This is a genomic window from Burkholderia cepacia, from assembly GCF_029962485.1.
In the GTDB taxonomy this organism is placed as follows: Bacteria; Pseudomonadota; Gammaproteobacteria; order Burkholderiales; family Burkholderiaceae; genus Burkholderia.
In genome coordinates, this window is sequence record NZ_CP073638.1 from 1,312,494 (window position 1) to 1,369,486 (window position 56,993).

At 66.1% G+C, this 56,993-nt stretch carries 53 protein-coding genes (2 of these 53 cut by a window edge); 14 read left to right on the forward strand and 39 right to left on the reverse strand.

The window, feature by feature from the left end:
* Together galU and KEC55_RS22205 are read right to left on the reverse strand one after the other, a co-directional pair.
* Positions 1-516, reverse strand: the 5' portion of a protein-coding gene (gene galU / locus KEC55_RS22200) for a UTP--glucose-1-phosphate uridylyltransferase GalU (protein ID WP_034185830.1). It extends 372 nt beyond the left edge of the window; only the first 516 of its 888 coding nucleotides appear in the window; the start codon lies at positions 514-516; its stop codon lies beyond the left edge, outside the window.
* Positions 517-745: 229 nt separating this feature from the next.
* Complete coding sequence (locus KEC55_RS22205) at positions 746-997, reverse strand: hypothetical protein (protein WP_282511509.1); 252 nt, start codon at positions 995-997, stop codon at positions 746-748.
* Between the two features lie 108 nt (positions 998-1,105).
* On the opposite strand from KEC55_RS22205, the gene KEC55_RS22210 reads away from it, so the two are divergent.
* A complete protein-coding gene (locus KEC55_RS22210) occupies positions 1,106-2,284 on the forward strand; it encodes an acyltransferase family protein (RefSeq protein WP_282510805.1) in 1,179 nt (392 codons plus the stop codon).
* Between the two features lie 381 nt (positions 2,285-2,665).
* Here KEC55_RS22210 and KEC55_RS22215 read toward each other — a convergent pair whose 3' ends face one another.
* From KEC55_RS22215 to KEC55_RS22225, 3 genes are read right to left on the reverse strand one after another with little or no spacing between them, the layout of a single operon-like run.
* Positions 2,666-5,137, reverse strand: a complete 2,472-nt coding sequence (locus KEC55_RS22215) for a glycosyltransferase family 4 protein (RefSeq protein ID WP_282510806.1) — start codon at positions 5,135-5,137, stop codon at positions 2,666-2,668.
* On the reverse strand, positions 5,134-6,600 hold the full coding sequence (locus KEC55_RS22220) for a flippase (RefSeq protein WP_282510808.1): 1,467 nt from the start codon (positions 6,598-6,600) through the stop codon (positions 5,134-5,136). The genes KEC55_RS22215 and KEC55_RS22220 overlap by 4 nt, the downstream gene beginning before the upstream one ends.
* Positions 6,601-6,626: 26 nt before the next feature.
* A complete protein-coding gene (locus tag KEC55_RS22225; RefSeq protein ID WP_282511384.1) occupies positions 6,627-8,819 on the reverse strand; it encodes a hypothetical protein in 2,193 nt (730 codons plus the stop codon).
* A gap of 492 nt (positions 8,820-9,311) precedes the next feature.
* Between KEC55_RS22225 and KEC55_RS22230 the strand changes: the two genes are divergently transcribed.
* From KEC55_RS22230 to KEC55_RS22240, 3 genes are read left to right on the forward strand one after another with little or no spacing between them, the layout of a single operon-like run.
* Positions 9,312-10,376 carry an acyltransferase family protein gene (locus KEC55_RS22230; RefSeq protein ID WP_282510809.1) on the forward strand — a complete coding sequence of 355 codons (1,065 nt, stop codon included), beginning with the start codon at positions 9,312-9,314 and terminating at the stop codon, positions 10,374-10,376.
* Between the two features lie 35 nt (positions 10,377-10,411).
* The gene (gene gmd, locus KEC55_RS22235) at positions 10,412-11,458 is read left to right on the forward strand and encodes a GDP-mannose 4,6-dehydratase (RefSeq protein ID WP_282510812.1); all 1,047 of its coding nucleotides are present in this window, start codon (positions 10,412-10,414) and stop codon (positions 11,456-11,458) included.
* Positions 11,445-12,401: an NAD-dependent epimerase/dehydratase family protein gene (locus KEC55_RS22240; RefSeq protein WP_282510814.1), complete on the forward strand. Its 957-nt coding sequence runs from the start codon at positions 11,445-11,447 to the stop codon at positions 12,399-12,401. The genes gmd and KEC55_RS22240 overlap by 14 nt, the downstream gene beginning before the upstream one ends.
* 122 nt (positions 12,402-12,523) lie before the next feature.
* On the opposite strand, the gene KEC55_RS22245 is transcribed toward KEC55_RS22240, so the two are convergent.
* From KEC55_RS22245 to KEC55_RS22300, 12 genes are all read right to left on the reverse strand, one after another.
* Positions 12,524-13,714: an O-succinylhomoserine sulfhydrylase gene (locus KEC55_RS22245; protein WP_282510815.1), complete on the reverse strand. Its 1,191-nt coding sequence runs from the start codon at positions 13,712-13,714 to the stop codon at positions 12,524-12,526.
* 248 nt (positions 13,715-13,962) lie between these two features.
* Positions 13,963-15,495: an amidophosphoribosyltransferase gene (gene purF, locus KEC55_RS22250; RefSeq protein WP_282510816.1), complete on the reverse strand. Its 1,533-nt coding sequence runs from the start codon at positions 15,493-15,495 to the stop codon at positions 13,963-13,965.
* Between the two features lie 51 nt (positions 15,496-15,546).
* The gene (locus tag KEC55_RS22255; protein ID WP_027782633.1) at positions 15,547-16,041 is read right to left on the reverse strand and encodes a CvpA family protein; all 495 of its coding nucleotides are present in this window, start codon (positions 16,039-16,041) and stop codon (positions 15,547-15,549) included.
* A gap of 6 nt (positions 16,042-16,047) precedes the next feature.
* Positions 16,048-16,875: an SPOR domain-containing protein gene (locus tag KEC55_RS22260; RefSeq protein WP_282510818.1), complete on the reverse strand. Its 828-nt coding sequence runs from the start codon at positions 16,873-16,875 to the stop codon at positions 16,048-16,050.
* Between the two features lie 29 nt (positions 16,876-16,904).
* Positions 16,905-18,215: a bifunctional tetrahydrofolate synthase/dihydrofolate synthase gene (folC, locus tag KEC55_RS22265; protein WP_282510819.1), complete on the reverse strand. Its 1,311-nt coding sequence runs from the start codon at positions 18,213-18,215 to the stop codon at positions 16,905-16,907.
* 99 nt (positions 18,216-18,314) lie between these two features.
* Positions 18,315-19,187 (reverse strand): acetyl-CoA carboxylase, carboxyltransferase subunit beta, encoded by an 873-nt coding sequence (accD, locus tag KEC55_RS22270; RefSeq protein WP_176045916.1) that lies wholly within the window; start codon positions 19,185-19,187, stop codon positions 18,315-18,317.
* 64 nt (positions 19,188-19,251) lie between these two features.
* Positions 19,252-20,067 (reverse strand): tryptophan synthase subunit alpha, encoded by an 816-nt coding sequence (gene trpA / locus KEC55_RS22275; protein ID WP_282510823.1) that lies wholly within the window; start codon positions 20,065-20,067, stop codon positions 19,252-19,254.
* Positions 20,068-20,107: 40 nt separating this feature from the next.
* A complete protein-coding gene (locus KEC55_RS22280; protein ID WP_282510826.1) occupies positions 20,108-20,959 on the reverse strand; it encodes a DNA-methyltransferase in 852 nt (283 codons plus the stop codon).
* A gap of 9 nt (positions 20,960-20,968) precedes the next feature.
* Positions 20,969-22,162 (reverse strand): tryptophan synthase subunit beta, encoded by a 1,194-nt coding sequence (trpB, locus tag KEC55_RS22285; protein WP_282510829.1) that lies wholly within the window; start codon positions 22,160-22,162, stop codon positions 20,969-20,971.
* A gap of 54 nt (positions 22,163-22,216) precedes the next feature.
* Positions 22,217-22,918 (reverse strand): phosphoribosylanthranilate isomerase, encoded by a 702-nt coding sequence (locus KEC55_RS22290; RefSeq protein WP_282510832.1) that lies wholly within the window; start codon positions 22,916-22,918, stop codon positions 22,217-22,219.
* Positions 22,915-23,727, reverse strand: coding sequence for a tRNA pseudouridine(38-40) synthase TruA (truA, locus tag KEC55_RS22295; protein ID WP_282510835.1), 813 nt, complete (start codon positions 23,725-23,727; stop codon positions 22,915-22,917). The genes KEC55_RS22290 and truA overlap by 4 nt, the downstream gene beginning before the upstream one ends.
* Positions 23,727-25,808, reverse strand: coding sequence for a FimV/HubP family polar landmark protein (locus KEC55_RS22300; protein WP_282510838.1), 2,082 nt, complete (start codon positions 25,806-25,808; stop codon positions 23,727-23,729). Before KEC55_RS22300 ends, truA begins: the two co-directional genes overlap by 1 nt.
* Before the next feature lie 839 nt (positions 25,809-26,647).
* On the opposite strand from KEC55_RS22300, the gene flgE reads away from it, so the two are divergent.
* The gene (gene flgE / locus KEC55_RS22305; RefSeq protein WP_282510841.1) at positions 26,648-27,892 is read left to right on the forward strand and encodes a flagellar hook protein FlgE; all 1,245 of its coding nucleotides are present in this window, start codon (positions 26,648-26,650) and stop codon (positions 27,890-27,892) included.
* A gap of 99 nt (positions 27,893-27,991) precedes the next feature.
* On the opposite strand, the gene asd is transcribed toward flgE, so the two are convergent.
* From asd to KEC55_RS22345, 8 genes are all read right to left on the reverse strand, one after another.
* A complete protein-coding gene (asd, locus tag KEC55_RS22310; protein WP_282510844.1) occupies positions 27,992-29,113 on the reverse strand; it encodes an aspartate-semialdehyde dehydrogenase in 1,122 nt (373 codons plus the stop codon).
* A gap of 85 nt (positions 29,114-29,198) precedes the next feature.
* A complete protein-coding gene (locus KEC55_RS22315; RefSeq protein ID WP_006756675.1) occupies positions 29,199-29,318 on the reverse strand; it encodes a hypothetical protein in 120 nt (39 codons plus the stop codon).
* A 110-nt stretch (positions 29,319-29,428) separates the two neighbouring features.
* Positions 29,429-30,496 (reverse strand): 3-isopropylmalate dehydrogenase, encoded by a 1,068-nt coding sequence (gene leuB, locus KEC55_RS22320; protein ID WP_282510873.1) that lies wholly within the window; start codon positions 30,494-30,496, stop codon positions 29,429-29,431.
* A 77-nt stretch (positions 30,497-30,573) separates the two neighbouring features.
* Entirely contained in the window at positions 30,574-31,224 is a 651-nt protein-coding gene (gene leuD / locus KEC55_RS22325; RefSeq protein WP_176045926.1) for a 3-isopropylmalate dehydratase small subunit, read from the reverse strand.
* 68 nt (positions 31,225-31,292) lie between these two features.
* On the reverse strand, positions 31,293-31,439 hold the full coding sequence (locus KEC55_RS22330) for an entericidin A/B family lipoprotein (RefSeq protein WP_282510878.1): 147 nt from the start codon (positions 31,437-31,439) through the stop codon (positions 31,293-31,295).
* A gap of 3 nt (positions 31,440-31,442) precedes the next feature.
* A complete protein-coding gene (leuC, locus tag KEC55_RS22335; RefSeq protein WP_282510881.1) occupies positions 31,443-32,852 on the reverse strand; it encodes a 3-isopropylmalate dehydratase large subunit in 1,410 nt (469 codons plus the stop codon).
* Between the two features lie 235 nt (positions 32,853-33,087).
* Positions 33,088-33,846 carry a Tat pathway signal protein gene (locus KEC55_RS22340; protein ID WP_282510884.1) on the reverse strand — a complete coding sequence of 253 codons (759 nt, stop codon included), beginning with the start codon at positions 33,844-33,846 and terminating at the stop codon, positions 33,088-33,090.
* A gap of 32 nt (positions 33,847-33,878) precedes the next feature.
* Positions 33,879-34,700, reverse strand: coding sequence for a hypothetical protein (locus KEC55_RS22345; protein WP_282510886.1), 822 nt, complete (start codon positions 34,698-34,700; stop codon positions 33,879-33,881).
* 365 nt (positions 34,701-35,065) lie between these two features.
* Between KEC55_RS22345 and KEC55_RS22350 the strand changes: the two genes are divergently transcribed.
* A complete protein-coding gene (locus KEC55_RS22350) occupies positions 35,066-35,386 on the forward strand; it encodes a cupin domain-containing protein (protein WP_282510888.1) in 321 nt (106 codons plus the stop codon).
* 121 nt (positions 35,387-35,507) lie between these two features.
* The gene (locus KEC55_RS22355) at positions 35,508-36,233 is read left to right on the forward strand and encodes a glutathione S-transferase (RefSeq protein WP_282510890.1); all 726 of its coding nucleotides are present in this window, start codon (positions 35,508-35,510) and stop codon (positions 36,231-36,233) included.
* Between the two features lie 15 nt (positions 36,234-36,248).
* Here KEC55_RS22355 and KEC55_RS22360 read toward each other — a convergent pair whose 3' ends face one another.
* Positions 36,249-36,653, reverse strand: a complete 405-nt coding sequence (locus tag KEC55_RS22360) for a DUF4440 domain-containing protein (protein WP_282510892.1) — start codon at positions 36,651-36,653, stop codon at positions 36,249-36,251.
* 15 nt (positions 36,654-36,668) lie between these two features.
* A complete protein-coding gene (locus KEC55_RS22365) occupies positions 36,669-38,054 on the reverse strand; it encodes an MFS transporter (RefSeq protein WP_282510894.1) in 1,386 nt (461 codons plus the stop codon).
* Positions 38,055-38,240: 186 nt separating this feature from the next.
* Between KEC55_RS22365 and KEC55_RS22370 the strand changes: the two genes are divergently transcribed.
* The gene (locus KEC55_RS22370) at positions 38,241-39,155 is read left to right on the forward strand and encodes a LysR family transcriptional regulator (RefSeq protein ID WP_282510895.1); all 915 of its coding nucleotides are present in this window, start codon (positions 38,241-38,243) and stop codon (positions 39,153-39,155) included.
* Positions 39,156-39,237: 82 nt separating this feature from the next.
* Here the strand turns inward: KEC55_RS22370 and KEC55_RS22375 are convergent, their stop codons facing one another.
* The 5 genes from KEC55_RS22375 to KEC55_RS22395 all read right to left on the reverse strand — a co-directional run bounded on the left by KEC55_RS22375 (position 39,238) and on the right by KEC55_RS22395 (position 44,154).
* Positions 39,238-40,770: an amino acid permease gene (locus tag KEC55_RS22375; RefSeq protein WP_282510897.1), complete on the reverse strand. Its 1,533-nt coding sequence runs from the start codon at positions 40,768-40,770 to the stop codon at positions 39,238-39,240.
* 102 nt (positions 40,771-40,872) lie between these two features.
* Positions 40,873-41,337 (reverse strand): Lrp/AsnC family transcriptional regulator, encoded by a 465-nt coding sequence (locus tag KEC55_RS22380; protein ID WP_021158710.1) that lies wholly within the window; start codon positions 41,335-41,337, stop codon positions 40,873-40,875.
* Between the two features lie 98 nt (positions 41,338-41,435).
* Positions 41,436-42,194, reverse strand: coding sequence for a dimethylarginine dimethylaminohydrolase family protein (locus KEC55_RS22385; protein ID WP_282510899.1), 759 nt, complete (start codon positions 42,192-42,194; stop codon positions 41,436-41,438).
* Between the two features lie 209 nt (positions 42,195-42,403).
* The gene (locus KEC55_RS22390) at positions 42,404-43,654 is read right to left on the reverse strand and encodes a DUF1479 domain-containing protein (protein WP_282510902.1); all 1,251 of its coding nucleotides are present in this window, start codon (positions 43,652-43,654) and stop codon (positions 42,404-42,406) included.
* A 110-nt stretch (positions 43,655-43,764) separates the two neighbouring features.
* Positions 43,765-44,154, reverse strand: coding sequence for a VOC family protein (locus tag KEC55_RS22395; RefSeq protein ID WP_282510903.1), 390 nt, complete (start codon positions 44,152-44,154; stop codon positions 43,765-43,767).
* Positions 44,155-44,226: 72 nt separating this feature from the next.
* Between KEC55_RS22395 and KEC55_RS22400 the strand changes: the two genes are divergently transcribed.
* On the forward strand, positions 44,227-45,192 hold the full coding sequence (locus KEC55_RS22400; RefSeq protein ID WP_282510904.1) for an AraC family transcriptional regulator: 966 nt from the start codon (positions 44,227-44,229) through the stop codon (positions 45,190-45,192).
* A gap of 91 nt (positions 45,193-45,283) precedes the next feature.
* Here KEC55_RS22400 and gltA read toward each other — a convergent pair whose 3' ends face one another.
* From gltA to KEC55_RS22435, 7 genes are all read right to left on the reverse strand, one after another.
* Entirely contained in the window at positions 45,284-46,585 is a 1,302-nt protein-coding gene (gene gltA, locus KEC55_RS22405) for a citrate synthase (protein WP_176045940.1), read from the reverse strand.
* Positions 46,586-46,651: 66 nt separating this feature from the next.
* A complete protein-coding gene (locus tag KEC55_RS22410) occupies positions 46,652-46,924 on the reverse strand; it encodes a succinate dehydrogenase assembly factor 2 (protein WP_282510908.1) in 273 nt (90 codons plus the stop codon).
* Positions 46,925-46,936: 12 nt separating this feature from the next.
* Complete coding sequence (locus KEC55_RS22415; RefSeq protein ID WP_006479352.1) at positions 46,937-47,638, reverse strand: succinate dehydrogenase iron-sulfur subunit; 702 nt, start codon at positions 47,636-47,638, stop codon at positions 46,937-46,939.
* A gap of 21 nt (positions 47,639-47,659) precedes the next feature.
* Entirely contained in the window at positions 47,660-49,435 is a 1,776-nt protein-coding gene (sdhA, locus tag KEC55_RS22420) for a succinate dehydrogenase flavoprotein subunit (RefSeq protein WP_176045941.1), read from the reverse strand.
* Positions 49,436-49,438: 3 nt separating this feature from the next.
* Complete coding sequence (gene sdhD / locus KEC55_RS22425) at positions 49,439-49,807, reverse strand: succinate dehydrogenase, hydrophobic membrane anchor protein (protein ID WP_174911332.1); 369 nt, start codon at positions 49,805-49,807, stop codon at positions 49,439-49,441.
* A 4-nt stretch (positions 49,808-49,811) separates the two neighbouring features.
* Complete coding sequence (sdhC, locus tag KEC55_RS22430; protein ID WP_034185792.1) at positions 49,812-50,228, reverse strand: succinate dehydrogenase, cytochrome b556 subunit; 417 nt, start codon at positions 50,226-50,228, stop codon at positions 49,812-49,814.
* Positions 50,229-50,396: 168 nt separating this feature from the next.
* Positions 50,397-51,221 (reverse strand): GntR family transcriptional regulator, encoded by an 825-nt coding sequence (locus KEC55_RS22435; protein WP_081051930.1) that lies wholly within the window; start codon positions 51,219-51,221, stop codon positions 50,397-50,399.
* 288 nt (positions 51,222-51,509) lie between these two features.
* Between KEC55_RS22435 and KEC55_RS22440 the strand changes: the two genes are divergently transcribed.
* The 5 genes from KEC55_RS22440 to acnA all read left to right on the forward strand — a co-directional run.
* The gene (locus tag KEC55_RS22440; protein WP_175841728.1) at positions 51,510-52,496 is read left to right on the forward strand and encodes a malate dehydrogenase; all 987 of its coding nucleotides are present in this window, start codon (positions 51,510-51,512) and stop codon (positions 52,494-52,496) included.
* A 187-nt stretch (positions 52,497-52,683) separates the two neighbouring features.
* The gene (locus KEC55_RS22445) at positions 52,684-53,691 is read left to right on the forward strand and encodes an HpcH/HpaI aldolase/citrate lyase family protein (RefSeq protein ID WP_282510937.1); all 1,008 of its coding nucleotides are present in this window, start codon (positions 52,684-52,686) and stop codon (positions 53,689-53,691) included.
* 239 nt (positions 53,692-53,930) lie between these two features.
* Complete coding sequence (locus tag KEC55_RS22450) at positions 53,931-54,446, forward strand: hypothetical protein (RefSeq protein ID WP_050011294.1); 516 nt, start codon at positions 53,931-53,933, stop codon at positions 54,444-54,446.
* Positions 54,447-54,469: 23 nt separating this feature from the next.
* Complete coding sequence (locus tag KEC55_RS22455) at positions 54,470-55,921, forward strand: bifunctional 2-methylcitrate dehydratase/aconitate hydratase (RefSeq protein WP_282510942.1); 1,452 nt, start codon at positions 54,470-54,472, stop codon at positions 55,919-55,921.
* Between the two features lie 52 nt (positions 55,922-55,973).
* Positions 55,974-56,993: the start of an aconitate hydratase AcnA gene (gene acnA / locus KEC55_RS22460; RefSeq protein WP_282510944.1), read on the forward strand. It continues 1,698 nt past the right edge of the window; the window shows 1,020 of its 2,718 coding nt (coding positions 1-1,020); it begins with the start codon at positions 55,974-55,976; the stop codon falls past the right edge of the window.

Sequence of the window (56,993 nt, forward strand, 5' to 3'; positions counted from 1 at the left end):
GCCGTACGAGCGGCTGTCCTCGCGCGCGATCGTCTCGACCCCGATCACCGAGCTGTGATAGTGGTCGAACACGTCGACGAGCTGCTTGAGCACCGGCTGCTCGCCGTGCAGCAAGTCGTCGGCGAGGATCACCGCGAACGGCTCGCCGTGCACGAGCTTCTCCGCGCACAGCACCGCATGGCCGAGGCCGAGTGCTTCCGGCTGACGCACGTAGAAACAATTGACGTTGCTCGGCTTGATGCCGCGCACGAGTTCCAGCAGCTTTTCCTTGCCGCGCGCCTCGAGTTCGGCCTCGATCTCGTACGACTTGTCGAAGTGATCCTCGATCGCGCGCTTGCTGCGCCCGGTGACGAAGATCATCTCGGTGATACCGGCGTTGATCGCTTCCTCGACCGCGTACTGAATCAGCGGCTTGTCGACGACGGGCAACATTTCCTTCGGGCTCGCCTTCGTTGCCGGGAGGAACCGCGTGCCGAGACCGGCAACGGGGAACACGGCCTTGGTGACTTTCAACATGTTCGCATCCTGATTGCGTTGACTGCGCCGCGTCGACCAGCGACCCGGCGCGATTGTGTTCCGAACGGCATATCGAGAATCGACGGTACTGCCAATTCCACTCCGCTCATTATCGATATGGACGATTGCCCAATGATTCCGAAAAAAATATAATCCCTTCCATTCGGTCGATATTGCCGGACCGAGTGCCGAGGCAGAAACAAATTACCGATTTTCCGGATACAAATCCTTACGATTCAAATTCCTCGATATAGGGCACGCCGCCCCGTTCGAGACCCGGGCGAATCGGTTCGTTCTTCAGCGCCTCGCGGTACGCCGACAGCACGGCCATGACCAGCAATACTGCAGCGCTCGCGATCCAATGCATGTCCATCTTGCCGCTCCTTGCATCAATCAACTGGAGCTTCAAACTATCAGAAAAAAATCGGTAAATAATTGACGCGCCTGCGGAACCGCTTTCAGACCGGGATAAACCCATCATGTGGAATACCGTTATTTCCGGGCGAGATTTTTTTATTCATTGATCGAATTCTTGCGCATTACGATTGGATGAAACATCCCCTCCATCCGTCGCAAGGAATCGAATCGCATGCAAGCTTTCAGCGGATCGTCTCTGACCGCGCCGCCTGTCGCCGATCACAAGGAACACGTGATCGACGCGATGCGCGGCTTCGCGGCGCTGCTCGTCGCCTATTTCCACTGCCGGCAAGTCGTCTGGGTCGGCATGCAGAGCTTCCATCAGGCTTACGGTCATGCACTGAACCCGAGCGTGATCGCCGGCTACCTGACCTTCCCGTTCGCGTGGGGCTCCGCCGGCGTGCCGATCTTCTTCGTGATCAGCGGCTACTGCATCCACCGCAACGCGGCGCTCAAGCTCGCGGCCAATCCCGCGTACCGGCTCGATGCGCCGAACTTCTGGGTACGCCGGTTCGCGCGCATCTACCCGGTGCTGCTCGCCGCGCTGCTGTTCACGCTCGCGCTCGACTCGGTCAGCCTGCAAATCGAGCCCGTCAGCCACAAGATCCGCGACGTCGGCATCGTCGCGTTCCTCGTGAACCTGTTCTCGCTGCAAGGCATGGCCGGCTACACGTACGGATCGAACGGCGCGCTGTGGACGCTGTCGCTCGAGGTGCAGTTCTACGCGATCTACCCGCTGCTGTTCGCGCTGCGCCGGCGCATCGGCATGCCGGCCGTCGTGGCCGCGATCGCGCTCGTCAACGTCGCGTCGGCGTGGCTGCTCGAGCGGCACGACCTGCAGTTCTTCACGTCGTACTGGCTGTCCTGGACGATCGGCGCGTGGATCGCCGACGTGCGTGCGCAGCAGGCGCGCGGCGCGGCCGCCACCGTGCCGTCGCGTGCGTGGTACGTCGCGGCCGCCGTGCTGCTGGCCGCCGGCTGTGGCGCGTTCCATTTCGGCCAGTACGGTGCATTCCAGCTGTGGTCGGCAGGCTTCGCGTGCTTCCTGTACCGTGCGCTCGCCCGCCCGCCGCGCCCGACGCCGCCGCTGCGCGTGCTGAGCTGGTTCGGCGACTTCAGCTACTCGCTGTACCTCGTCCACCTGCCGCTGTTCGTCTGCCTCGGCTCGGTGCTGTTCCACTCCGAACTGCAACTGTCGATCTGGCCGTCGTTCGCGTTCATGGCCGCCGCGATCCCGGTCGCGTACCTGTTCTACCGGATGTTCGAACGGCCGGCGATGATGTGGTCGGCCAGCTTCAAGCCGACGCGCCCGGCCCGCGTCGTCGCGCCGGCGCCCGAACGGGCCGTCTGACGCGATCGGCAGGCTGTCGAAGCCCCCGTGCGGTGTTGGGCCGCGCGGGGGCTTTTTCATGGCCGGCACGCGGTTGCATGCCGGGTTGCGCGGGGATGGGCAGCCCGCTGCCGTCCGACGGCGCTACGGCCCGCGTGGGCCGCCTCCGGCCTGTTTCCGCCACGTGACTGCCCCGGCGCGGGTTGTCGCTTCAGGATCGCCATCGAAACGCGATCGGTCGATCCCGCACCGCACACCTCGCACCCCACACACCTCCCGCACCGCGCAAACCGCCTGCCCGCCATTCGCCCGACAAGCCAGGCACCCTGAAAAGCAAAGCCCCCACACGGCGCTTCGCCGCATGAGGGCTCGTTTCCCGCCGGCGCGCGCCGGCGACGGCTACTACTTCTTCGACTTCGCAGCCTTCGCGGCCTTCGCCGTATCCGAGAGGATCTTCTCGACGCGCTCCACATAGGTCTCGGTGCCGAACCGTCGCACCGCCGTCGCGCGCCCGCTCGCGACGAGCCGCTCGCGCAGCGCACCGTCGCGCTTCAGCGTATCCAGCGCGTTGGCCAGCGCGGTCGCATCGCCCGGCTCGCAGAGCAGCCCGTTGTCGCCGTCCTCGATGATCTCGACGACGCCGCCCGCGCGAGCCGCGACGACCGGCCGGCGCGCGAGCATCCCTTCGACGATCACGCGCCCGAACGGCTCCGGCGTGATCGACGTATGCGCGACGACGTCGACCGCCGTCATGCAGGCGGCCACGTCGCGCTGGAACCCGAGGAAATGCACGCGGTCGTCCATCGCATGGCGCGCGACGTACTCGTGCAGCTGCGCCGCGTATTCGTCCTCACCGAACAGCGGCGCGCCGACCAGCACCACATGCATGTCGGGATGCCGCGCAGCCGCCTCCAGCAGCACGTGCTGCCCCTTCCAGCGTGCGAGACGGCTGAACGAACCGACGAGCCACGCGTGCTCGGGCAACCCGAGACGCGCGCGCAGCGCGGCCTGGCTGACCCCTTCCAGCGCATCGAACGGCTCGGCCGAAATGCCGTTGAACACGACGTCGACGTGCTGCGGCGTGAAGCCCGTCAGCGTACGGAACGCCTGCGCGGATGCGTCGGAGTTCGCGATCACGCGCGTGATGCCAAACCGCGCGCAGTACTTGATCGCGAGCAACTGCTTGCTGCCGAAATGGTCGGTGCTGACGATGTCGCGCAGGTGCCAGACCACCGGCTTGCGTGCGATCCGCCCAGCCAGCGCCGCAACCACCATCGCGCGCTGCGTGTTCGCGTAGATCACTTCGGCACGGCGTGCGCGGCGCGCGACATCGCGCACCAGCCGCACGAGCTGCTTCACCGCGCCGAGCGACACGCCGCCCTGCTTGCGCACCCCCGCAAGCGCCCCCTGGTCGACCACGTCGACGCGCGCGCCGATCTCGTCGAGCGCCGCGCGGAACGGGCCGTCGTCGAACAGCAGCACGTCGGCGTTCGCGCGCATGTGCTTCATGATCTCGAGCAGCGACAGCTCGGCGCCGCCGAGCACGCCGCTCTGGTCGAGCACGAGCGTCGCGGGACCGCGCGCGGCGGGCATCGGCGCGATCGCCGTGCCGCGCTGCGCGGTCGAGCCGGGCAGCGCCGCCTCGACATAATCGAGGAAGCGCCGCCGGAACGTATCGGCGGAAAACCGCTCCGCATTCGTGCGGCAGGCAGTCGGCGTGAAGCGCTGCGGCGCGCGTTCAAAATCGTCGACGGCCGCCACGATCGCGTGCGGCGTCTGTTCGTCGAAGAACAGCCCGGTCGGGTTCAGGTCCGATTGCGGGTCGAGCACGGTTTCGAGCGCACCGCCCTTGCCGTAGGCGATCACCGGCGTGCCGCAGGCCTGTGCCTCGACGACCGAGATCCCGAAATCCTCCTCTGCCGCGAACACGAACGCCTTCGCACGCCGCATCCGGTCGTGCAGCACCGCGAACGGCTGGTATCCCATGATCTCGACGTTCGGGCCGGCCTTCGCGCGGATCTTCTGCATCTCGGGGCCGTCGCCGATCACGACGAGCTTGCGCTCCGGTGTGCGCGAGAAGGCCTCGACGATCAGGTCGATCTTCTTGTACGGCACCATCCGCGACGCGGTCAGGTAGAAATCGTCCTTCTCGGCGTTCAGCGAAAACGCGTCGACGTCGACCGGCGGGAAGATCACGGCCGCGTCGCGGTGGTAGACCTTCTTGATGCGCCGCGCGATGAACGCGGAGTTCGCGACGAAACCGTCCACCGCGTTCGCGGTGCGCGTGTCCCAGTTACGGATGTAGTGCAGGATCATCCGCGCAAGCAGCGATTTCGGCCCGCGCGTGAGGTTCGACTGTTCCAGATACTGGTGCTGCAGATCCCACGCATAGCGGATCGGCGAATGCACGTAGCTGATGTGCACCTGGTCCGGCCCCGTCAGCACGCCCTTCGCGACCGCATGGCTGCTCGAGATCACGAGATCGTACTCGGACACGTCGAGCTGCTCGATCGCGAGCGGCATCAGCGGCAGGTAGCTGCGGTACTTGGTGCGCGCGAACGGCAGCTTCTGGATGAACGACGTCGTCACCGGCTTGCCGCGCACGAACGCGCGGTTGTCGAGGAAATCGACGAGGCTGAACAGGTCGGCGTCGGGAAAGCACGCGACGAGCTGCTCGAGCACGCGCTCGGCGCCGGCATAGGTGACGAGCCAGTCGTGGACGATCGCCACGCGCAGCGCACGCGACGGCTGCCGCGCGCTGGCACGCCCGGCCGGCATGGGCCGGCGCAGGGCGGCGACATCGCCGGCTTCGGCCACGGCGGCATCGGCCGTGGCGAGATTCAAGACGGCGTGTTCCGCCAGATCGCGATTCATACGGTTTTCCTCGCATTGAGACGGACAAACAGGTCGCGCACGAGCGCGCGCAGCCCCGGCGTCATCGTGAGCGACCACGCGACGTTCAGTACGAGCACGATCGCGCACATGCCGATCGACTCGCCGAGCCCCGGCCATGCCTGCGCCAGGAACAGGCTCGCCAGCAGGAACGCGAGGTGAGCGAGCATGTCGAGCACGATCGCGCGCATCCGGATCGCCGACAGGTACAGCAGCACGCCGTAGTCGACGAACGCGCGCGCCGCGACGACCACCGCCGCGCCGACCAGTCCGAAGTGATGGATGCCGAACCACAGGCCACCGACGAAGAACGGCATCTGGACGAGCCCGGCAAACGCCGCGCGGGCCGGATTGACCTGCGACTGGATCAGGATCCGCGTGACACTCGCCTGGCCGACGAGCCACACGCTGATCACCAGCACTCGGCCGACCGGCGCCGAATGCGCGGCGAGATCCGAGCCGACCCACAGCGTGAGGAACGGCGCGAGCGCGAAGATCGCGACGATGCCGACCGGCGTGAACACGCCGTTCAGGAATTCAAGCGACTGGCGCGCGAGCGTGTCCGCGTGGTCGCGGCCCACCGCCGACAGGCGCGGGAACAGCGTGCGCACGAGCGCGTTCGGCAGCATGTTCAGGCGCGTGACGAGGTTCTGCGGCACCGTGTAGTAGGTGACGAACTTCGCCCCCATGCCGGCGCCGAGCATCACGCGGTCGAGCGTGTCGGCGATCATGCTCGTGGTGCTCGCGATCAGCATCCAGCCGCCGAAGTTGAACAGCCCTTTAGCGGTGCCCCACTGCGGCGGATCGATGCGCCGGATCCCGAGCACCTTGATGCTGGCCTGGCCGAGCATCACCGCCGCGATCAGGCGCGCGACGACGGCCGCTGCAAGCACCGTCTGCAGGTTCGGCGCGATCCACCATGCGGCGGCGAGCGGCAGCAACTGGAACAGGAACGTGCCGATCGTCTGGTTCGTGTTGAACACGCCGAACCGCTCGGCGCCGTTGATCGCGCCGGCGAACACCCACGACACGTTCGCGAGCGGAATCGCGAGCGCAAGCCACGGCAGCGCGAGATACACCTCGTGCTGCATCGCGGCCGAGACCTTCGTGAAGTACGCGGTATAGATGAACGCGCCGAAATAGATCAGCAGCCCGCCCACGATGCCGGTGCCGAGATTCAGCCAGAACGCGCTCCAGAACACGCGTGCGCTTTCGTCGGCGTTGCCGCTCGCGAGCGCCTTCGAGATGTGGTTCTGCGCGGCCATGCTCATCCCGAGATCGAGGATCCCGAAATAGCCGATCAGCGTCCACACGAGGCTGACGACGCCATAGCGCTCGACGCCGAGCGCGTGGATATAAGCCGGCACCGTCACCAGCGACACGAAGGTCGGCAGGATCAGCCCGACGAAGTTGATCGAAACGTTCTTGAGTATGCCTTTGTCCATGCTTATGCCTTGTGTGACGTCGTTCGTCACGGTTTCCAGCGATACATCAGCACTTTGCCGCGCGCGTCTTCCTCGACGAACACGAGGTATTCGCCGTTCTCGCGCCGGAACGCGCTGATGCCGAACGGCACGTCGACCCAGCCGGATGCCTTGCCGACCTCGGCGCCCGGGCTCATCACGCCCACTTCCTTGCCGGTGTCCTTGTCGTACACGTGGATCTTGCCGACCGGTTCCACGGTGAAGATGTAGCGGCCCTCGACCGTGATCCCGATCAGGTCGAAGATCGGCTTCGCATCGAGCTTCCACGGCAGCGCCACCTGGTAGCGCACGACCGGCGAGCCTGTCGACCACTTGTCGAAGCGGATCAGCACGCGTCCCACTTCCTTGTTGATGCCCGGCTGCGGCGGTGCGTCGGCCGTGTAGCCGGTCACGTACAGCGTGTCGGTCTGCGGCTCGTAGATCGCGCGGCGCAGCTGCGTGAACGGCTGCGGCATCGGGTAGGTCGTGACCTTGTCGTACGAGTAGATCGGGTTGCCGGCCTTGTCGACGCCGCCGTACTGGAAGCGGTGGATGCCGCGCACGTCGCTCGTGCGCCAGATGTCGCCCTTCGTGTCGACCCACCAGCCCCAGCCGCCCGCCTTCGCCTTGCCGGTCGTGTTGATCTCGGCCTCGTCGGCATCGATCCGGCCGTTGCCGTTCGCGTCGCGCCACAGCCAGTCGCCGCCCGGCGGCTTGTTCGGCACCTTGTCGACCGGCCGCGCGCGGCCCGCGATCAGGCCCGACGGAATCGCGACCTCGCCGTCGCGCTTCGCGTCGAAGCGGTAGATCTTCAGGTGATCGGCGTACATGTCGGTCAGGTACAGGAACGTGCGGCCGTCCAGGCGACGCGCGATCGGCATGCCCGGCCACTGGTCGGTATGGAACACCGGGTCGTCCGGATACTTGAAGCGGTTCGACAGGAAGCCGACGTATTTCCAGTCCTGGCCCGGCGGCTTCGACAGGTCGAGCTCGAAGCGCTTGTTGCCCGTGTACACGCTGTTCGGCCGCGCGGGGTCGAGCCACGCGCCGTCGACGAACAGCAGCCCCTGCACCTGCCAGCGCGGCTTGCCGTCCGGCGTGTAGCTTTCGAGCACCGCGCCGAGCCCGGCGCCGATCGTGTCGTGGCGCGGCCCGATGCCGTTCATCGACACATAGATGTTGCCCGCGCGGTCGACGCCGACGCCCGTCAGCCCGTTGAAGCGCTGCGGCCCCGGCCGCCCCGGCACGGGGCCCGCGAAGATGCCGCCGCGCTCGCCGAAGGTGCCCGACTGCGCATAGCCCTTGCCGCCTTTCGAGAAAATCAGGATCTGCTGGCGCGGCCCGTTGTCCGCGACGAGCACGCGCCCTTTCGCGTCGACCGCCACATCCACCGCGTCGGTGCCTTCCGGCAGCGCGGGCGCGTCGTCGAGCTTGCGGCCGTCGGCACGCACGTGCACGAGATGCGCGGGCCCGCTCAGCGTATCGGTCAGCAGCCACAGTGTGCCGTCACCCGCGAGCGCGATGCGGCCCGGCTCGTGCGCACTCCACGTTCCCTTCTGTTGCATCGTCTCGGCGTCGTAGACATCCACGACGTCGCGCGACGGATTCGTCGCGAACAGCGTCTTGTCGTCGGCCGCGAGGCCGCCCACTTCCGCCTTCGCCTCGCCCACTTCCGAGCGCGCGGGGGCCGCCACCTCGTTCATCATCATGAAGCTCGCGGCCATCCGCGCGCGGCCGGCATCGGCGCGCCCGCCCGGTGCGACCTGCGGCGACGCGCGAAACGGCGCGGGCTGCTTCATGTCGCCGATCGTGCGCCGCGAGATGCCGAACCACTGCTTGCCCTTGTCCGGCCAGATGCCGGGCGACTGCAGGTGACCGCGCTCGTTGCCGACGCCGATCGCCACATACGCGTACTTGCTGTTCACGGCGATCGCGTTGCCGCCGAGATTGCCCCAACCGTGCGTGCCGCCGGCGAAACCGAGCATCTTCCCGTCCTGGTAGACGCTCGCCTCAGCCCCGCTCTCGTCCCACGGCGCATTCGTATACACCTTGCCTTCAGGCGTCACCGCAATCGCGCGGATGTCGATCTGCGTCCAGCTGCCGTCTCCATAGCCGAACGTGTTGCCGATCCACGACGTCGTCGCGGGCAACACCGTTTCGGCCGGCGCGGCGCTCGTCAGCAGCGCCGCGCTTACCGTCATGCCTACCAGAATCAGACGTCGCAATGCGCTTCTCCAGACTTGATGCAACAGCGACCGGCATCGCCGCGGACTGCCGCCGGCACGCCCTGTCGCTTAATGGGTTTCAAACGTCGCGATGCAGGTTACAAGCAAAAATAATCACAAGAAATTTGGAAATATTTGGGGATGTTTCTGCCTGAAATATCGAACCGGAACAGGCAGAAAATCGCATCGGGAAACGGCAATAACGACCGCCTTTCGCCCGCCATCGCGTAGAAAATGCCGCTCCGCACCGCCTGTCAGGGCTGTCCGGGCACCAACCTTTCATCTCGCGACCGGAATAATCGGCATTTGAATGTTTTCCGTCAGATAAATGACGCGCGTTTTTTTGCCGATTTCTTTTCCCTAGAATCGATTTCGACTCGATATTTCATTTAAAGGCATGCATTACGTTCACGCATCGGATGTGCGACACGCCGCGGCCCCCGCCGCGCGTCGCAAAGGAGCGGCGCGATGACGGGCATCTCGCGACCCGCTGACCTGACCCCGCCGCAACACGGCCGCATCGTGCAGCTCGACGGGCTGCGCGCGATCGCGGTGGGCGCCGTGTTCCTGCAGCACGCGCTCAAAGCGCCGCTGTGGATGGGCGTCGACCTGTTCTTCGTGCTGAGCGGGCTGCTGATCACCGGCATCCTGCTCGATCGCAAGGCGCGCGGGCAGTCGTACTTCAGCCACTTCTATGCGCGCCGCGTGCGCCGCATCCTGCCGCCGTACGTGTTGCTGCTGGTGGTGTCGACGATCCTGTTCGGCGCGAGCTGGCTGCCGCACTGGCCTTGGTTTGCGTTTTTCTCGACCAACATCGGGCTATCGCTCGGCAGCATCGGCCACGACAGCCTGAACGTGCTGTGGTCGCTCGCGGTCGAGGAGCAGTTTTATATCTTCTGGCCGTTCGTCGTGCTGTGGTGCTCGGAGCGTGCGCTGCTGTGGGTCGCCGCCGCGCTGGTCGTGGCAGCCCCCGTGCTGCGTGCGATCGCGACGCCGTGGTTCGACTCGTTCTGGCCGATCTACTACCTGACGCCGTTCCGGATGGACCTGCTCGCGGCCGGCGCACTGCTCGCGATCGTGCTGCGCCGCGACCGGCGCGCGCTGGAGCCGTTCTACCCGCTCGCGATCGTCGGCGCGCTCGTGTCGCTCGCGATCCTCGGCTGGCTGCACCTGTCGTTCCCGCGCTTCCGCGCCGCCAACACGCCGCTGTCGAATGCGGCGCTCTACAGCATCTCGCTGCTGCTGTGCACGTCGATCGTCGTGATCGCGCTGCGCGGCCGCGGCCTCGTGCAACGCGTGCTGACCAACCCGATGCTCGTCTACGTCGGCACCGTCAGCTACACCGTGTACCTGATCCACCTGAGCGTGCTGTACGCGCTCTGGCCGCTGCACCTGAACCGCTTCGTCACGGCCGTGCTCGCGCTGGCGATCACGCTCGCTTACGCGACCCTGAGCTGGTACGGCTTCGAACGGCGCCTGACGCGCGGCCCCGCACGCCGCGCGCTGCCGGCTGCCGCCGGCACGACCGCCTGAATTTCACCATCCATCGTTTCTACCAGGACAACGCCATGAGCCAAACTCGTAAAAAGGCCATCATCACCGGGATTTCGGGGCAAGACGGTGCGTACCTGACCAAGCTGCTGCTCGACAAGGGCTACGAGGTCACCGGCACCTACCGCCGCACCAGCTCGGTGAATTTCTGGCGCATCGCCGAGCTCGGCGTCGACACGCACCCGAACCTCACGCTCGTCGAACACGACCTGACCGACGCCGGCTCGAGCCTGCGCCTGCTCGAACGCACGCAGGCCGACGAGTTGTACAACCTCGCCGCGCAAAGCTTCGTCGGCGTATCGTTCGACCAGCCGGCGACGACCGCCGAAGTGACCGGCATCGGCCCGCTGAACCTGCTCGAGGCGATCCGTGTCGTGAGCCCGAAGACGCGCTTCTACCAGGCATCGACGTCGGAGATGTTCGGCAAGGTGCAGGCGATTCCGCAAACCGAAACGACCGCGTTCTATCCGCGCAGCCCGTACGGCGTCGCGAAGCTGTACGCGCACTGGATGACCGTGAACTACCGCGAGTCGTACGGCCTGTTCGGCAGCAGCGGCATCCTGTTCAACCATGAGTCGCCGCTGCGCGGCCGCGAGTTCGTCACGCGCAAGATCACCGACACGATCGCGAAGATCAAGCTCGGCAAGGCGACGCGCCTCGAGCTCGGCAACCTCGATGCGAAGCGCGACTGGGGCTTTGCACTCGAATACGTCGAAGGCATGTGGCGCATGCTGCAGGCCGACGAGCCCGACACCTACGTGCTGGCGACCAACCGTACCGAGACCGTGCGCGACTTCGTTCGGATGGCGTTCGCGGCGGCCGGCTACCAGATCGAATGGACCGGCAAGGGCGAGCAGGAACGCGGCCTCGACGCGGCGACCGGCAACGTGCTCGTCCAGGTGAACCCGAAGTTCTACCGCCCTGCCGAGGTCGACCTGCTGATCGGCTGCGCGGACAAGGCTAAAGCCAAACTTGGCTGGGTACCGGAGACGACGCTCGAACAACTTTGCCAGATGATGGTCGAAGCGGATTTGACGCGGAATCAACACCATGACACGTTCTGAAACCGGACGCCCGTCGCGCCGTGCGTTCGTCACGGGCCTGACGGGCTTCACGGGCCGCTACATGGCCGAACGCCTGCAGGCGGCCGGCTATGAAGTCTGGGGCACGGTCGCGCCCGGCGTGCCGCGCCCCGACGATCCGGCGTTCGCACACTGCACGCTGCTGCCCGTCGACCTGCTGGACGCCGATGCCATGCGCGCAGCCGCGGCCGACGCACGGCCCGATGCGGTCGTGCATCTCGCCGCGCGCGCCCATGTCGCACAGGATGAGCCGTCGCAAACCTACGCGGTCAACATCGTCGGCACGCGCAACCTGCTGGCCGCGCTCGCGGGCCTCGACCACCGCCCTGCGGCGGTGCTGATGGCAAGCAGTGCGAACATCTACGGCAATTCGACGGCCGGTGTGCTCGACGAAACCGTCGCGCCAGCCCCGGCAAACGACTACGCGGTCAGCAAGCTCGCGATGGAATACGCGGCGAAGCTGTGGGCCGACCGGCTGCCGATCGTGATCGCGCGGCCGTTCAACTACACGGGTGTCGGCCAGAGCGACGCGTACCTGCTGCCGAAGCTCGTCGCGCACTACGCGCGCAACGCGCCGCGGATCTCGCTCGGCAACCTGGACGTGAGCCGCGATTTCTCCGACGTGCGCGACGTGACGGCCGCCTATCTGAAGCTGGTCGAAGCCGCGCCGGCCGGCGAGACGTTCAACGTGTGCTCGGAGCGCGCGTATTCGCTGAAGGAAGTGCTGGCGATGCTGTCGCGCATCGCCGGCTACGTGATCGACGTGACGATCGATCCGCGTTTCGTGCGGCACAACGAGGTGAAGCGCCTCTCCGGGTCGCGCGACAAGCTGCGGCGCGCGGTGGGCGAGCTGCCCGTCACGCCGCTCGACGAAACGCTGCGATGGATGGTCGATGCGATGCGCAACGACACGCACGCTGACTGACGTCGCACCGGCCACGCCGCGCGACTTCATCGACACGAAAAAGAAGGGCCGTTCGCGCAAGCGAACGGCCCTTCTTCCATCTTCACGTCAAATCACGTCACGACATGCGTGACATGCCGCGCTCAGCCTTCCAGCCCGCGCGCGAGGTCCTTGCGCAGGTCGCCCGCATCCTCCAGGCCGACCGACAAGCGGATCAGCCCTTCGGTGATCCCTGCTGCCGCGCGCGCTTCCGGCGTGATGCGGCCGTGCGTGGTGGTCGCCGGATGCGTAATGGTCGTACGCGTGTCGCCGAGGTTGCCGGTGATCGAGATCAGCGTCGTGTTGTCGATCACGCGCCATGCATTCGCGCGCTGCTGTTCGGGCGTGTCGCCCTTCAGCTCGAACGACAGGATCGCCCCGCCCGCCTTCTGCTGACGCTTCGCGAGTTCGTGCTGCGGGTGCGATTCGAGCCCCGGATGAAACACGCGCGCGACGGCCGGATGCGAATCGAGCCAGCGCGCGATCTCCAGCGCGTTCGCCGATTGCTTTTCGACGCGCAGCGACAGCGTCTCCATTCCCTTCAGCAGCACCCATGCGTTGAACGCCGACAGCGTCGGGCCCGCGCTGCGCACGAACGGGAACACCTTGCCCATGATGAATTCCTTCGAGCCGACCAGCGCGCCGCCGAGCACGCGGCCCTGGCCGTCGAGGAATTTCGTCGCCGAGTGCATCACGACATCCGCGCCGAGCTTCAGCGGCTGCTGCAGCACCGGGCTGCAGAAACAGTTGTCGACGACGAACAGCGCGTTCGCGGCCTTCGCGATCTTGCCGATCGCCTCGATGTCGGCGAGTTCGGTCAGCGGGTTCGACGGCGTCTCGAGGAAGAACATCTTCGTTTCCGGCCGCACGGCTTCCTGCCATGCGTTCAGGTCGGTCGGGTCGACGAAGGTCGTCGTGATCCCGAACTTGCTGAAGATCTGCGAGAACATCCCGAGCGTCGAGCCGAACAGGCTGCGCGAGCTGACGAGGTGGTCGCCGGCCTGCAGCGCGGACATCACGACCGACATGATCGCGGCCATCCCCGACGCCGTCGCGATGCATGCCTCGCCGCCCTCGAGCGCCGCGAGACGCTCCTGGAACATGGTGACGGTCGGGTTCGTGAAGCGCGAATAGGTGAAGTAGTCTTCCGAATTCGCGAAGCGCTCGGCCGCGTCGGCCGCGCTCTGGAAGCAGAAGCTCGACGTGAGGAACAGCGCTTCCGAGTGTTCGTTGAAGTCGCTGCGCAGCGTGCCTGCGCGCACGGCAAGCGTGTCGAAGTTGAGGGAGTCGTCCATGTTCCGTTTTCCGTATCCGATGGCCACGCGCGACGCGCAGGCCAGATCAAAACCAGGCCAAAAAAACAAAAAGCCCGCTATGCGTCTGCATCAGCGGGCTTAGGTGCGGTACGACAGCGATCGACTCGGGCCGGTTGCCACCGGCCTTCGCTTTAGCTGTTTTGGGAAGTCGCCCCGCGTCCGCAAGCTGATATCAAATCGACGCAAGGCCACATCCTATCACGCCTCGCCGGAAGCGTGCGCCGGTGTCACTCGACCGACAGCTGCAGGTTCATCTGCGAACGCTCGGTGTCGCCGGCCGTATCGCGATCGGCCTGCGACGCCGGCGCGAGACGCGCGCGCTCGATCGTATCGAGATACTCGGGCGTCACGTCACCGGTGATGTAGTTGCCGTCGAAACACGATGCCTCGAAACCTTCGAGCTTCGGATTGATGTCACGCACCGCGCGGCGCAGGTCGTCGACGTCCTGGTAGATCAGGTGGTCGGCGCCGATCATCTTCGCGACTTCTTCGTCGGTGCGGCCGTGTGCGACGAGCTCGCCGCGCGTCGGCATGTCGATACCGTACACGTTCGGGAACTTCACGGGCGGCGCCGCCGACGCGAAGATCACCGACTTCGCGCCCGCATCGCGCGCCATCTGCACGATTTCATGCGAGGTCGTGCCGCGCACGATCGAGTCGTCGACGATCAGCACGTTCTTGTCCTTGAACTCGATGCTCATCGCATTGAGCTTCTGGCGCACCGACTTCTTGCGCACGGCCTGCCCCGGCATGATGAACGTACGGCCGACGTAGCGGTTCTTGAAGAAGCCCTCGCGATACTCAACACCGAGCTTCGCGGCGACCTGCATCGCGGCCGGGCGCGACGAATCGGGAATCGGCATCACGACGTCGATCGGCACGTTCGGCAGTTCGCGCTTGATCTTCTCGGCGAGATAGTCGCCCATGCGCAGGCGCACGTTGTAGACCGGCACGCCGTCGAGGCACGAATCCGGACGCGCGAGGTACACGTATTCGAACATGCACGGATTCAGCGTCGGCTGCTCCGCGCACTGCTGGCTGTGGAAGTTGCCGGCCGGATCGATGAAGATCGCTTCACCCGGCTGCACGTCGCGCACGAATTCGAAACCGATGCCTTCGACGGCCACCGACTCCGACGCGACCATCCACTCGGTGCCGTGTTCCGTTTCGAGCTTGCCGATGCACAGCGGGCGGATGCCGAACGGATCGCGGAACGCGAGCAGGCCGTAGCCGGCGATCAGCGACACGATCGCATACGAACCTTGCAGGCGGCGATGCACGCCGGAGACCGCCTTGAACACCGAGGCCGGGTCGAGCTCGAGGCCCGTGGTCGACAGTTGCAGCTCGTGCGCAAACACGTTGAGCAGCACTTCGCTGTCGGAATTGGTGTTGATGTGCCGGCGATCGATCCGGAACATCTCGTCCTTCAGTTGCTGCCAGTTCGTCAGGTTGCCGTTGTGTGCAAGGATGATCCCGAACGGCGCGTTCACGTAGAACGGTTGCGCTTCGGCCTCGCTCGACGCCGAACCGGCCGTCGGGTAACGCACCTGGCCGATGCCGTAGGTGCCGGGCAGGCTGCGCATGTTGCGCGTGCGGAACACGTCGCGCACCATGCCGTTCGCCTTGTACATGTGGAAATTGCTGCCGTCCACCGTCGCGATGCCCGCCGCGTCCTGACCGCGATGCTGCAGGAGCAGCAGGCTGTCATAGATCAGCTGATTGACCGGGGATTGGGAGATAACGCCTACGATGCCGCACATGGCATGTCCTTCAGAATGACAAAATCGGTTCCGTCCTGCCCGGCCGCGTCGTCACACGCGTACGTACTGGGCCATGCCGTCGGGCAGGAGCTGCTTCAGCTCGTGCACGCCCTGTTCGGCGAAAGGACGCAATAGCGCATTGCGCCAGAAATCCTGTTTGGGCAGTTCGGTCAGCCCGGCCGCCGCGACCAGCAGCACCACCAGCACACAGCCGCGGACGAGCCCGAACATCATGCCCAGCGAGCGGTCGACGCCGCCCAGGCCACTCGCCTGCGCGATCCGCGACAGCAGCGCGTTGGCGACACCGGCGACCAGCACGACGCCGATCACGAGCAGCGCGAAGGCGATCACCCATTGCGTCAGCGCGCCGCCCGGCCAGTTCGCCGGAATGTACGGCACGACCAGCCCGACGTAGCGGCCCGCGATCACGATCGCCGCAATCCAGCCGATCAGCCCGAATATCTCCGACACGAAGCCGCGCCACGCACCGCGCAGCGCCGACAACACGATCACCGCCAATACAGCGTAGTCGAAAGCCGTCAGCATCGTGCGTTATTGCGTCAGACCGGCTTCGCGCACCTTCGCGATCGCGGCGGAGGCCGCCGAGCGATCCGCGAACGGGCCCGCACGCAACAGTGTAGCCGTGCTGCCATCCGACTGCTTGCGATGCTCGACATATGCGGGCACGCCCGCCGATTTCAACTTGGTGGCCCACGAACGGGCCGTCGCGTCGTCCTTGAACGAACCGAGCTGCACCGCGAAGCGCGCACCGGCCGGCGATGCCGGCGACGATGCGTCACCGCTGTCCGGGCTCGCGGCGTCGGCATTCGCGACGGTCGCGGGCGCAGGCTTCGGCGCAGCCGGTTTCGTCACGGGGGCGGCCGGCTTCGGCGGCGTCACGCTCGCCGTGGCCGTCGTATCGGGTTTCGCGGCCGGCTTGGGTGCGGGCGCCGGCACCGGCGCCGGTGCGGCCACAACGGCCGTGTCGGAGGCCGGCGGTTCGTCATGCGCGACGCCCGCCTGCACGTCGGACGCATCGTCATCACGCGGCGCGACCGCCTGGTGCGCGGGCCGGTTCGGGATGTCGATCGCGATATCGTCCGTGACAGGCTTCGGGTGCGAATCGAGCACCATCGGCAGCACGATCACGGCTGCCACAACGAGCGCGATCGCACCGACGAGGCGACGGCGTGCGCGTTGCTTTTCTGGAAGGGTCGGATCGAGGAGCAGCGCGTCCGATTCCGGACGCTCGGTGCGGCGCGAGCGGCGCTCGACGCGTTCAGTGGTGCGCTCCGTGCGCACGTTCCGGGAGGTCCCGGTGCGACCGCCGCGCCGCGGGGGCGCGTCGTCGTCTTTTTTGCCGAAGGAGAAAATTCCCATGAATGGCTGAGTCCGAAACTGCCCGTCAGTCAGTGTTGCTGCGATTTACGGTAGGCCAGCACGCCGGCAACCGTATGGAAACTGCCGAAAACCACGATTCTATCATTCTCGGATGCTCTTTTTAGTGCATCGCGAAACGCTTCTGCAGGCGACGCGTAGCGCGTCACGCTGGAATCGGGCCCCTCCTCCACGCCAGCCTTGCGCAGCGCGGCTTCGAGCTGCTCCGCGGAGGCCGCGCGCGGCAGCGGCAGGTCGGTCACGCACCAGTGGTCGATCTCGCCTTTCAGGTGCTGCAGCACGCCATCGATGTCCTTGTCGTGCATCGCGCCGAACACCGCATACGTGTACGGGAAAAAGCCCATGTTGCCGAGGTTCTGCTCGAGCACGGCCGATGCATGCGGGTTGTGCGCGACGTCGAGCACGATCGCCGGCTTGCCGGGCAGCACCTGGAAACGCCCCGGCAGCTCGACGTTGGCGAGCCCGAGCCGGATGTCCTGCGCGGACACCGGCAGCACCGGGCGCAGCGCCTCGAGCGCGGCGAGCGCGGCCGATGCATTGATCAGCTGATTCGCACCGCGCAGCGCCGGATACGCGAGTGCCGGATAGCGCTTCTCGCGGCCGAGGTAGCTCCACTGCTGGCGCTCCGAGCCTGCCTGCGCTTCGTAGCGGAAATCGCGGCCGACGAGCCACAGGTCGGCGCCGATCGCTTCTGCGTGGTCGATCAGCGTTTGCGGCACGGCCGGATCGCCGCAGATCGCCGGCGTGCCCGCGCGGAAGATCCCGGCCTTCTCGAACGCGATCTTCTCGCGCGTGTCGCCGAGATATTCGGTGTGGTCGATGTCGATGCTCGTGACGATCGCGCAATCGGTATCGATGATGTTGACCGCGTCGAGCCGGCCGCCGAGGCCGACTTCGAGGATCACCGCGTCGAGCCCGCGCGACGCGAACAGGTGCAGGATCGCGAGCGTCGTGAATTCGAAATACGTGAGCGACACGGGCTCGGGCAGCGACGTGCGCGCGGCTTCGACGGCCTCGAAGTGCGGCAGCAGCTCAGCGTCGGTGACGTTCTGCCCGTTCACGCGTGCGCGCTCGTTGAATTCGAGCAGGTGCGGCGACGTATGGCAGCCGACCTTGTAGCCCGCGCGCACGAGGATCGTCTCGAGGAACGCGCAGGTCGAGCCCTTGCCGTTCGTACCGCCGACCGTGATGACGGGGCAGGCGAATTCGAGCTGCAGCGCCGCCTTGACCTGCCCGATACGGGTCAGGCCCATGTCGATGCCGACCGGGTGCGCGCGTTCGAGATGCGAAAGCCACGCGTCGAGAGTGGGAAAAGTGCTCATCGGATCAAATCTGGATCGGTACCGCCACTACGCCAAAAAACGAAGCGCGCCGCCTGACGCTGAAGCCAGGCGACGCGCAGAGTTCACACCTTGCGCCGGTCAAGCCAGCGCGTCGGCCGGCTGTCGCTGCAGCAGCGCGAGCAGTTGCGCAATCTCGTCGCGCAGCTTGCGACGGTCGACGATCATGTCGATCGCGCCCGTCTTCAGCAGGAATTCGGCGCGCTGGAAGCCTTCCGGCAGCTTCTCGCGGACCGTCTGCTCGATCACCCGCGGGCCGGCAAAGCCGATCAGCGCCTTCGGCTCGGCGATCACGACGTCGCCGAGGAACGCAAAGCTCGCCGACACGCCGCCCATCGTCGGGTCGGTCAGCACCGAAATGAACGGCAGCTTCGCTTCGGCCAGCTTGGTCAGCATCGCGGTGGTTTTCGCCATCTGCATCAGCGACAGCAGGCTTTCCTGCATCCGTGCGCCACCCGACGCCGTGAAGCAGATGAACGGCACGTGCTGTTCCAGCGCGTTCTGCGCGCCGCGCGCGAAGCGCTCGCCGACGACCGAACCCATCGAGCCGCCCATGAACGAGAACTCGAAGCAGGCCGCGACGACGGGCAGCGTGTGGATCGCCCCGCCCATCACGACCATCGCGTCGGTCTCGCCCGTCTCGTCCATCGCTTCCTTCAGACGATCGGGGTACTTGCGGCTGTCCTTGAACTTCAGCGTGTCGACCGGCACGATTTCCTGGCCGATTTCATAGCGGCCTTCCGGATCGAGCAGCCCGTCGAGGCGTTCACGCGCGCCGATGCGCATGTGGTGATCGCACTTCGGGCACACGTGCAGGTTCGCGTCCACGTCGTTGCGGTACAGCACGGCCTCGCAGGACGGGCACTTGACCCACAGGCCTTCCGGAATGCCCTTGCGGCTTTTCGGGTCGGTCTGCTTGATCTTCGGCGGCAACAGTTTGTCGAGCCAGCTCATCGTATGGTTTCCTGTTCCGTGGCGGGCCGGGCCGCATGGCCCGTTCCCGCTTCCTGTGTTGTGTTTATCGCGCCGTCTTGCCCGCGCCGTCCAGGGCGGCACGCAGCTCGGCGATGAAAGCCTTCAGCGTGGCGGCGGCAGCGTCCGGCGCAGCGCTTTCGAGCAGCTGCACGAGGCGGCTGCCGATCACGACGGCGTCCGACACTTCGGCCACCGCGCGCGCCGTTTCGGCGTCGCGGATACCGAAGCCGACGCCCACCGGAACCGGCACGCGCGACTTGATGGCCGGGATTTTACCCGCAATGCTCGAAACATCCAGATTTCCCGCGCCGGTCACGCCCTTGAGCGACACGTAATACACGTAGCCGCTCGCGATCTTGCCGACGTCGGCGATGCGTTCGTCGGTCGACGTGGGCGCGAGCAGGAAGATCGGATCGATCTGCGCGGCGCGCATCTTTTCGGCGAATACACCCGCCTCTTCCGGCGGATAGTCGACGACCAGCACGCCGTCGACACCGGCCGCCTGCGCCTCGGCCGCGAACGCGTCGACGCCCATCCGTTCGATCGGGTTCGCATAGCCCATCAGCACGACGGGGGTCTTGGGGTCGGTTTCGCGAAAGCGCTTCACGTCGGCGAGCACGCTCTTCAACGTGACGCCGCGCGCGAGCGCGCGTTCCGACGAGCGCTGGATCACGGGGCCGTCGGCCATCGGGTCCGAGAACGGCACGCCGAGTTCGATCACGTCCGCGCCGCCTGCGGCGAGCGCGTGCATGAATTCGACGGTTTTCGCGGGATCGGGGTCGCCGGCCGTGATGAACGGGATCAGGCCCTTACGGCCTTGTTCGGCGAGTGCGGCGAAGGTTTGCTGAATACGGGACATGGCAATTTTCCTCAATGCTTCGGCGACGCGGCTGCGCGATTCACGCGCACGCCGGCGCAGCGAGCGCGTTCACGCGCTCGTGCGCGATCGCACAATAGCTTTCGTTGATCTCGTAGCCGACGAAGTCGCGCCCCTGCCGTGCGCAGGCCACCGCGGTCGTGCCGCTGCCCATGAACGGATCGAGCACGCGGCCGCCCGGCGGGCAGCTTGCGAGCACCATCCGCTCGATGATTTCCAGCGGCTTCTGGGTCGGATGATCGACGCGCTCCGCGTGCTGCCGGTGCAGGCGCGAGACCGACCAGACGTCCTTCGGGTTGTAGCCCATCTCCAGCCACTTGCTGCCTTCGAACAGCTTGCGCGAGCGGGCCTTCTTCGTATCGGCGTCGTACGGGATGCGGACCGGATCGAGATCGAAGTAATACGCCTTGGAAACCGCGAAAAAGCCGATGTTGTCGTGCACCGACGTGAAACGGCGCGTCGTGCCGCCCATGCTCGGCACGCGCCGGTCCCAGATGATCTCGTTGACCATCGTGAGCTGCGTCTTCAGGAAGCTGAAGATTTCCGGCGCGTACTGCCATGTGCAGAAGATGTACATCGACCCGCTCGGCTTCAGCTTCGGAATCGCGAGCTCGAGCCACTCGCGCGTCCACGCGAGGAAATCGTCGCCCGAACGCTTGTCCGAGTCGTTGCCGTAGTCCTTGCCGAGCCCGTACGGCGGATCGGCGACGATCAGGTCGATCGACGCATCCGGCAGGTGCACGGCATCGGTCAGGAAATCGCGGTTATGCAGTTCGATACCGGACGGCAGCGCGCGCGGCACCGCGGCGGCGGGCTGAACCGCCTCCGCCTCGCTCGCGGCCCCGCCGCCCGGCTCTTCGATCAGATCACGCATCGGTCGGGGTCAGAGGTCGATGCCCGATCGCTCGGCGACCGTGTGCATGTCCTTGTCGCCGCGGCCCGACAGGTTGACGAGCAGGATCTTGTCCTTCGGCAACGTCGGCGCGAGCTTCACGCCGTACGCGATCGCGTGGCTCGACTCGAGCGCGGGAATGATCCCCTCGATCCGGCAGCAATCGTGGAAGGCCTTCAGCGCCTCGTCGTCGGTGATCGGCACGTACTGCGCGCGGCCGCTGTCCTTCAGCCAGGCGTGTTCGGGGCCGACGCCCGGATAGTCGAGGCCGGCCGATACCGAATGCGTCTCGATGATCTGGCCGTTGTCGTCCTGCAGCAGGTACGTGCGGTTGCCGTGCAGCACGCCCGGGCTGCCGGCGATCAGCGATGCCGCGTGATGGCCGGTGTCGAGGCCGTCGCCGGCCGCTTCGACGCCGATCAGCTGCACCGATTTATCGTCGATGTACGGATAGAAGATACCCATCGCATTCGAACCGCCGCCGACGCAGGCGATCACCGCGTCGGGCTGACGGCCCGCGAGTTCGGGCATCTGCACCTTGCACTCGTCGCCGATCACGCGCTGGAAGTCGCGCACCATCATCGGGTACGGGTGCGGACCCGCGACCGTGCCGATGATGTAGAACGTGCTCTCGATGTTCGTGACCCAGTCGCGCATCGCTTCGTTCAGCGCGTCCTTCAGCGTGCGCGAGCCCGATTCGACCGGCACGACCGTCGCGCCGAGCAGCTTCATCCGGTACACGTTCGCGGCCTGCCGGCGCACATCCTCGGCACCCATGTAGACGATGCACTCCATGCCGAAGCGCGCGCAGATCGTCGCGGTCGCCACGCCGTGCTGGCCGGCGCCGGTTTCCGCGATCACGCGCTTCTTGCCCATGCGCTTCGCGAGCAGCGCCTGGCCGATCACGTTGTTGATCTTGTGCGCGCCCGTGTGGTTCAGATCCTCGCGCTTCAGGTAGATCTGCGCGCCGCCGAGCATCTCGCTCCAGCGCTGCGCGTGGTAGATCGGCGACGGACGGCCGACGAAATACTTCAGTTCGCGCTCGTATTCAGCGACGAAATCGGGATCGGTCCGGAATTTTTCATACGCCGCGCGCAGTTCGTCCAGCGCGTGAATCAGCGTCTCGGCGACGAACACGCCGCCATACGGGCCGAAGTGGCCGCGATCATCAGGAAGGTTGTACATGGTGTCTCTCTTGATCGGTCGGTGCGCCCCGCTTTCGGGGCCGCACCGCTTGCATCACCGGGCGTCCGCTTCGCGCACCGCGCGTACGAACGCCGCCATCCGGGCGTGATCCTTCACGCCCTTTGCGCCCTCCACTTCGATGCCACTTGAGACATCGACAGCAAACGGACGCAACTGGCGGATCGCATCACCGACGTTTTGCGCGCTCAAGCCACCACTCAAAACGGCCCGATGCGCGAGCTCTGCGGGAATAAGAGACCAATCGAAGACCTTGCCGCTACCGCCGTAATCCGGCACCAGGGTGTCGAACAGGAGGCCGCGCGCTTTCGAATAATGAAGAGCCGATTCTACCAAATCGGACGGCTGCGTCGAGGGGCCGACGCGCACCGCGCGCAGCCACGGCAGGCGTGCCGCGCGGCCGAGCGCGTCGCACTGCCCGGACGTCTCGTCGCCGTGGAGCTGCAGCATCGTCAGCGGCACGTCGCGCACGACGGCCTCGATCTCGGCTTCGGTCGCATTCACGAACAGCCCGACCACCGACACGAACGGCGGTGCGAGGCTCGCCAGCTCGGCCGCCTGCGCGATGGTCACCGCGCGCGGGCTCTTCGGGTAGAACACGAGGCCGATCGCATCGGCGCCGAGCGCCGCCGCGTGCAGCACGTCCTCGGGGCGCGACAGCCCGCACAGCTTGATGCGCGTGCGCGGCGCCAGGCCGGTGGCGGCGGGAGTCGGGGAAGACACGGCGTGATCCGTCATGATTGAGGGTCCAGATCGGCCCAGACGCTGCTCCACGGCACGCTGCCGAGCTGCGCGGGCGGGACGGCGAATTCCGCCGGGTAGCCGACGTGGGCGAGGTACAGCCCGTCGGCCATGAACGTGGGCGCCGCGAGATTGCGGTCGCGCCCGGCCAGCACGTCGGCAAGCCAGTCGGCCGGATAACGGCCGCGCCCGACCGCGACGAGGCAGCCCATCAGGTTGCGCACCATGTGATGCAGGAACGCGTTCGCACGGAAGCGGAAATGGATGAAATGCCCCGCGCGCCGCACGTCGATCTGATACAGGTGTTTGACCGGCGTCTTCGACTGGCATTCCGACGACCGGAACGACGAGAAATCGTGCTCGCCGATCAGGTGCGCGGCGGCGGCGCGCATCGCGTCGTCGTCGAGCGGCGTGTGGATCCAGCCTGCGCGCCCGGCCAGCATCGGCGACCGTACGGGATGCACGTACAGCGCGTAGTAATAGGTGCGCTCGAACGCGGAGAACCGCGCGTGGAACGTGTCCGGCATCGGCTTCGCCCATTGCACCGACACGGTCGACGGCAGGAACGCGTTGGTGCCGCGCACCCACGAGAACACCTCGCGATCGAGATCGGTGTCGAAGTGCACGACCTGCCCGAGCCCGTGCACGCCCGCGTCGGTCCGGCCGGCGACCGTCGTATGCAGCGGCACCCGCGCGAACTCGGCCAGCGCGTGCTCGAGCCGGTCCTGCACGGTTTTGCCGTGCGGCTGCGCCTGCCAGCCGCAGAACGCCGCGCCGTCGTACTGGACGCCCAGTGCGATCCGCATCACGCCTCGTCCGCCAGCTTCGCGAGCAGCGCGCGCGCATCGTCGCGCGTCGCGGTGTCGTTCGCGTCGACCACTTCCTGCAGCAGCGTCCGTGCGCCGGACAGGTCGCCCAGTTCGACGTACTCCGATGCGAGATCGAGCTTGTTGCGCGCGATCCGGGCGAGTTCGTCCGCCGTCAGCGCGGGCAGCGTGGCGCCCGGCGCGGACGGCAGGTCGAGATCGAAATCGAGCTTGAGCGCGCCGAACTGCGCGCCGCCGAGCGACGGGAGCGACGACAGCGCAGGCGCGCTGCCCGCGTGGCCGGCGGGCGTCGCAGCATCCGGATCCCAATCGTACTCGTCGTCCTGGTCGGCCGGATGTTCGTGGGCCGGATGGTTCGCGCCAATCGGCGGGTGCGATGCGGCTTGACCGTTAGTTGCGAATATATCGGCATCGGACTGCCCTGCCCGCGCTGACAGCTCGTCCGGTGTCAGCGGCGCGCCGCCCGACGTCCGCGGCGGCAACGGCATGTCGAGGCTGCTGAGCGCGCTGATTGCGTTCTGCATCAGCGTCGCGTGTTGCGCGTCGGTCGTCGAAGGCGCGGCAGGCGTGTCGGCCGGCTTGGCGGCGGCCTTTTCTGCCGGTTCTGCATCGTGCGGAACTGGAACCGGTGCTGCGTCGCTCGCGAGCGGCACTGCCGCTTGCGCGGCCGGCAATTCGGGATGCTCGTCATGCGGCTTTGCGACTTCCGGCGTCGACGCCGCGTCAGCGGCAGTCGGCTCGACCGTTTCGGCCGCAGCAGCCGTCGCCGCAGCGAGGTACTGATCGGACGCCGCGTCGCGCGCGACCGGCATCTCGGGCAGGATCGGCAGCTCGCGGTCGATCGACGGCGCGGCTTCGGCTTCCGGCGTCACGGCAGCACCTGCCGCGGTTGCCGCCACACCCGCATCGCCCGCTCCGCGGCCCTTCCGGCGCTTGCGCCACGCAAAACCGGCCGCGAGCACGATCACGGCTGCGCCGGCCACGGCGGCAGGACGCCAGTCCATTTGCCCGGTACGGCGCACCGGCGTCGCGACAGGTGCAACCGGTTGAGCAGGCACCGATGCCGGTTGCGCCGCACTGGCAGCGACGCCGGACGCCGCTTCGCTTGCTGTCGACGCGGCCGCCGACGCACCGGCGTCGTTCGTGGCCGGACGCGGCGCGGCGGGTGCCGGCGCGGGCACCGGTGCGACGTCGTTCGTCGTGCCCGGCTTGCCGATGCCGTGCTTCTGCAACTCCATCAGCACGCGGTTCTTCAGCGCCAGCAACTGCTGCAGGCTCGACGGTCGCGGCTGCGACGCGCCCGTGGCGGGCGCCGCACCAGCCGGTTCATGCGAACCCGAAACCTGGCTGCCCGGCACCGACTGGACCGCGGCCTCGCTCGCGAACGACGGCGCCGACTGGATCGCCCCGCTCCACACATGCGGGCCGCTTGCACCTGCAACAGGTGCCGCCGGCTGCAAGCTGTCGGCCGCCGACGCACCGTGCGCCGCCGAAGCACCGACCGAAGCCGACGCCCCCGCTGCCGTCACAACGCTCGCGCCGCTCACCGGAGCCGCATGGACGGCCGGTGTGACCGGTGCCGACTGCACGGCCGACCCCGGATGCGGCGCGGACGCGCCATGCTGCGCTTCCGCGGCGCTGCCGGATGCAGCGGCAGGCGCGGACGCGGACGCCGTACCCGATGCAGCGGCGGCACCGGCCGGCACGAGTGCCGCGCCAGTTGCGTCGAGCGCGGGCACGGTCAGCGTCGCGCCGACTTTCAGGCGGCTCGCGTCGCGCTTCATGAACGCCTGCGGATTGGCGTCGAACAGCGCGCGGCCGGCACGCGCGAGCACGCCGGGATCGTGCGATTGCGTGGCGGCTTTCGCGATGTCGTTCAGCGACTGGCCCGGCTGGACCGTCACGGTGAGCGGTGCTGCGGCGCCGGCAGCGGACGCCGGCAGTTCGACGGTGCCGACGGCCCAGGCCGATGCGGCTGCGCCAAGCGCCAGGATCGCCAGCGCGCCACGCACGGCGCGCGACAGACGGGACTGACGCGGAAACAAGGAAATTCGGGACATCGTTGGCTCTATCGCCGCGCGCGGGCGCGGCTCGGATTCGCGGTTGAAGGCGTCAATAAAGTTGCCGCAGAAATGCAAAAGCGTCGCGCGGAACGCGACGCTTTCGGCTGGTCTGTGCGTCGTAACCGCGTAGTTTACTTCACGCGATCGCGTTCGGGCCGAATTCGTCTCCGGCCGGTGCAACCGGGCGCGGGCGCCCGGAGCTCGGAGGGCCGCAGCCTCCCCGGATCCGCACCCGGTGGTCGGTACACCGGATTGATCGAACAAACCTGCCCCCATCGATGGAAGGCATCGCGACATCATCGCTTCCGGAACGAATGGCTCGGCTGTCGCGTACGCCCCGGGCGGCATTGCCTACCGGCGCCTCCGGCGTTGGATCTCGACGACGAAATCACGCACACCGGCTCAACAATTCGCGCGGCCTGCCGTTAATGAATTAGCCGCCGATAATCAAAAAAAATCCCGACGGATGGCCAATCCCACTCAAATTAATTTCAATTGACCGATAAGAAGGCAATTTCCATCTCTTATCGGAGAATTGAACATTTCCCCCAGCAAAGCCATGTCTGACAAGGCTTTCCGCTCTTACCCCACGATCCATTGCTCATACAAAAGCATTCATTTCGACATCAATTCAATTACATTACACAAAATTACACAGACGAAATAATCGCCGTCGATACGATCGCCTTCAAACAGGAATCGGTGCAATTCGACCTTTGCGTTCACCCACGCCGGAAAGGCGGGAGCGCGATCGGCCGGGCTGACGCCGTGCAGTGCCAGAAGTCAGCGCAGTCGCAAGGCTGCATTTACTCACCAGCTCGTTACGGGGATCGAACATGGGCTATCAGCAGGGTTTGAGCGGGTTGACCGGCGCGTCGAGCAATCTCGACGTGATCGGCAACAACATCGCGAACGCAAACACGGTTGGCTTCAAGCAGGGGCGCGCGAACTTCGCCGACATGTACGCGAATTCGGTCGCGACGTCGGCCAACACGCAGATCGGCATCGGCACGCAGCTCGCGTCGGTGCAGCGGAATTTCGGCCAGGGGACGATCAACACGACGAAATCGTCGCTCGACGTCGCGATCAACGGCAACGGCTTCTTCCAGATGTCGAGCAACGGCGTGACCACGTACTCGCGCGACGGCACGTTCCATCGCGACAAGTACGGCGCCATCGTCGACTCGCAAGGCCGCAACCTGATGGGCTACGCGGCCGGCGCGGGCGGCGTGATCAACACCGCGCAGACCGTGGCGCTGCAGGCGCCGACCAACAACATCGCGCCGCGAGCGACGAACACGATTACCGGCCAGTTCAACCTGAACTCGCAGGACAAGGTGCCGACCAAGACGCCGTTCAACGCGAGCGACAGCACGACGTACAACTACAACTCGTCGATCCAGGTCTACGACACGCTCGGCGGCTCGCAGCAGGTCACGATGTATTTCGCGAAGAGCGCGGCCGGTACGTGGCAGGCGTACGCGGGCGTGCAGGGCCAGACGCCGACGAATCTCGGCACCGTCACGTTCGATGCATCGGGCCGGATCAGCTCGACGACGTCGGCCGCGACCGGCCAGCCGACGCCGAGCCTCGGCCAGTTCGCGTTTTCGATTCCCAACACGACGGGCGGCGCCAACCCGCAGAACCTGACGCTCGACCTGGGCGGCACGACGCAGTACGGCGGCAAGGACGGCGTAACCAATCTCGCGCAGGACGGCTTCGCGAGCGGCACGCTGACGACGTTCTCGATCGGCACCGACGGCAAGCTGACCGGCAACTACTCGAACGGCCAGAGCGCGGTGCTCGGCCTGATCGCGCTCGCGAATTTCAACAACCCGAACGGGCTCGTGAACGTCGGCGGGAACCAGTATGTCGAAACCGCCGCGTCGGGCGTGCCGCAAGTCTCCGCGCCGGGCAGCACGAACCACGGCACGCTGCAGGGCAGCGCACTGGAGAACTCGAACGTCGACCTGACAACCGAGCTCGTCAACCTGATCACCGCGCAGCGCAATTACCAGGCGAACGCGCAGACGATCAAGACACAGCAAGCCGTCGACCAGACGCTGCTGAGCATGCGCTGATCCGCATATGAAAAACGCGCCGCGCCAGCCCTGAACCCAGGGCCGACGCGGCGCGTCTTCGTGTGCAGTCCGGCCCGCGGGCCGGACACGCAAGCGGATTTACTTGTCGAGCAGGATGCGCAGCATGCGGCGCAGCGGCTCGGCCGCGCCCCACAGGAGCTGATCGCCGACCGTGAAGGCCGACAGGTATTCGCCGCCCATCGCGAGCTTGCGCAGGCGGCCGACCGGCACCGTCAGCGTGCCCGTGACGTTCGCCGGCGACAGGTCGCGCATCGACGCTTCGCGCTCGTTCGGCACGACCTTCACCCAATCGTTCGCCGACGCGAGGATGCCGTTGATCTCGTCGAGCGGCACATCCTTGTTCAGCTTGATCGTCAGCGCCTGCGAGTGGCAGCGCATCGCGCCGATCCGCACGCACAGGCCGTCGACCGGGATCGAACCCGGCTCGCCCATTGCCGGCTTGCCGAGGATCTTGTTGGTTTCCGCGCCGCCCTTCCACTCTTCCTTCGACATCCCGTTGCCGAGATCCTTGTCGATCCACGGGATCAGCGAACCGGCCAGCGGCACGCCGAAGTTGCTGGTCGGCATCGCGTCGCTGTTCATTGCGGCCAGCACGCGGCGGTCGATGTCGAGGATCGCGGAAGACGGATCGGCGAGCTGCTCCTTCACCGCACCGTTCAGCGTGCCCATCTGCGCGAGCAGTTCGCGCATGTTCTGCGCGCCCGCGCCCGATGCGGCCTGGTAGGTCATCGCCGTCATCCAGTCGACGAGGTTCTCGCGGAACAGGCCGCCGAGCGCCATCAGCATCAGGCTGACCGTGCAGTTGCCGCCGACGAAGTTCTTCGTGCCCTTGACGAGCGCATCCTTGATCACGTCGAGGTTGACCGGATCGAGGATGATGACTGCGTCATCCTTCATCCGCAGCGACGATGCCGCGTCGATCCAGTAGCCGTTCCAGCCGGCCGCGCGCAGCTTCGGGAACACGTCGTTCGTGTAGTCGCCGCCCTGGCACGTGATGATCACGTCGCACTTCTTCAGCTCGTCGACGTTGGTCGCGTCCTTGAGCGTAGTCTCGTTTTTCGCGAACGACGGCGCCTTGCCGCCCGTGTTGCTGGTGCTGAAAAACACCGGTTCGATCAGGTCGAAATCGCCTTCTTCCTGCATGCGCTGCATCAGGACGCTGCCGACCATGCCGCGCCAACCTACGAGACCTACGTTCATGACTAACCCTTTGCTTTGAATGGAGCTTCCCCGCCATTTCCGTCCCCGCGTGACCGCGCGGGGAAACAGGCGGGCACGACGGCGATCAGCGTTTAATGATCGTTTTCGTGGTAATGGTTTTCGTGATGACGATGGCGCGCGCACCCGCACGGGCAGTGTTGCCGTGGAGTTTCAGGACCGGGGAGATCAGGGAAATCAGCGCCATCGTTCGAGTCTACACAAAGCCGGTGGCCCGCACAACGGCCAACCGTGGGCGAACCGGCCGATTTTCGCGGCCCGTTCGCACCCTTTCTACATTATCGGTGCCGCATCGCTTTACAGCGCCGCGACCACCGCGTCACCCATCGCTGCCGTGCCGACCTGCTGGCAGCCCGGCGTGGCGATGTCGCCCGTACGGTAACCTTGTTCGAGCACCGTTTTCACCGCGCGCTCGATGCGATCGGCCTGCTCCGCACGATTCAGCGAGTAACGCAGCATCATCGCGGCCGACAGGATCGTCGCGAGCGGATTCGCGATGCCCTTGCCCGCGATGTCCGGCGCCGAACCGTGCGACGGTTCGTACAGGCCCTTGTTGTTCTTGTCGAGCGACGCCGACGGCAGCATGCCGATCGAGCCCGTCAGCATCGACGCTTCGTCCGACAGGATGTCGCCGAACATGTTGCCGGTGACGATCACGTCGAACTGCTTCGGCGCCTTCGCGAGCTGCATCGCCGCGTTGTCGACGTACATGTGCGACAGCTCGACGTCCGCGTATTCCTTCGACACGTCGATCATGATGTCGCGCCAGAACTGCGACGTTTCGAGCACGTTCGCCTTGTCGACCGACAGCAGCTTCTTCGCGCGCTTGCGGGCCGCCTGGAACGCGACGTGGGCAATGCGACGCACTTCCGGTTCCGAATAGCGCATCGTGTCGAAGCCTTCGCGCTCGCCGGCGAACGGGCCGTCCGGCGCCGCACGCACGCCGCGCGGCTGGCCGAAATAGATGTCGCCGTTCAGTTCGCGCACGATCAGGATGTCGAGGCCCGCGACGAGTTCGGCCTTAAGCGGCGATGCATCGACGAGCTGCGGATAGCAGATCGCCGGGCGGAAGTTCGCGAACAGCTCGAGATGCTTGCGCAGCCCGAGGATCGCCTGCTCAGGGCGCAGCGCGCGCTCGAGCGAGTCGTACTTCCAGTCGCCGACCGCGCCGAACAGGATCGCGTCGGCTTCCTTTGCGAGCTTCAGCGTCGCGTCGGGCAGCGGATGACCGCTCGCCTCGTAGCCCGCGCCGCCGACCGGCGCCTGTTCGAGTTCGAACTTCTCGTCGAGTGCGTTCAGCACCTTCACCGCTTCATTGACGATTTCCGGACCGATGCCGTCGCCGGGCAGCACTGCAATCTTCATGCGAAATTCCTGACTGGGTAGGTTTTATGAGGCAGGCCGGCGAACGCGCCGCTGGCGCGCCCGCCCGAAAGGCACGATCAGCCGACCAGCTTGGTGTTGAGCCACGGCTGCTTCACGAGCCGCTCGGCTTCGAACTGGCGGATCTTGTCCGCATGGCGCAGCGTGAGGCCGATGTCGTCGAAGCCGTTCAGCAGGCAGTACTTGCGGAACGCGGTGATCTCGAACGGATACTCGCGGCCGTCGCCCGAACGCACGACCTGTGCGTCGAGGTCGACCGTCAGTTGAAACCCGTTGAACGCAACCGTCTCGTTGAACAGGTGATCGACCTGCTGCTCGGTCAGCACGATCGGCAGCAAGCCGTTCTTGTAGCAGTTGTTGAAGAAGATGTCCGCGAAGCTCGGCGCGATGATCGCGCGGAAGCCGTACTGCTGCAGCGCCCACGGTGCGTGCTCGCGCGAGCTGCCGCAGCCGAAATTCTTGCGGGCGATCAGCACCGACGCGCCCTGGTAGCGCGGCTGGTTCAGCACGAAGTCGGGATTCAGCGGACGCTTCGAGTTGTCCTGGCCCGGCTCGCCGTGATCGAGGTAACGCCATTCGTCGAACGCGTTCGGACCGAAGCCCGTGCGCTTGATCGACTTCAGGAACTGCTTCGGGATGATCGCGTCGGTGTCGACGTTCTCGCGATCGAGCGGCGCTACGACGCCGGTATGTACAGTGAATTTTTCCATGATCCGTCTATCCGGTTGAAGGGCCGGCGTTCAGCCGGCGCACATCGACAAATCCTCGGCGGGCCGCGTCATTCCGCGGCGCGCTTGATCGCGCTGCCGGCGGCGTTGACGTCCTGCCCGAAGCCCTGGACGGTATTGCAGCCCGCGAGGCCGAACCCCAGCCCCGCCAGCGCCAGCGCGGCAACCAGCCGCGCAATGACCTTCGATGTCGTCACGCGTTACCCCAGCTGGCGAATGTCGACGAAGTGACCTTCGATCGCCGCGGCTGCCGCCATCGCGGGGCTCACGAGGTGCGTGCGACCGCCCGCGCCCTGCCGGCCCTCGAAGTTGCGGTTCGATGTCGACGCGCAGCGCTCACCCGGATCGAGCCGATCGGCGTTCATCGCGAGGCACATCGAGCAACCCGGCTCGCGCCATTCGAAGCCGGCATCCGTGAACACCTTGTCGAGCCCTTCGCGCTCGGCCTGCGCCTTCACGAGGCCCGAGCCCGGCACGACCATCGCGAGCCGCACGTTCGATGCGACACGACGGTTCAGTTTCTTCACGACATACGCGGCCGCGCGGATATCTTCGATCCGTGCGTTCGTGCACGAGCCGATGAAGATCTTGTCGACCTTGATCGATTCGATCGGCGTGTTCGGCTCGAGCGCCATGTACGCCAGCGCGCGCTCCATCGCGTCGCGCTTGACCGGATCCTTCTCGCGCTCGGGATCGGGCACGCGACCGTCGATCGACGTGACCATTTCCGGCGACGTGCCCCACGTGACCTGCGGGACGATCTCGGCTGCATTCAGCTCGACCACACGGTCGAACTGCGCGCCGTCGTCCGACTTGAACTGGCGCCAGTATTCGACGGCCTGATCCCATTCCGCGCCGGTCGGCACGAACGGGCGGCCTTTCAGGTAATCGACCGTCGTATCGTCGACCGCGACCATGCCCGCACGCGCGCCGGCTTCGATCGCCATGTTGCAGACGGTCATGCGGCCTTCCATCGTCAGCGCGCGGATCGTCGAGCCGCCGAATTCGATCGCGTAGCCCGTGCCGCCTGCCGTGCCGATCTTGCCGATGATCGCGAGCACGATGTCCTTCGCGGTACAGCCGCGCGGCAGCGTGCCCTCGACCTTCACGAGCATGTTCTTGCTCTTCTTCTGCAGCAGGGTTTGCGTCGCGAGCACGTGCTCGACTTCCGACGTACCGATGCCGTGTGCGAGCGCGCCGAACGCGCCGTGCGTCGACGTGTGCGAATCGCCGCACACGATCGTCATGCCCGGCAGCGTCGCGCCCTGTTCCGGCCCGATGATGTGGACGATGCCCTGGCGCACGTCGTTCATCTTGAACTGCGTGATGCCGAACGCATCGCAGTTCGCGTCGAGCGTGTCGACCTGCAGCTTGGAGACGGGATCGGCGATGCCGTGGCTGCGGTCCGTGGTCGGCACGTTGTGGTCGGACACGGCGAGGTTCGCGCTGATGCGCCACACCGGACGCTGCGCCATCTTCAGCCCTTCGAACGCCTGCGGGCTCGTGACTTCGTGCAGCAACTGACGGTCGATATAGAGCAGGGTCGTGCCGTCTTCCTCGGCGTGGACCACGTGGGTGTTCCACAGTTTGTCGTAGAGAGTCTGTGCCATGGGTATGCGGGGTCGTTGTGACTACAAGCCTTGCGGATGTGGTCGATTATGCCACGCAGCACGCGTCCCGGCGCAGGCCGGATGCGAAAAAACCCATTAAAAACAGTGGTTTGGCTGGTAGTCGCAATACCTGTATCGGCATTACCCGGCAAAACGGGGCACGCACGATCCGTGCGGACGACGATCGCGCGGATGCGTCGCCCGGATCTCGTGCCGCGCCCCGCGGCCGGCGGCGTCAGCCGTTCGGGTACTCGCGGTTGATCAGGTCGAGCCGCAGCATCGCGAGCTGCATGCCGGCGTTGCTCAGCAGGTAGAGGTCGCGCCGCCGCATGGCCGCCATCTGCGCGGACGTGTCGTAGAGCGACGGCAGCGTGAAGCCCGCCGGCGCCGCCGCCTGCATCCCCGCCGTATTCGACGCGCGCACGGCGAGCGAAGCCTGATCCGCATGCGTGACGACGCCGACCTTGCCGAGCGCCGCGGCCGAGCCGGCCTGCTTGACGATTGCGGCGACGACGCCGTCGGGGGTCGGTATCGGGCTGCCGGCCGCCAGCGCAGGTGTCGCAATCGCCGTCACGCCGGCCGTCAGACCGTATTTCGACGCGAGCACGCTGGCGATGTCCTGCTGCGCGAAGATCGGCGCCGCGACCTTCTGCCGAAGCTGGAACACGACGTCCGCAATCGCCTCGTTGACGGGGCCCGGTACGGGTGCTGCGGCCGATGCCCCGGCGCGGTTGCCGAAACTGAACGCGGCGATCGTATTGATGGAAGCCGCGGCGACGGTCGGCGGCGTCCACGAGAAAAACGTGTCGAGCAGATAGCCGGTTTCGTCGGTGGCGGTCGCGCGATCGTTCAGTTCGTTCGTCAGCTTGCCGAGCATCTGGCGCTGCAGTTCTGCATCGCTGGCAGGCGCGTCGCTCGCGAACACGGGCGTGGCGGCCGCGCACGCCGCGGCAAGGACGGAGGTGGAAGCCAGGAAATGGCGACGGGTATTCATGGTCATGAGAGTCGTATGGGAAGCGGAAGGCATCAGCCCTTCGGGAACGCCTGCATCGTCGCGGTCACCGCGCGCGTCAGCATCTGCGCATACATGTCGTGCACGAGGTAGAGGCTGCGGTTGCGCGTCCACGGCTGGCCCGACTGCGGGTCGTACGTCGTCGGCAGCGCTACCTCGGCGACGGCAGCCGCCTTCATGCCCGCCTGCTGCGACGTCTGGATACAGCGCTTCGCGTGATCGCGGTGGCCAACCACCGCGACGGTGCCCATCGCCGCCGCTCCGCCCGCCCGCGACACGGCCACAGCCGCGACGCCTGCGGTGCTCAGGTACACGATCGAACCGTCGGTCGCGATCACCGGTTCGACCGACGACAGCACGTCGGCGCCCATTCCGTATTTCGACACGAGGAAACGCGCGATTTCCCACTGTGCATAGACCTTGACGGGCTTCAGTTGACGGATGCGGTACACGGCGTCCGCGAGCGCTTCGTTCACGGGCCCCGGATCGGGCAGCGCCGACTGGTTGCCGCCGGTGCTCGACGTGTTGCCACTCGCCGCGTTCGGACGATTGCCGAAGCTGTACGCGACGATCGCGCCGATCTGCGCGGCCGGCACCGTCGGCAGGTCCCACGTGAAGCCGACGTCGGTCATCGCCGGGACGATCGCGTTGACGACCGCCGCATCGCCGAGCTGCGCGTTCAGCTTCGCGGACATCTGCGCGGCGAGCGCGCTGTCGGTGATCGGCGCCGACGTGACGTCGTCGCCACCGCATGCGCTCAGCAGTGACGACGCCGCGACGGCTGGCGCGGCGGCAAGGAATTTTCTTCGGGACGAAGCCGGGGAATGCTGACTCATGGGCACGATACGCAATGATGCGAACGACGACCGCGCCTGACGACAGGCAGGGTCAATGGCATTCGCAGGTTCAAGGGGAAAGGCAATCGGGCGAGTTCGCGTGAACCGGAATCGCGGCGCGCCACCGATCGACGAAGCGCGATCCTAGGCGGCGTTGGTTAAATTGCGGTGAAAACACTGGTCGAATCCGTTCGATTGCCGCGCCGTTTCACCGGCGGGCGATCTTGTTTCACATGCGGTGAGCGAATCGCCCGTTTGTTTCGCCGGTGGCGCGCTCGCGACCGGTACGGGGTTTCGACATATCGACACCCGCGCTACGATGGCGCAATACACGTCCCCACGATCCGGACCCGGAGCCCACCACGATGAAGCTCGGCCTGAACGAATCGCTCGCGCGCCTCGACGACGAAGGCACGCTGTTCACGACATTGTTTCGCCACGGCTCGCTCGACGTCGAGCTGTACCGTCCGCGCGTCGAGGACATGCAAACACCGCACACGCGGGACGAGATTTACGTGATTGCCACCGGCACGTCGCGCTTCGTCGTCGACGGGCGCGAATGCGACGTCGCGGCCGGCGACACGCTGTTCGTCCCCGCATTCGCGGCGCACCGCTTCGTCGGCTTCTCCGACGATTTCTCGACCTGGGTGTTCTTCTACGGCCCGGAAGGCGGCGAGCGCGCGTGACCCATGATGCGCGCGGCGCTTCTCCCGCGATCGCCTAGACTGTCTATTCGCAACGGGCGGCGCGCGGCCGCCCGGTCGTCACGATGCCGACGGCATCCGGTTCAACGAACAGGAAGACAGCATGCGATATGAACTCTATTACTGGCCCGAGATTCAGGGCCGCGGCGAGTACGTGCGGCTCGCGCTCGAGGCAGCCGAAGCCGACTATGTCGATGTCGCGCGCGAATCGGGGCGCGGGATGGGCGTGCCGGCGATGATGCGCATGATGGACAGCACGAAGGCCGAATGCGTGCCGTTCGCGCCGCCGTTCCTGAAGGCGGGCGAAGTGGTCGTCGGGCAGACGGCGAACATCCTGCTGTTTCTCGGCGCGCGGCTCGGGCTCGCACCCGACGACGAAGCCGGCCGGCTGTGGGTGCACCAGCTCCAGCTGACCGTCGCCGATTTTGTCACCGAGATCCACGACACGCATCACCCGATCGCCAGCGGCCTGTATTACGAGGACCAGAAGGCGGAAGCCGCCGAGCGTGCAGCCGATTTCCTCGAGAACCGGCTGCCGAAATTCCTCGGCTACTTCGATCGCGTGCTCGGACAGAATCCGCACGACAGCGGCTATCTCGCGGGCACCGCGCTCAGCTACGCGGACCTGTCGATGTTCCAGCTGATCGAAGGCCTGCGCTATGCGTTTCCGAAGGCGATGAAGCGCGCGGAGCGGAAAGTCGCGGCGCTCGTCGCGCTGCATGATCGCGTCGCGCAGCACCCACCCGTCGCGCGCTATCTCGTGTCGGCGCGCCGCATCCCGTTCAACGACATGGGGATTTTCCGCCACTATCCGGAGCTGGACACCTAGCGGTGCGGTGACCGATCACGCTTGCGCGGCGACCGCAGTCTCATGCAGATGGCGCCACACGATCAAGCCATCCGCCTCGCGCCGGAACACGACCGTCGAGCGCCGCATCGTGCGCCGCCCTTGCGCGTCGGTCTGCGCCTCGCGATAGCCGATCGTCGCGCCATCGGCCCAGACGGCATGCGCGCGCAACTCGTCGATATCGATCACCAGCCCGGGACGCGCGCCGTGACCGTGTGAAAACAGCGCATCGACGCCCGCGTAATCGAGCACCGTGCCCGACATCGTGATCATCGAAAATCCCGGCGAGAAACGCGCCATCAGCGTCGCGAGCCGCTCGGGGCCGGCACGGCCGGACAACCAGCACGCGATGTCGGCAACGGTATCGACGACTTCCTTGAAATACGGATTCGGCAAATTCATAAGGCTCTCAGGTTCTCACGAGTGGGATGAAACGGGTTGCGCGAGCGGCGCATGATGCGCGGGAAGCCGTGCGATCAGGCAGAGCGGCAGCAAGGTCAGCAGGACCGCCAGCCCGAAGCACCAGCGGTACGGCGCGAGCGACGGGCCGCCCGCGTCGAGTGCCAGCAACGCATTGAGTGCGCTGCCAAGAACGGCCACGCCGACGCAAAAGCTCAACTGGCGGTTGATGTTCCACAGCGCGCTCGCGTCGCCCATCCGGTCGGCGGGCACGTCGACGAACGCCGCGCTTTGCGACGTGCTCGTGCACAGGCTCGCGCCGAACCCCATCGCCGCGAATGCCGCGATGCGCACGGCTTCAACGCCGGCCCACGGCGTCGCGAGCAGTGCGATGCCGACGCAATCGATCGCGATGCCGTATGCGAACAACGGCTTCGCGCCGTGGCGTGCGAAGCAGCGGCGCGTGGTCGCGATCGCGAAGAACGCCGCGATCGCCCACGGCAGCATCAGCGCGCCGGCATGCGCAGCGCTCAATCCGAGCGCGTTCTGCAGGTAGAGCGACGCGACGAGGTTGACGCCCGTAAAGATGCCCGGCACGCACAGATAGACCACCACGCCGGTCCGCAGCAACGGTTGTGCGAGCAGGCGCAGGTCGACGACGGGCGACCTGGCACGACGCGCATGCGCCGCATAGCCGGCGCCTGCCGCGGCCGCGACGGCCAGCATCGCGAGCGGGAAACCCGCGCCGCCGGGCTGCCCCGCCGCGGTCAGCCCGAGCAGCAGCGCGACGAGCGTGGCCGCACTCAGGCCGAGCCCCGGCCAGTCGAGTCGCGGCGGCCGGTCGCGCACGCCGTCGCGCGGCAACCAGGCGAACGCGAGCGCGCAGGTCGCGGCCGCGATCGGCAACATCGCGAAGAAGATCCCGCGCCACGACCCGCGATCGACGATTGCCCCGCCGATCGCAGGCGACAGTGCCGGCACGAGCAGCGCGACCATCATCACGATCGACGTGAGCCGCGCCCGTGCCTGCGGCGGATATGCGCGATAGGCCATCGTCTGCCCGACCGGAATCAGCAGCCCGCCGCCAAGCCCCTGGACCAGCCGCCACGCGAGCAGCGCCTCGATCGACGGCGACGCGCCGACGCCGGCACTGCCGAACCCGAACAGCAGCAACGATGCGGCGAACACGCGCCGCTCTCCGCAGCGGCGCGCGAGCCACGTGCCGAACGGAATCACGACGGTCAGGCCGAGCACATACATGTTGCCGACCCACGCAAGCTGCGCGACCGACGCGTGCAGTTCGCGCTGCAGCGCCGGATACGCGGCGTTCAGCATGAACATGTTCGCGAGGTCGATCGCGAAGCCGAGCAGGTAGACGGCGGCGATTCTGGAACGGTCTGGCATGGCGGCGGGAACATCACGAAACGCCGCAGTGTAGAAGCCGGCGCGTACGTCGGTAAGCGGCCGGATTCGACGGGTCCCGTCGAAATTTTTTGACAATCGGATCGCGCCGCGACGACGCCGCACCCGGAGGCACATTCGGGTACCCTTCGAGCAATCCAACGCATAGACAGGACCCACGCCCCAACCATGGTGAGCCTCGATCGTTTCGCTGTATTCCGTGCCGTGGTCGAAGCCGGTTCGTTCACGGCCGCCGCAACCGCGCTGAACCAGGCGCGGGCGGCCGTCAGCTTCAACGTGAAGCAGCTCGAAGCCGAGCTCGGCGTCACGCTGCTCACGCGGACGACCCGGCGTGTCGAGCTGACCGACGCAGGCGAGCGTTTCTACCAGCGCTGCCTGCGGGTGCTCGAAGAAGCCGAAGGTGCGATCGACGAGGTGCGCGGCGAGCATGGCGGGATGCAAGGCATCCTGCGCGTGACGTCGACGGTTGAGTATGCGGCGCGCGTCCTCGCACCGATGCTGCATGCGTTCACCGCGCGGCATCCCGCGTTACGCGTGCGGCTCGAAACGCATACGTCGCAGGCCGATCTCGTGCGCGACCGCTTCGACGTCGCGATCCGGCTCGGACGCCACGAGCACTTTCGCGACCTGCCCTATCGCGGCGCCTGCCTTGCTACCTACGACGTGCTTGCCGTGATGGCGCCCGACCTGCCGGCGAGGGCCGGGCTCCCGCAACCGGTATCGCCCGGCGACCTCGCCCGCCTGCCGCAACTCGGCCACAGCCGGCTCGAGCGGATCGCCGAATGGACGCTCACCGATCGCGCGGGCAACCAACATGCGTTTCGACCGGCCACGAAGCCTCGCGTCGTCGTCGACAATGCATCGGTATTGAGTGAACTCGCGCGCCAGGGCAGCGGCGTTGCGCTGCTGCCCGAATGGCTCGTGCGCGACGATCTCGACAGCGGCGCCCTGGTCGATGCGCTGCCCGCCTTCCGGTTTCCGCAGCAGAACGTCTACGCGCTGTACGTCGCGACGCGGCACGTGCCGCAGAAAGTGCGCGCGTGGGTCGACTTCATGAAGGAGCAATTGCAGCTCGTGCACTGAGCGCGGTTTGCGCGCGTCGCCGCGCGCGGGCCGCCACGGCAAAGCCGGCCGTACGACACGACCGGCTTCGGTTGCCGCGCTTTCAGTGCGGGTGCCCGTGCTGCGAGGCCGTCGCATCGATGGCCTCGACCGAACGCGTCAGCCACGGCCCGATGTCCATCTCCTCGTAGCGCACGAGCCGGCTCTTGCGCGCACGGCGGTACGCCCACCAGATCGCGACGAACAGCGGAATCCACACGTAGATCGACAGCACTTCCATCCAGTCGATGCGCGCCGCGAAGAACGCCTGGTAATCCTGCCCGAGCGAGATCACGATGCAGATCGCGATCGCGAACAGCGGCCCGAACGGAAACCATTTCGCGCGGTACGGCAACTGGTCGAGCCGGTAGCCCTGCTTCAGGAAGCCCTTGCGGAACCGGTAATGGCACACCGCGATGCCGAGCCACGCAATGAAGCCCGTGATGCCGACCGTATTCAGCAGCCACAGATAGATGCTCTGGTTGTTGGTCAGCGACGTGAGGAAGCACAGCCCGCCAACGGCCATCGTCGCATACAGCGCGTTGCGCGGCACGCCGCCCGGCGACAGCGTCGCGAACATTGCCGGCGCGCGCCCTTCCGCTGCCAGGTTGTACAACATCCGCGTCGCCGCATAGGTGCCGGAATTGCCGGCCGACAGCACGGCCGTCAGGATCACCAGATTCATCGCACCGGCGGCGAGCGGGAAGCCCGCATGGCTGAACACCAGCGTGAACGGGCTCACGCCGATGTCGGTCACGTCGCTCTTCAGCAGGTTCGGGTCGGTGTACGGCACGAGCAGGCCGATCACGAAGATCGCGAACACGTAGAACAGCATGATCCGCCAGAAGATCTGCTTCACCGCGCGCGGGATCGTCTTGCGCGGATTCTCCGATTCACCGGCCGTGATTCCGACCAGCTCGGTGCCGAGAAACGAGAAGCCCGCGATCAGCGCGACGCTCATCATCGCGTGCATGCCGCCGACGAACGGCGCATCGCCCGTCGTGAAGTTGCGCAAGCCGACCGGATGCCCGGTGCCGATCAGGCCCGCGGCGATCAACAGCCCGGCCGCGATGAACGCGACCACGGTGACGACCTTGATCAGCGAGAACCAGTACTCCGATTCGCCGAAGCCGCGCACCGACAGCGTATTGAGCAGGAAGATCAGCACGAGGAAGCCCGCGCCCCACCAGATGCCGGGCACGGTCGGAAACCAGTAGCGCATCACGATCTGCGCGGCGACCAGCTCGATCGCGATCGTCACGGCCCAGCTGTACCAGTAGGTCCAGCCAAGCGCGACGCCGAAACCTTCGTCGACGTACTTCTCGCCGTAGGTCGCAAACGAACCCGATACCGGCATCAATGCGGCCATCTCGCCGAGGCCCGTGACGACGAAGTACACCATCAGCCCGATCGCGATATACGCGGCGATCGCCCCGCCCGGCCCCGCCTGTGCGACCGACGCGCCCGACGCGACGAACAGCCCCGTGCCGATCGATCCGCCGATCGCGATCATCGCGATGTGACGGCCCTGCAGACGGCGCTTGAGCGTCGTCCCGGACGGCGCGGCCGTCTCCACTGCCGCTTGCATAGCATCCATAGTGTTCACCCTGATTGGATTCGGGTCAGCCGATTTGATTCGGATTCCAAATCGACCAGCCTGGTCATTCGCCTCGAAACCGGCCCTGCCCGGCCGGCCGCATCACACGACGCTGCGCTTGATCGCCTGCAGTTCGGCCGTGGTCACGATCTTCTCGATCCGGAACCGCGGGCTTTCCAGCCACACGTTCGCGATCCGCCGGTACTCGTCGAGATCCTCGCACGCGAGCCGCACGAGAAAATCGAACGTGCCGCTGACGAGCCAGCAATCGAGCACGGCTGGATTCGCGCGCATTTCGTCCTCGAACGGCGCCTGCGAACGCCCGTGGTCGGCCAGCACGATCTGCGCGATCACGACGATCGGCTTGGTCGCGCGCGGCGCCTTGATCACCGCCCGGTAGCCTTCGATCACGCCGAGCGCCTCGAGCCGCTCCACGCGCGCCTGGCAGGGCCGCGGCGTGAGGTTCACGAGCTCGGACAGCTTCCGGTAGGAAATCCGCCCGTCGGTACGCAGGATATCGAGGATCCGGAGATCGATCTTGTCGAGCTGCATCTTCTTGTCGGTCATCCGCGTTCGCTCCGGTCGGATCGTGGCTGGTGCGCGGAACGTCGCCTTGTCCGCGCGGGGGCCACATTATCCGGCCGAAGCGGCCGCGCGCCAATCGGCTAGAACCGCAGCGACAGGCAGGTCAGGCCGCCGTCCATCTTGCGGAACTCGCTGGTGTCGATCACGTGCAGCGGCATGCCGAGCGATGCGATCGCGTCATGGACGCGCGGATAGCCGGCCGGCGTGATCAGCGTGCCGTTCACGCGCAGCGTATTGCCCGCGTACTCGTCGGCGGCCGAGATCGCGATCCGGCGATAGTCGGCGAACGCCGGATGCGCGGCCAGCGCTTCGGTCACGAGCAGCGTGTCGTCGCCGAGCGCGTTGACGACCGACTTCAGGTGCAGGCCGGCGCCGACCGGCACCGCGACGACCGAGTAGCCGTAGCGCGACACCAGCGATTCGAACGCGGCAATGCCTTCGGCATCGGTGCGGCCCGTCAGGCCGATGAAGAAGCGCTTGCCGACCTGCATCACGTCACCGCCGTCGAGACGGCCGTCCTGCATCGGCAGCAGGTCGCGATGTGCGGCGAGCGCCGCTTCGATATGCACCGTCTCGCCACGCCGCGCGGGTGCGCCCGGTCGCGTGATCACCGCGAATTCCGGCGTCACGACCGCGGTGTCCTCGACGAAGTGCGAATCGGGGAACGCGTCCAGCGGCGGCAGTTCGGTCAGCTCGACGCCGAGCGTGCGCAGCGCGTCGCAGTAAGCATAGAACTGGGTGAGCGTCTTGTCGTAATCGGGCGCGCCGAGTTCGGCGGTGGTCAGGCCCGCGCCGCAGGACGGCGCGGGACGGCGAACGATCGCTTGCGTGAATTGCATCGACTCCTCCATGATCTGCGCCGCACCCTTGCGGCGCAAGGGCCGGCGGCGTTGTGTCCGGACCATTATCGGAAGCCAAATTGCGCAATTCGTGTCGATTTCGACTCCGCTGACAGCCGATTGCGTCGAATTGCGCGCGGCACGCAGCGGATTCGGCAAACGGTGGTTCGCCGCATCGCGAACGGCCGCCTGCGCACGCGGCGCGGCCGTTACGCGCCGGGCCCGAACCCCATCTGCGCGCGGCCCAGCGCCGTCAGATCGCCCTCCCCGCCGCGCCCGCCGAATTCGACCTCGAAATGGTCGGCCGGGAAATCGGGCGGGCTTTCGCCGCGCAGGAACGCGGACCGCTGGCGCTGCAGGTACGCGTCGTTCTTCGCGCAGCCCGGTGCCGCGGCGATGTACATCACGTTGCTGTCGCCGCTGCCGCGGTGTGCATCCTCGACCGCGTGCACGACGTCGCCGTGCCAGAACACCGCGTCGCCGGGCTCCATGTGCGGGATCGGCACCAGCGCGTCGAGCAGCAGCGCATGCCATTCGGGCCGGATCGACAGCGCACGGCCCGGACGCGCGCCGCACAGATCGTCGTCGGCGACATCGTCCTGCAGCGCGCGCAGCACGACGTAGGCCATCGCGTTCGCGACCGGGATCAATTGCAGCGTGCCGTCGCCGGGCCCTTGAGGCGTCAGCGCGGTCCAGCCCTGGAACGTGCGGAACATCGAGCAGACGGCCGGCGACGGAATCTCCTCCACGTCGGGACGGAACGCGGCATCGAACGGATTGTAGTCGCGCCAGCGCCCGGCCAGCACGTGACGGTAGACCTGCCGGAAGTTCGCGCCGAGCCAGCGCTCGACGGAGCCGCCGTCCACGTGCGGCGACAGCCCGAGCGACGACGAACCGGGCGGCCGGCGGCGAATCCGGTCCGCATAGGCCGGCACCTGGTCGGGATCGAAATGCATGCTTGCGGCATCCGCATGCCGCCACAGGCAGTTGAGGAACACGCGCGCCTGCGTCAGCGCCGGCGACTGGCGCGCGGCCACCTGCGGCTTCGACCAGTAGACGCCGTAAATCTGCGGCTTGCCCGATGCGAGATTGCCGAAATAGCGGTCTTCTGCACGCGCATTCAACCGGTCGGCGAAGCGGTTCGTGTCCAGATACGCGCCTATCTCGTCGTTCCAGTCGCTCGCCTGCCGTGCATCGAACACGCCGCGAATCACGACCGCGCCATGCGTACGGATCGCGGCAATCGCGCGGGGATCGACGGCTCCGCCCGCGATATCCGCGAACGGCACGACCGGAATCACGTCATCGCCGTGTGCGTGCGCACGGCGGATCGCATCGACCTGCCGCGCGATGTCGCCCTCCAGCTCGCGGAACGACGCCGCATAACCGGGCAGGTCGGCGCGCAGCGCTCGTTTCGCCGCGCGGATCGCGGCCGGCAGATCGTCAATCGTCAGTTGCATCGGGGACTCCTCGCTGAAGCGTGTCGTGATGTGCTACCAGCGTACGGCCGGCACGCGACCGCCATCACCCCTATCCGGCCAACTATCGATACAATCCTGACAAATGCATGTTACTCCGGGCGATGACAGACCACGCAGAGCTTGTTGCCGTCCGGATCGCGAAAATAGGCGCCGTAGTAGTCGCGGTGATAGTCCGGCCGCAGGCCCGGCGGCCCTTCGCAGGTGCCGCCATGCCGCAGTGCGAGCGCGTGGCAGCGATCGACATGCGCGCGGGTCGGCGCAGCGAACGCGATCGTGTGGCCATTGCCCGGTTGGGGCGCGCGGCCGTCGAGCGGCTGGCCGAAGAAGAACAGCGGCCGATCCGTGTCGGCCGGCATCCAGCCCGACCAGCCGTCCGGCTCGCGGAATTTCAGGCGCAGCCCGAGTTCCGCGAACAGCGGCGCGTAAAAATCGTAGGCACGTGCGGTGTCGCTGACGCCCACGCAGACATGTGAAAACATCGCATCGCTCCGTCGTGACGAATGCTCTCGATCATGCCACGGCGCGGTGCCCGCCCTCACCGGGAGGCCGCGATGAAACCGCAGTACGAGCACGTGACGTTCGCGCCCGGCTGTTCGATCCGCGTGTATCACCGCCAGCTCGCGCGCATCCCGTTCGAGTGGCATCGCCATCCCGAGTACGAACTGACGCTGACGCTCAACAGTTGCGGCCAGCGCTTCATCGGCGATCACGTCTCGCGCTACGCGGACGATGACCTCGTGCTCGTGCCGCCCAACCTGCCGCATACGTGGTCGTCGAACGCGCGAATCGAGCGCGAGGCGCCCGAAGTCGCACTCGTCGTCTGGTTCGACGGCGACTGGGTACGGCGGCTGGCAGATTGCTGCCCCGAATACGCGCCGCTGCGCTCGCTGCTGCGACGCGCGGCACCGGGCCTGCGTTTCGACGTGGAAGCCGCCCGTGCGATGCGCGCCCGACTGCCGCAGCTGCTCGATCCGTCGCCGCGCACGCGGCTCGCGGCCACGCTCGACACGCTCGCCGATCTCGCGCAGGCCGGTGGCGAGCCGCTCGCCACCGCGCATGCGTACGACCGGCCCGACGGCACCGCACCGGCCGTCGACACAGCCGCGCCCGAAGCCGAACGCCTCGACCGCGTGCTCGACGCGATCGACCGGCACTTTCACGAACCGCTGCGCATCGACGCGCTCGCCGCTGCCGCGCACCTGTCCGAACGCACGCTGCAGCGCCTGTTCGTCCGGCATCTCGGCGAAAGCGTCGGCCGCTACGTGCAGCGGCTGCGGCTTGCGCACGCGTGCCGTCATCTCGTCGGCACCGACTGGCCGATCGCAACGGTGGCCGCGCGCTGCGGCATTCCGAATACCGCGAACTTCAACCGCCAGTTCCTCGCCGCGCGCGGGATGACGCCCAGCGCATACCGGCAGTTCTTTCTGCGGCACGGCCACGCGCCCGACAATGAAGCGCCGGCACTCGACACACGCCCGCCGTCGCTGGAGCGCCGCACCGATCCGGCGCCCCAATGAAAACACCCCGACGGGCGGACCCGTCGGGGTGTCTTGGCGTTGCGTTTTGCCCGACGCGACCGGCCTGCCGGCCGTTCGCGCGGCACACGACTTAACGTGCGCTGATCGGCTTCGCTTCGCGCGGCGTATCGCCGATGAACAGCTGACGCGGACGGCCGATCTTCTGCTCCGGATCGCCGATCATTTCGTTCCACTGTGCAATCCAGCCGACCGTACGTGCCATCGCGAAGATACACGTGAACATCGACGTCGGGATGCCCAGCGCGCGCTGGACGATGCCCGAGTAGAAGTCGACGTTCGGGTACAGCTTGCGCGACACGAAGTATTCGTCTTCCAGCGCGATCTTCTCGAGCTGCATCGCGAGCTTGAACAGCGGGTCGTCGTGCAGGCCCAGTTCGTTCAGCACTTCGTAGCACGTTTCGCGCATCAGCTTCGCACGCGGATCGTAGTTCTTGTACACGCGGTGGCCGAAGCCCATCAGCTTCACGCCCGAATTCTTGTCCTTCACCTGCTTGATGAATTCGGGGATGTTGTCCGGCGAACCGATCTGCTCGAGCATGTTCAGCGCGGCTTCGTTCGCACCGCCGTGCGCCGGGCCCCACAGACACGCGATACCGGCCGCGATACATGCGAACGGGTTCGCGCCCGACGAGCCGGCCAGGCGGACCGTCGACGTCGATGCGTTCTGCTCGTGGTCGGCGTGCAGGATCAGGATGCGGTCGAGTGCGCGGACGAGCACGTCGTTGACCTTGTACTCTTCGCACGGGTTCGAGAACATCATGTGCATGAAGTTCGCGCTGTACGACAGCGAGTTCTTCGGATACACGAACGGCTGGCCGATGCTGTACTTGTACGCCATCGCGACGAGCGTCGGCAGCTTCGCGATCATGCGGATCGCCGACACTTCACGGTGACGCGGATCGTTGATGTCGAGCGAGTCGTGGTAGAACGCGGACAGCGCGCCGACTGCGGCGACCAGGATCGCCATCGGGTGCGCGTCGCGGCGGAAGCCACGGAAGAAGAAGTGCATCTGCTCGTGCACCATCGTGTGCTTCGTGACGGTGTCGACGAATTCCTTCTTCTGCGCTTCGTTCGGCAGCTCGCCCTTCAGCAGCAGGTAGCAGCTTTCGAGGAAGTCCGCGTTTTGCGCGAGGTTGTCGATCGGGTAGCCGCGGTACAGCAGCTCGCCCTTGTCGCCGTCGATGTACGTGATCGCCGAATTACAAGCTGCCGTCGACATGAAGCCCGGGTCGTACGTGAACTTGCCGGTCTGGCCGTACAGCTTGCGGATGTCGATTACGTCCGGGCCCATCGTGCCCTTGTAAATCGGCAGTTCGACGCTCGGCGAGTTGTCGCTGAACGATAGCGTGGCTTTAACATCAGACGGAGTCATGGCACATCCTCAATCGAAATAAAGAAACGGGATTCGATAACGGGCACAACGTGTCACACATCGGCGTTACACGTTGCGCAGCATCTCCAACAGCCGGTGAATGTCCGGGCTGCCTAGGTCGCCTTCTGGTTCCTTGCGCGCGAGGAGCAAGTCCATCAGGTCGTTGTCGCTCAGATCGAGCAGGCGCGACAACGCGCCTACGTCTGCATCGGTGAGGTCATGCTCGTATCTGCTGAAGAAACGCTCGAAGATGATGTCGTTTTCCAGCAGACCCCGCCGCGCGCGCCAGCGAAGGCGCGCGCGGCGGTGCGGGTCGGATTGATGCGAATCGTCGCTCATTGCAACCCGGCCTTAAACCGCGCGGCGGACCATCAGTTCCTTGATCTTGCCGATCGCCTTCGTCGGGTTCAGGCCCTTCGGGCAAACGTCGACGCAGTTCATGATCGTGTGGCAACGGAACAGACGGTACGGGTCTTCCAGGTTGTCGAGACGCTCGCCGGTGGCCGTGTCGCGGCTGTCCGCGATGAAGCGGTAAGCCTGCAGCAGGCCGGCCGGGCCGACAAACTTGTCCGGGTTCCACCAGAAGCTCGGGCACGACGTCGAGCAGCTCGCGCACAGAATGCACTCGTACACGCCGTCGAGCTCGTCGCGCTCTTCCGGCGACTGGAGGCGTTCCTTCTCCGGCGGCGGCGCGTCGTTGATCAGGTACGGCTTGATCGAGTGGTACTGGTTGAAGAAGTGCGTCATGTCGACGATCAGGTCGCGCACGACGGGCAGGCCCGGCAGCGGACGCAGCACGATCTTCTGCGGCAGGTCGTTCAGGTTCGTCAGGCACGCGAGACCGTTCTTGCCGTTGATGTTCATCGCGTCCGAACCGCACACGCCTTCACGGCACGAACGGCGGAACGACAGCGTCTCGTCCAGTGCCTTCAGCTTCACCAGTGCGTCGAGCAGCATGCGTTCATGCTGGATCTCGAGCTCGTACGTCTGCATGCGCGGCGCTGCGTCCTTGTCCGGATCGTAGCGGTAGACTTCAAAAATGCGTTTTGCCATTTCGGATTCCTTTGACTCGGCTTAGAACGTGCGCGGCTTCGGCGGCACGGATTCGACCGTCAGCGGCTTCATTTGAACCGGCTTGTAGTCGAGGCGATCGCCCTCGCTGTACCACAGCGTGTGGCGCAGCCAGTTCTCGTCGTCACGGTGTTCGTAGTCGCTGTGAGCGTGCGCGCCACGGCTTTCCTTGCGTGCTTCCGCCGACACCATCGTGGCGCGAGCCACTTCGATCAGGTTCTCCAGCTCGAGCGCTTCGACGCGCGCGGTGTTGAACACCTTCGACTTGTCCTTCAGGTGGATGTTTTCCACGCGCGCTGCCAGGCCGGCCATCTGGTCGACGCCTTCCTTCAGCAGTGCCGACGTGCGGAACACGCCTGCGTGCTTCTGCATCGTCGCGCGGATGTCGTTCGCGACGTCCTGCGTGTATTCGCCCGAGGTCGACTTGTCGAGCTTCGCCAGGCGCGCCAGCGAGTATTCGCCTGCGTCGGCCGGCAGCGGCTTGTGTTCCTTCTGGTTCTTCACGTGCTCGACGATGTGGTTGCCGGCCGCACGGCCGAACACCACGAGGTCCAGCAGCGAGTTCGTGCCCAGACGGTTCGCGCCGTGCACGGACACGCACGAGCATTCGCCCACTGCGTAGAAACCGTTGACCGGCTCCTTGTGATCGCGCGACGTGCCGACGACCTGACCATGGATGTTGGTCGGGATGCCGCCCATCTGGTAGTGGATCGTCGGGACGACCGGGATCGGTTCCTTGATCGCGTCGACGTTCGCGAACTTCAGCGCGATTTCGCGGATCGACGGCAGACGCTTCATGATCGTCTCGGCGCCGATGTGCGACAGGTCGAGCAGCACGTGATCCTTGTTCGGACCGACGCCGCGACCTTCCTTGATTTCCTGGTCCATCGAACGCGACACGAAGTCACGCGGCGCCAGATCCTTCAGCGTCGGCGCGTAGCGCTCCATGAAACGCTCGCCGTTCGCGTTGCGCAGGATACCGCCTTCGCCGCGCACGCCTTCGGTGATCAGCACGCCCGCGCCGGCCACGCCGGTCGGGTGGAACTGCCAGAACTCCATGTCCTGCAGCGCGATGCCCGAGCGTGCAGCCATGCCGAGGCCGTCGCCGGTGTTGATGAACGCGTTGGTCGATGCCGCGAAGATCCGGCCTGCGCCGCCCGTCGCGAACAGCGTCGTCTTGCCTTCCATGATGTAGACGTCGCCCGTCTCCATCTCGAGGGCCGTCACGCCGAGCACGTCGCCTTCCGCATCGCGGATCAGGTCGAGCGCCATCCATTCGACGAAGAACTGCGTCTTCGCTTCGACGTTCTGCTGGTACAGCGTGTGCAGCAGCGCGTGACCGGTACGGTCGGCGGCCGCGCAAGCGCGCTGGACCGGCTTCTCGCCGTAGTTCGCGGTGTGGCCGCCGAACGGACGCTGGTAGATCGTGCCGTCCGCGTTACGGTCGAACGGCATGCCGAAGTGCTCGAGTTCGTACACGACGTTCGGCGCTTCACGGCACATGAATTCGATCGCGTCCTGGTCGCCGAGCCAGTCGGAGCCCTTGATCGTGTCGTAGAAGTGGAAGTGCCAGTTGTCTTCGCTCATGTTGCCGAGCGACGCACCGATACCGCCCTGCGCGGCCACCGTGTGCGAACGCGTCGGGAACACCTTCGACAGCACGCCGACCGACAGGCCCGCGCGCGACAGTTGCAGCGCCGCGCGCAAGCCGGAGCCGCCCGCGCCGACGATCACCACGTCGAACTTGCGGCGCGGGAGGTTGGATTTGATTGCAGCCATTCTTTACACTCTCCAGAGAATCTGCGCGGCGTAGCCCGCACATGCGAGCAGCCAGACGATGGTCAGCGATTGCAGCAGCAGGCGCACACCGACGGGCTTCACGTAGTCCATCCAGATGTCGCGCACGCCGACCCATGCGTGGTAGAAGAGGGAAAGCAGCATCACGAAGGTTGCGAGCTTCATCCATTGCGCGGCGAAGATCGATGCCCAGCCTTCGTACGAGAAATCGTGCGCGCCGAAGAACAGGGCGAGCAGGATGACCGTGTAGACTGCCATGATCGTGGCGGTGATGCGCTGCGCAAGCCAGTCGCGCAGGCCGTAATGAGCGCCGACGACGAGGCGCTTCGAGCCGATTCGGTTATTGGCTGCCATTTTCTTAGAATGCTCCGAACAGTTTGAGTGCCATGGCGATCGTCAGGGCGATCGAGACGACAAAGACGACGACTGCCGTCCGCTTGCCGCCTTCCTTCGTGACGGCGTCGTGGTTGACGTCCATCAGCAGGTGGCGAATGCCGGCGCAGAAATGGTGGAAGAAGGCCCACGACAGTGCGAGGACGATCAGCTTGACGATGATGTTGGAGAGGAAAGCCTTGAAGACTTCGAAGCTGAGCTCGGACGTCAGGCTCTGGTCGAAGAGGAACAGCAGGAACGGCAGGAACAAGAACAGCAGCGCGCCGCTGACTCGATGGAGAATCGACAATATCGCTGCCAGCGGCATGCGATATTTCATCGTGATATCGCCGAATCCGATGTTCCGGTATTCCGGCCTCGGCTTTCTTACTGCATCAGTCATGCTAGACCCCTACTATGTTGTCACACTAATCCGCGATTTTAGCGCCTTTTTATATCGCGCTGCAGCGAAAGTCTGCTCTGGATAGTTGCGCGAACAAGAACAAAGGCGGCCCGAAACATGCTTCGCGAGCGTGGGAATCGCGAAGCACTCGGCCTGAGCCGAAACTGCTCAACTCAAGTCATTCTGATAGTAGTACCCGGTTGTGACATACCAGCCGCGACGCACTTCCACCGGCCGGTCTCCGTATGTATAGGACACACGCTCGACCGACAGCAACGGAAAACCCGCGGGCACATGCAGCAGGTCGGCCACCGACGGCTCGGCCGCGACCGCGCGAATCTTCTCCGTCGCGCGGATCATCCGCGTGCCGAACTCCGTCTCGAACATCGCGTAGAGCGGCCCCTTGTACTCGCTCAGCCGCTCGAACGTCAACCCGCGGAACATCGCGCCCGGCAGCCAGATCTCGTCGAGCACCGTCACTTCGTTCTCGAACTCCAGCAGGCGGCGCACCTGCACGACCGGATCGGCCGGCTTCAGGTCGAGCTGCCGCGCGATCTCGGCCGGCGCACGCAGGCGGCGACATTCGAGCAGGCGGCTCACGTGCGGGTGTTCGGCACCGTCGTCGGCCAGCAGACGCAGGAAACGGAACTGCGCGCGATCCTCGTTGTGCGTTGCAACAAAAGTACCCTTGCCCTGCCGCCGGACCACGAGGTTTTCGGCGGCCAGTTCGTCGATCGCCTTGCGAACGGTGCCCTGGCTGACCTTGTAGCGGGCCGCGAGCTCCACTTCGCTCGGGATGATCTCGCCGGGCTTCCATTCACCGGTTTCGAGACTTTGCGTGATCAATGACTTAATCTGCTGGTATAACGGGCTGAACGTCGGCGACGGCGGCGCCGCAGGCGAAGGTGCGGGATCGCCCGCGCCCGGCTGCCCTGGGCTGCCTGCGCCGGTCTGATTCGCGGTATTCGCCTGGTTCGATGTCATGGCGCGCATTTCATCACAAACCGGACTTTTAAGTCCACTCAATTTCCGCAAAACATCTGTCTTATATAAGACATATGATACCGTTTGACTTTGAGCCGGACGGCTCCTACACTCCCGGTCGAGCAAGGGTTCGCGGGTGCAACAGCGCGTCCCCGGCTACGTGCCACGGCCGTCTCCAGGTTCACCGCGTCTGCCATCGCGAGTCCTCCGCCCTGCTTCAATGCAACGCTACGCACAACGCGCATAGAATGGCGTTTTCGCTAGCGTCCAACGCTTCACCCGTCCTGGAGATTTTCAATGGCTAAGCCCGCAAAGCGCGTTGCCGTCACCGGCGCCGCAGGTCAAATCGCTTACTCCCTGCTGTTCCGCATCGCGAACGGCGACCTGCTCGGCAAGGATCAGCCGGTCATCCTGCAACTGCTCGACCTCCCGCAAGCCCAAGGCGCCGTCAAAGGCGTCGTGATGGAACTCGACGATTGCGCGTTCCCGCTGCTCGCGGGCGTCGTGATCACCGACGATCCCAAGGTTGCATTCAAGGATGCAGACGTCGCGCTGCTGGTCGGCGCACGTCCGCGCTCGAAGGGCATGGAGCGCAAGGACCTGCTGTCGGCAAACGCTGAAATCTTCACGGTTCAGGGCGCTGCACTGAACGAAGTCGCCAGCCGCGACGTGAAGGTGCTGGTCGTCGGCAACCCGGCGAACACGAACGCCTACATCGCGATGAAGTCGGCGCCGGATCTGCCGAAGAAGAACTTCACGGCCATGCTGCGCCTCGACCACAACCGCGCGCTGTCGCAACTCGCCGCAAAGTCGGGCAAGCCGGTCGCGTCGATCGAGAAGCTCGCCGTGTGGGGCAACCACTCGCCGACGATGTACCCGGACTTCCGCTTCGCGACCGCCGAAGGCGAATCGATGCTGAAGCTGATCAACGACGACGTGTGGAACCGCGACACGTTCATCCCGACCGTCGGCAAGCGCGGCGCGGCGATCATCGAAGCGCGCGGCCTGTCGTCGGCAGCGTCGGCAGCCAACGCTGCGATCGACCACGTCCGTGACTGGGTGCTCGGCACGAACGGCAAGTGGGTCACGATGGGCATCCCGTCGGACGGCTCGTACGGCATCCCCGAAGACATCATCTACGGTGTGCCGGTCGTTTGCGAAAACGGCGAGTACAAGCGCATCGAAGGCCTGGAAATCGACGCGTTCTCGCGCGAGAAGATGGACGGCACGCTGGCCGAGCTGCTCGAAGAGCGCGATGGCGTCGCCCACCTGCTGAAGAACTAAGCATCACGCGCCCTTGCCGGGCGGCCCTCGGGCCACCCGGTTCCGGCCCGGGCCGGCGCCAGCCGCCGGCCCTGCCGAACGATCCGATTCGCGCACGTTTTGCCGCCCCGCGCCCGCCGCGCACCGGCCCAGAACCTGCCCGAATCCGATTTTCTCCACGCTGACACGCTCCCCTGACGTCGAAGAGATGGCCGCGCTCACTCCTGCACAAGTGCTGTACGACGGGGCGTCCCCGCCCGCGATCCTGCCCTGCTGCGATCATTACGCGGGCAGCGAAAAGCTGATGCGCAAGTCGCTCGCGCTGCAAGCCGAACTGGGTCCCGTATTCGACATCACGTTCGACTGCGAGGACGGCGCGGCCGTCGGCCAGGAAGCCGCGCATGCGGCCCTCGTCGCCGACCTGCTCGGCAGCGACGAGAACCGCTTCGGCCGCGTCGGCGTCCGGATCCACGACTTTTCCCACCCGCACTGGCGCGACGACGTCCGCATCGTGCTGCGCGCCGCGCGCGCACCGGCCTACATCACGCTCCCGAAGATCGCGAACGCGGCCGACGCCGCCGAAATGACCGCGTTCATCGAAGGCGCGCGCCGCGAGCTCGGCATCGCGCAGCCGATCCCGGTCGACGTGCTGGTCGAGACGCACGGCGCGCTTGCGCAGGCCGCCGCCCTCGCCGCGTTGCCGACGGTCGGCACGCTGAGCTTCGGGCTGATGGATTTCGTCTCCGCGCACCATGGCGCGATTCCCGATTCCGCGATGCGCTCGCCCGGCCAGTTCGAACACCCGCTCGTGCGCCGCGCGAAGCTGGAAATCGCCGCGGCCTGCCACGCGCACGGCAAGACGCCGTCGCACAACGTGACGACCGAAGTGCGCGACATGAGCGTCGTGGCCGGCGATGCGCGCCGCGCGCGCGACGAATTCGCGTTCACGCGCATGTGGAGCATCCATCCCGCGCAGATCCGCCCGATCGTCGACGCATTCGCGCCGCGCACCGACGAGGTCGCGCTGGCCGCCGAGATCCTGCTGGCCGCGCAGGCCGCCGACTGGGGCCCGACGCGCCACGGTGATACGCTGCACGATCGCGCGAGTTATCGCTATTACTGGTCGGTGCTGCGCCGCGCGCGCGCCACCGGCCAGCCCGTACCGGCCGAGGCCGCGCCGCTGTTCGGCCCGGCCGCCGTGGGCGCCGCACCGTAAGCGCGCGCCGCCGGCCGATACGCCAGATACACGAATTTCATGCATTCGCCGATGCGCAAACCGGACAGAGGTTTGCGAAACGACAAAAAACGTAACGGAGCCCGAAAACCTGATATGTACGCGGCCAAATAGGTGAAAATAGCGGCCGCTGCGCGCTTTCGGGGCGCGTGCAGTTTCAAACCGGCCGGCAGTTTCGATTGCCGGCCCTTGTCAACTGATTATCGAAAGGTTCTGACTCCATGAAGAAACTCCTGATCGCTACCGCTATCGGCGCCTTGTCCGCCACGATGCTGGTGTCGGCTCCGAGCGCGTTTGCCCAGGGTACGGCCACGACGACCGCGAAGAAGGCAACCGCCAAGCGCCCGGCGCCGGCCAAGCGCATCATCCCGCGCAGCAAGAAGGCACAGGCACGTGCGGCCGCCAAGGTCGATCCGGTACCGGACGGCGCGGTCAAGTGGTCCTGCAAGGAAGGTCTGTCGTTCGACCTCGCCGGTGACATGAAGCGCGACCAGGTGGTCACGGTTCACTGGGCGAAGAAGAACTACAAGCTGCCGCGTCAGGCCACGACGACGGGCGCCGACACGTTCTACGATCCGGCAGCTGGCTTCAAGCTGGTCGTGATCCCGACCAAGGCCATGCTGTTCTCGGACGCAAACGGCGGCGAGCGCCTCGCGGACGAATGCGTGACGCCGGAAATGGCACAAGGCACGGCAGCGCCGACGCAATCGAACGAGCTGAAGCCGGCAACGAACTAAGCGCGTTCCCCCTCGGCCCCTCGATGTCCGCCCCGGTCTCCAACGTCCGCCCTGCTCCGGATACGGTACTCGTCGATATCGTCGACTACGTGCTGAACGCCGGCATCGACAGCGCGCTCGCGCTGGAGACGGCGCGTCATTGCCTGATCGACACGCTCGGATGTGGACTCGAGGCGCTGTCCTACCCTGCCTGCACCAAGCTGCTCGGCCCCGTCGTGCCCGGCACGATCGTGCCGAACGGCGCGAAGGTGCCCGGCACGTCCTTCCAGCTCGACCCCGTCCAGGCCGCGTTCGGCATCGGCGCGATGATCCGCTGGCTGGACTTCAACGACACCTGGCTCGCCGCCGAATGGGGTCATCCGTCCGACAATCTCGGCGGGATCCTGGCGACAGCCGACTGGCTCTCCCGTACGGCCGTCGCGGCCGGCCGGAAGCCGCTCCCGATGCGCGACGTCCTGGTCGCGATGATCCAGGCCCATGAAATCCAGGGCTGCCTCGCACTCGAAAATTCATTCAACGCGGTCGGGCTCGATCACGTGCTGCTCGTGAAGGTTGCGTCGACGGCCGTCGTCGGCCGGCTGCTCGGGCTCACGCGCGACGAGCTGATCAACGCGGTATCCAACGCGTTCGTCGACGGCCAGGCGCTGCGCACCTACCGCCACGCACCGAACACGGGCTCGCGCAAGTCGTGGGCGGCCGGCGACGCCACGTCCCGCGCGGTACGCCTCGCGCTGATCGCGAAAACGGGTGAAATGGGCTACCCGTCGGCACTCACCGCCAAGACCTGGGGCTTCTACGACGTGCTGTTCGACGGCAAGCCGTTCCGCTTCCAGCGCCCGTACGGCACGTACGTGATGGAAAACGTGCTGTTCAAGATCGCGTTCCCCGCCGAATTCCATGCGCAGACGGCCGCCGAGGCCGCGCTGCAGCTGCACGCGCAGCTCGCCGCCGCCGGCCGCACGACCGACGAGATCAGCAAGATCACGATCCGCACGCATGCGGCCGCGATCCGCATCATCGACAAGCAGGGCCCGCTCGCCAATCCGGCCGACCGCGACCACTGCATCCAGTACATGGTCGCCGTGCCGCTGCTGTTCGGCCGGCTGACCGCGGCCGACTACGAAGATTCGGCCGCCGCCGATCCCCGCATCGACGCGCTGCGCGCGAAGACCGTATGCGTCGAGGATCCGCAGTTCACGAAGGATTATCACGATCCGGACAAACGATCGATCGCGAATGCGCTGACGATCGAGTTCACGGACGGATCGAAGCTTGCCGAAGTGGCGGTCGAATACCCGCTCGGCCATCGGCGACGCCGCACCGACGGCATCCCGCTCCTGGTCGAGAAGTTCCGGACCAACCTTGCCCGCCGTTTCCCGGCAAAGCAGCAACAAGCGATTCTCGACGTGTCGCTGGACCAGGCAAAGCTCGAAGCGATGCCGGTCGATGAGTACGTCGACTTGTATGTGATATAGCCGTCATCTACAGGACTCTTTGTTTCCTAGCCTTAAACCCAGGAAAATCACCATGGCCCACAATCTCCACAAGACCCTCAAGGAATTCGACAGCGGTTCCGGCAAAGGCAAGTTCTACTCGCTGCCGCAGCTCGGCAAGGAACTGAAGACGAAGATCGAACGCCTGCCGGTGTCGATCCGTATCGTGCTCGAGTCCGTGCTGCGCAACTACGACGGCAAGAAAATCACCGAAGAGCACATCGAGCAGCTCGCGAACTGGAAGCCGACCGCGAAGCGCGTCGACGAGATTCCGTTCGTCGTGTCGCGCGTCGTGCTGCAGGACTTCACGGGCGTGCCGCTGCTTGCCGACATCGCGGCCATGCGCGGCGTCGCGGAGCGCACGGGCAAGAACCCGAAGAAGATCGAGCCGCTGGTCCCGGTCGATCTCGTCGTCGATCACTCGGTCCAGATCGACTACTTCCGCCAGAAGGACGCGCTCGACCTGAACATGAAACTGGAATTCCAGCGCAACAACGAGCGCTACCAGTTCATGAAGTGGGGCATGCAGGCCTTCGACACGTTCAAGGTCGTGCCGCCGGGCGTCGGCATCGTCCACCAGGTGAACCTCGAATACCTCGCGCGCGGCGTCCACAAGAAGGCGGACGGCGGCGACACCGTGTACTACCCGGACACCCTCGTCGGCACGGACAGCCACACGACGATGATCAACGGCATCGGCGTGGTCGGCTGGGGCGTGGGCGGCATCGAGGCGGAAGCCGGCATGCTCGGCCAGCCGGTGTACTTCCTGACGCCGGACGTCGTCGGCGTCGAGCTGAAGGGCAAGCTGCGCGAAGGCGTGACGGCTACCGACCTGGTGCTGACGATCACCGAAATGCTGCGCAAGGAGAAGGTCGTCGGCAAGTTCGTCGAGTTCTTCGGCGAAGGCACGAAGTCGCTGTCGCTGCCGGACCGCGCGACGATCGGCAACATGGCGCCGGAATACGGCGCGACGATGGGCTTCTTCCCGGTCGACGAAAAGACGATCGACTACTTCGAAGGCACGGGCCGCACGAAGGCGGAAATCGCCGCGTTC

Excerpts from the sequence above, each read along its gene's own strand:
- KEC55_RS22205 (WP_282511509.1), bottom strand. The coding sequence starts at position 997 with ATGATGGGTTTATCCCGGTCTGAAAGCGGTTCCGCAGGCGCGTCAATT.
- KEC55_RS22210 (WP_282510805.1), top strand. The coding sequence starts at position 1,106 with ATGCAAGCTTTCAGCGGATCGTCTCTGACCGCGCCGCCTGTCGCCGAT.
- KEC55_RS22215 (WP_282510806.1), bottom strand. The coding sequence starts at position 5,137 with ATGAATCGCGATCTGGCGGAACACGCCGTCTTGAATCTCGCCACGGCC.
- KEC55_RS22220 (WP_282510808.1), bottom strand. The coding sequence starts at position 6,600 with ATGGACAAAGGCATACTCAAGAACGTTTCGATCAACTTCGTCGGGCTG.
- KEC55_RS22225 (WP_282511384.1), bottom strand. The coding sequence starts at position 8,819 with ATGACGGTAAGCGCGGCGCTGCTGACGAGCGCCGCGCCGGCCGAAACG.
- KEC55_RS22230 (WP_282510809.1), top strand. The coding sequence starts at position 9,312 with ATGACGGGCATCTCGCGACCCGCTGACCTGACCCCGCCGCAACACGGC.
- gmd (WP_282510812.1), top strand. The coding sequence starts at position 10,412 with ATGAGCCAAACTCGTAAAAAGGCCATCATCACCGGGATTTCGGGGCAA.
- KEC55_RS22240 (WP_282510814.1), top strand. The coding sequence starts at position 11,445 with ATGACACGTTCTGAAACCGGACGCCCGTCGCGCCGTGCGTTCGTCACG.
- KEC55_RS22245 (WP_282510815.1), bottom strand. The coding sequence starts at position 13,714 with ATGGACGACTCCCTCAACTTCGACACGCTTGCCGTGCGCGCAGGCACG.
- purF (WP_282510816.1), bottom strand. The coding sequence starts at position 15,495 with ATGTGCGGCATCGTAGGCGTTATCTCCCAATCCCCGGTCAATCAGCTG.
- KEC55_RS22255 (WP_027782633.1), bottom strand. The coding sequence starts at position 16,041 with ATGCTGACGGCTTTCGACTACGCTGTATTGGCGGTGATCGTGTTGTCG.
- KEC55_RS22260 (WP_282510818.1), bottom strand. The coding sequence starts at position 16,875 with ATGGGAATTTTCTCCTTCGGCAAAAAAGACGACGACGCGCCCCCGCGG.
- folC (WP_282510819.1), bottom strand. The coding sequence starts at position 18,215 with ATGAGCACTTTTCCCACTCTCGACGCGTGGCTTTCGCATCTCGAACGC.
- accD (WP_176045916.1), bottom strand. The coding sequence starts at position 19,187 with ATGAGCTGGCTCGACAAACTGTTGCCGCCGAAGATCAAGCAGACCGAC.
- trpA (WP_282510823.1), bottom strand. The coding sequence starts at position 20,067 with ATGTCCCGTATTCAGCAAACCTTCGCCGCACTCGCCGAACAAGGCCGT.
- KEC55_RS22280 (WP_282510826.1), bottom strand. The coding sequence starts at position 20,959 with ATGCGTGATCTGATCGAAGAGCCGGGCGGCGGGGCCGCGAGCGAGGCG.
- trpB (WP_282510829.1), bottom strand. The coding sequence starts at position 22,162 with ATGTACAACCTTCCTGATGATCGCGGCCACTTCGGCCCGTATGGCGGC.
- KEC55_RS22290 (WP_282510832.1), bottom strand. The coding sequence starts at position 22,918 with ATGACGGATCACGCCGTGTCTTCCCCGACTCCCGCCGCCACCGGCCTG.
- truA (WP_282510835.1), bottom strand. The coding sequence starts at position 23,727 with ATGCGGATCGCACTGGGCGTCCAGTACGACGGCGCGGCGTTCTGCGGC.
- KEC55_RS22300 (WP_282510838.1), bottom strand. The coding sequence starts at position 25,808 with ATGTCCCGAATTTCCTTGTTTCCGCGTCAGTCCCGTCTGTCGCGCGCC.
- flgE (WP_282510841.1), top strand. The coding sequence starts at position 26,648 with ATGGGCTATCAGCAGGGTTTGAGCGGGTTGACCGGCGCGTCGAGCAAT.
- asd (WP_282510844.1), bottom strand. The coding sequence starts at position 29,113 with ATGAACGTAGGTCTCGTAGGTTGGCGCGGCATGGTCGGCAGCGTCCTG.
- KEC55_RS22315 (WP_006756675.1), bottom strand. The coding sequence starts at position 29,318 with ATGGCGCTGATTTCCCTGATCTCCCCGGTCCTGAAACTCCACGGCAAC.
- leuB (WP_282510873.1), bottom strand. The coding sequence starts at position 30,496 with ATGAAGATTGCAGTGCTGCCCGGCGACGGCATCGGTCCGGAAATCGTC.
- leuD (WP_176045926.1), bottom strand. The coding sequence starts at position 31,224 with ATGGAAAAATTCACTGTACATACCGGCGTCGTAGCGCCGCTCGATCGC.
- leuC (WP_282510881.1), bottom strand. The coding sequence starts at position 32,852 with ATGGCACAGACTCTCTACGACAAACTGTGGAACACCCACGTGGTCCAC.
- KEC55_RS22340 (WP_282510884.1), bottom strand. The coding sequence starts at position 33,846 with ATGAATACCCGTCGCCATTTCCTGGCTTCCACCTCCGTCCTTGCCGCG.
- KEC55_RS22345 (WP_282510886.1), bottom strand. The coding sequence starts at position 34,700 with ATGAGTCAGCATTCCCCGGCTTCGTCCCGAAGAAAATTCCTTGCCGCC.
- KEC55_RS22350 (WP_282510888.1), top strand. The coding sequence starts at position 35,066 with ATGAAGCTCGGCCTGAACGAATCGCTCGCGCGCCTCGACGACGAAGGC.
- KEC55_RS22355 (WP_282510890.1), top strand. The coding sequence starts at position 35,508 with ATGCGATATGAACTCTATTACTGGCCCGAGATTCAGGGCCGCGGCGAG.
- KEC55_RS22360 (WP_282510892.1), bottom strand. The coding sequence starts at position 36,653 with ATGAATTTGCCGAATCCGTATTTCAAGGAAGTCGTCGATACCGTTGCC.
- KEC55_RS22365 (WP_282510894.1), bottom strand. The coding sequence starts at position 38,054 with ATGCCAGACCGTTCCAGAATCGCCGCCGTCTACCTGCTCGGCTTCGCG.
- KEC55_RS22370 (WP_282510895.1), top strand. The coding sequence starts at position 38,241 with ATGGTGAGCCTCGATCGTTTCGCTGTATTCCGTGCCGTGGTCGAAGCC.
- KEC55_RS22375 (WP_282510897.1), bottom strand. The coding sequence starts at position 40,770 with ATGGATGCTATGCAAGCGGCAGTGGAGACGGCCGCGCCGTCCGGGACG.
- KEC55_RS22380 (WP_021158710.1), bottom strand. The coding sequence starts at position 41,337 with ATGACCGACAAGAAGATGCAGCTCGACAAGATCGATCTCCGGATCCTC.
- KEC55_RS22385 (WP_282510899.1), bottom strand. The coding sequence starts at position 42,194 with ATGCAATTCACGCAAGCGATCGTTCGCCGTCCCGCGCCGTCCTGCGGC.
- KEC55_RS22390 (WP_282510902.1), bottom strand. The coding sequence starts at position 43,654 with ATGCAACTGACGATTGACGATCTGCCGGCCGCGATCCGCGCGGCGAAA.
- KEC55_RS22395 (WP_282510903.1), bottom strand. The coding sequence starts at position 44,154 with ATGTTTTCACATGTCTGCGTGGGCGTCAGCGACACCGCACGTGCCTAC.
- KEC55_RS22400 (WP_282510904.1), top strand. The coding sequence starts at position 44,227 with ATGAAACCGCAGTACGAGCACGTGACGTTCGCGCCCGGCTGTTCGATC.
- gltA (WP_176045940.1), bottom strand. The coding sequence starts at position 46,585 with ATGACTCCGTCTGATGTTAAAGCCACGCTATCGTTCAGCGACAACTCG.
- KEC55_RS22410 (WP_282510908.1), bottom strand. The coding sequence starts at position 46,924 with ATGAGCGACGATTCGCATCAATCCGACCCGCACCGCCGCGCGCGCCTT.
- KEC55_RS22415 (WP_006479352.1), bottom strand. The coding sequence starts at position 47,638 with ATGGCAAAACGCATTTTTGAAGTCTACCGCTACGATCCGGACAAGGAC.
- sdhA (WP_176045941.1), bottom strand. The coding sequence starts at position 49,435 with ATGGCTGCAATCAAATCCAACCTCCCGCGCCGCAAGTTCGACGTGGTG.
- sdhD (WP_174911332.1), bottom strand. The coding sequence starts at position 49,807 with ATGGCAGCCAATAACCGAATCGGCTCGAAGCGCCTCGTCGTCGGCGCT.
- sdhC (WP_034185792.1), bottom strand. The coding sequence starts at position 50,228 with ATGACTGATGCAGTAAGAAAGCCGAGGCCGGAATACCGGAACATCGGA.
- KEC55_RS22435 (WP_081051930.1), bottom strand. The coding sequence starts at position 51,221 with ATGCGCGCCATGACATCGAACCAGGCGAATACCGCGAATCAGACCGGC.
- KEC55_RS22440 (WP_175841728.1), top strand. The coding sequence starts at position 51,510 with ATGGCTAAGCCCGCAAAGCGCGTTGCCGTCACCGGCGCCGCAGGTCAA.
- KEC55_RS22445 (WP_282510937.1), top strand. The coding sequence starts at position 52,684 with ATGGCCGCGCTCACTCCTGCACAAGTGCTGTACGACGGGGCGTCCCCG.
- KEC55_RS22450 (WP_050011294.1), top strand. The coding sequence starts at position 53,931 with ATGAAGAAACTCCTGATCGCTACCGCTATCGGCGCCTTGTCCGCCACG.
- KEC55_RS22455 (WP_282510942.1), top strand. The coding sequence starts at position 54,470 with ATGTCCGCCCCGGTCTCCAACGTCCGCCCTGCTCCGGATACGGTACTC.